The following is a 57,671-nucleotide window of genomic DNA, read 5'->3' on the forward strand; positions in this document are numbered from 1 at the left end:
GGATGCATCCATGACAAGAGTTGTCGATGGAGATTTGGTAAAACTTATGATTTGGTATGATAATGAGTGGGGTTTTACCAGTCAAATGATCAGGCAGCTAAAAGAAATTTAGACAAAAAATTATTAATTAAAAAGCCGTATGAATTAGTTTCATACGGCTTTTTATATACTAGCTTATAAAATCAAATAATACGTTTTATTACTCTCAGTTTATGGGTGTGTGTGCGTTTTTCAGTATTGAAGATTCCGGTATGATCCAGACGATCTACCCGCACATGACCGTGTGCATGGATTATATAATTATCTTGCATAATAATGCCCACATGTGTTATGGCACCCTCATCATTATCAAAAAAAGCTAAATCTCCGGGTTCACTTTCCTCAATAAAGCTTAAAGCTTCACCTTGAGTGGCTTGTTGAGAGGCATCTCTAAGTAGTTTATAGCCATTTAATTTATAAACCATTTGCGTGAAACCACTACAATCAATTCCAAATATAGTTTTACCACCCCACAAATACGGTGCGTTAAGAAATAAATAGGCAGTTTCTACCAGTTTACTTTTTGCACCTGTTTTTTCAATACGAATACCATCATAGCTGTGTCTGAAAACGTCTAAAGCTACTAAAGATGAACCAAATGGAATTGGTAAGAGTTGTTTGTTTTCAGTACTTACAAATTCAACCATATCGCCAACCAAACTTACTGGTTTGTCCGCTATATCTTTATAGGTAGCTTCATCAATTTCCAGATATTGCTTATTATCTATCCAACCTTCATACTTATCGAAAGCTAGTCTAATGCGACTCCATTTTTTTCGTTGTTCCAAAACTTTGAAATGCTCGCCATAAAAAACCTGAGAAACCATTTCACTTGGATCTCTAGGCTCAAAACGCAGAGGAACAATGCTAAGATTGCAAATACCGTATTGCATGTAAATGTTATAAGTTAATTAATCTTATGATTTTGCTACATGCGCTCAATAACCATTGCAGAAGCACCACCACCACCGTTGCAAATTGCAGCGGCACCAATTTTACCATTGTTTTGATCTAAAACATTCATTAAGGTGATTAAAATTCTAACACCCGAACATCCCAGAGGGTGTCCTAAAGAAACAGCTCCACCATTTACATTAGTATTTTCACAGTTTAATCCAAGAATTTTCATATTGGCAAGACCTACAACAGAAAATGCTTCATTAAACTCGAAGTAATCCACTTCATCTAATGAAATCCCTGCTTTAGATATAGCTTTAGGTAAAGCTTTTGAAGGTGCAGTAGTAAACCAAACCGGCTCATGCGCTGCATCAGCATATGATTTAATTTTCACTAGTGGTGTTAACCCTAGCTCATTTGCTTTGTCGGCACTCATTACTATTACTGCACCGGCACCATCATTTATTGTCGAAGCATTGGCAGCAGTTACCGTACCATCTTTAGAAAAAGCCGGACGTAAAGATGGGATCTTATCCATTTTCACATTCTTAAATTCTTCATCTTGCGACACCATTACAGGCTCTCCTCTTCGTTGCGGAACTGCTACAGGAACTACTTCATTATCAAATTTACCTTCGTCCCAAGCCTTTGCAGAACGCTTATAAGATTCAATAGCAAAAGCATCCTGATCCTCTCTGGAAAATTCATATTCCTTAGCGCATAAATCTGCACAAACTCCCATTGCATTATGATCATATGCATCAACTAAACCATCTTTTTGCATGCCATCTTCCAGTGTTTGAGGGCCGAATTTATGTCCATTTCTCAAGCGTACATAATGAGGAATCAAGCTCATGTTCTCCATACCACCCGCTACAACAATATCTGCATCACCCAGCGCAATAGATTGTGCAGCTTGCATCACCGCTTTCATACCACTTGCACAAACTTTGTTAATGGTAGTACAAGGAACTTCAAATCCAATACCGGCAGCAATGGCGGCTTGTCTTGCAGGAGCTTGACCATTACCAGCTTGTACAACATTACCCATGATAACTTCCTGTACCATTTCAGGTTTAAGATTAATTTTGTCCAAAGCACCTTTGATTGCAGTAGCACCTAATTGAACAGCAGGTACTGTCGACAGGCTTCCCATAAAACTTCCAATCGGCGTACGTGCAGCCGATACTATTACAACTTCTTTACTCATTATATAGATTTTAAAATGTGTGTATTGTTATTTTGCGAATTTAAGGATTTTTGTAGGATTTGCATAAGGAAGTTACCAACAGTCTCATGCTATCAGTACTCTCATAATTTTTAGTACTTTTGATTAAATAAATGAATCCGCTCTAGTGAAAAATTTTTTGAATCAGCTTTATAAAAATCAGTCATACATTTATAAAGCGCTATTATTTATCTGTGCTTCTTTTTTAATCGTATACATATTTCCTAAAGGAGGCGTGTTTAAGTACGAATTCACCAAAGGAAAGCCCTGGCAATACGATAACTTATATGCGCCTTTTGATTTTGCTATAGCAAAAACGCCTGAAGAAGTAGCCGCTGATAAGGCAAAAATCGCAGAGAATAGCATTCCGTACTTTGAGTATGATACCGTAATTGCTAATAGAGCTAAACAGGCATTTTCAGAGACTTTTGCTTCCAACCTTAAGGTATTGGATTTAAGTAGTTCTGGGGATCAGGCTAGACTTTTTGGACGTGTCTTACTAAATGATATCTATCGTTACGGTGTTTTAGAAGAGCGTTATGCATACGATGAAAAAAGACAGATATATTTAAATAAAGGTAATCAGGCGGAGGCGGTTTCTTACGGACAATTACTTACATCGGACCAACTTACGAGTTTGATAAACTCTAGAATAGACAATAGTGAATACGCAAAATTCAAAAATGGATTTATAGCGTTGTTCTATGATTTAGTTAGCCCAAATGTTCGACTGAACAGAGAATTAACAGAAAGTAGCTTACAAAATGAGATAGATAAAGTACTTACTACCCGGGGTAGTGTATCCAAAAATAGTAGGATAATTGCCAAAGGCGAAGTGGTCGAGGGTATCAAACTACAAATGTTGATATCGCTCAAATCCGAATATGAATCTCAAGTCTGGAGTGATAAAAATTTTTACTGGATTGTTGTCGGCTATAGTGTCTTAGTTTCTCTTGCGTTGTTGATGCTTCTATTATTTTTGAGAAAGTACAGGAAAGATATTTTTGATAATAATGCGCAAGTAACATTTATTATATTTAATGTGCTTGTAATGGTTATTGTAACAACTCTGGTTGTAAAATATAAAGCTAATTACATTTATATTGTACCGCTAAGTATATTGCCATTAGTTTTAAAAGCATTTTTTGATTCTAGAGTAGGTCTGTTTACGCATGTTATTACTGTTTTGATCCTGGGTTTTGTGGTTCCTAATAGTTATGAGTATACTTTTTTGCAGATTATTGCAGGTATCGTGACTATTCTGACGATCTCCGAATCTTTTAGACGGGCTAATTTATTTTTGTCAGTTGGACAAATTACGACGAACTATATCTTAGCGTATATTGCGTTTCATCTGATTCATGAAGGTAACGTAAACACAATTGATTGGACTACAGTTCTGTTCTTTGTTCTTGGTGGATTGGCCACACTTATGGTACATCCTCTTATTTATGCTTATGAGAAAATATTCGGATTAGTTTCTGATGTTTCATTATTAGAACTCAGTGATACCAATTCTAAATTACTAAAAGAGCTTTCTGATAAGGCACCGGGCACTTTTCATCATTCCTTAAATGTAGCTAATATAGCGGAAGCTGCTGCTAATGAAATTGGTGCGAACTCTATGTTGGTTAGGGTAGGAGCTTTATATCATGATATTGGGAAAATGGCAAATCCAACATTTTTCACAGAGAATCAATCGGCTTCCGGAAATGCGCATGATGTATTATCTGCAAAAGAAAGTGCCAAAATTATTATAGACCATGTAATTAGAGGGGTAGAAATTGCAAAGCGAAATAAATTACCCGATCGAATTATTGATTTTATTCGAACGCATCACGGTACGAGTACGGTTTATTATTTCTATAGTAAAGAAAAAGAAGTAAACGACAATGTTTTGATTCAGGATTTTCAATATCCGGGACCTAAGCCTTTTTCTAAAGAAACTGCCATCTTAATGATGAGTGATAGTGTCGAAGCAGCTTCAAAGAGTTTAAAAAATCCTACCAGTAGTTTAATCGATACTTTTGTCGAAAAAATTATCAATAAGCAAATGGCCGAGGGTCAATTTTTAAATTCTAATATAACCTTTAAAGAAATACAACAGGTTAAAAAGGTTTTTAAACGAAAATTAACAAATATCTATCATTTGAGAATTGAGTATCCCGAATAAAAAGAAACGTACGTCAAAAGTAAAAGGTACCACTAAAGCTTATAAATACTTTTTATCCATCCAAAAAGTTCCGAAGGGAATTAGCGAACAAATAAGAACAATTCCTAAAGTTTTACCATTCCAGTTTTTATCTGATTTTACTAAAACTGCCAGAGCTACATAGGCTACAAAGAGGATACCATGTGCCATACCCACAGTTTTGTTAGCTTCTGGCATGTCCATTAAATATTTAAGTGGCATGGTAACAAAAAGAATCAGTAGAAATGAAATTCCCTCAAGGTAACTAACAATTTTGAACGTGCTGATCATGTATTTGTAATTTTTTTAAAGGAGACTAAAAATTGCAATTGCGTAGAGATAAAATCGTACAAAACGAAGTAAACCAAAGAGTAAATACCCGATAAAGGAATACTTAATCATTCCAGCAGCGATACTTGTCATTGAAAAAGGGATAGGAAGTAAAGCACCAACAATAATTAAAAAGCCACCCCATTTACGAGTGTTTTTAATGTGTTTAGCCATCTTTATTTCTAAATAATCATGCATAGCCGGAATTTTGGTAATTGATTTACCAATGAAATAAGAAATGATACCACCGATATAAGAGAGCAGTGCCAATATAGATAGATATAGTATAGGGGTTGTTGCTTTGTCACTCCAGGCAATAAAAATTTCTGGAGGTACAAGTCCTAAAAAGGACTCTGAAGCAAAAAATACAGCGAAAACCACATAATCTGAATAATTCTCAGTTACATATAATAATACATCGTTTACATTTATTACAAAGTAATTTACGAACAAAAGAGCAGCTATAAAAAGAAGGATAGGGGGTAAGGCCTTCTTTATACTCAATCCTAAAAACTTATAAAACCCTGTATAAGTATAGTATTGGTGAAGCAGCTGTAGTTTGCTCTTTTTTTCAGATCTGGTATTACTCTTCATATTCTTTTTCTGATCGTTTTTCAATGGTGCAAAAATAAGTTTTATACATGTTTTATGAGGTATAAATACAGCTATTTTTTAAGCAAAATCTAATAAATTAATCTAAAAAAAAGTTAATCTTTTCTTTTTGTATGAATAACGGTAAAAACTAAAATTAATTTGATTTTTTTACACAAAAAACCCTAACTAAAAGATAGCTAGGGTACATGTGTTTAAGATATTGAAGTCTTAAGCGTTCAGTGCGTCTCTATACTCTTTAAGATCAGCCACATTCATTTTATTTGTTAAGTCTTTAAATAAGGAGACCATATACGAAAGACTCTCAACAGGATCCAACGCATCTTGTGAGCCTGTAGTATTATCTGTTTGCTCCTTATCCTCTCCATCTCCTTCTTCTTGGATAGGTTCATCTTCAGGAATTGGAATAAGGAAGCTATCATTCTCTTCTATATGCTCATACGCATAACGCAAGACCTTTACTGCTAAAGGGATTTGTTCCTCAATTGCATAGGTACGCAATTCCTTTAAATCCTCAATTAATGTATTAGTAATGATACCTGAACGATTTAAATCTGCTAAGATTTTATCGATTAATTGCAATGCCTTTTTATTTTCCAAAGAAGTTAATTTATAATGATGGTTAAAAATTCTGCTGCAAATTTACTTCTAATTACCTTTTTTATAAAATGTTTTTAGGATTTATTTCGAAATAAGAATTTTGAAATAAATCTAATTTCTCTCAATTACCAAAATCCTGGTATTCACTTACGGCTTATCTATCGCGGGAAGTACCGATATTCCTGCAAAAGTTTGAGGTTTAACCGTAGCGATTTATCTACTGAACTTAGTATCTTTGAGAAGTATTCCAATTACAATTTTTCCCTTACTTTTTTTGTTTTCCCCTTAAACTTACCTCCCTTGAATACAGGAGGTAAGTTCTTCATTTTTTATACTTTAATAGCTGTTTTTTGAAGCATCCTACTCCTATAAGTCTATACGAGCAGTGATGATTTAGATTCATCATTGTTTTTTGGCGAAACAAATAAACTTTAACAATTGCCTGAACTACCTGTATTATAAATAGTTAAGAGATGTTTGCGTCTTTTTTGAATGGCAAATAATAATAAAAGGAATAGTTATTGATTATTTTGAATTGTAAAAAAAAATTGTACATTGTAATATTATCTAATGTTTACTAAATTTGCCCTTTAGCAAGCAAAATTAGATCCCAAATTTAAAATAAAATGAATTTAAACTGTAAAAACGGAATTTTACTACTACTTATCTTCACCTTTCAGTTTTCCTTTGCGCAATCTGAATATGAACTTAGAGAATCAGATATGATTAATGTTCAAAAGGATATTGTAGGAAAACTAACAGGACACTTACCTATAAAGGGTAAGAAGAAAATAGAAAGCAGATCCAAAACAAGTGAACGCAAAATTGTTGTGGATTATCTAGAGGATTTATTAAAAGAAATTGATTTAAAGCCCAAAAAGAATACCTATAATGTGCAGGATAAAAAAGGGAAGCAATACTCTGGTACAAACGTTTATGCTGTAATACCTTCAACAACACCTTCAGAGGAATATGTTGTTTTAGCTGCGCATTATGATACTGCAGAAGACTCCCCGGGTGCTATCCATAATGCTACTGGTTTAGCATTAACTCATTATGTGGCATCCCAGTTGGTAAAGTTACCAACACGCAGTAAGAATTTTATAATAGCCTACTTTGATCAACAAGAAACCAATATGATTGGATGCCGTATGTTTGTCAAAAAGATGAAGGATGATAAGGTCAATATCCATTCTATGCATCGTGTAGATTATATGGGTTGGGATTTAGATGAAGACAGAGCAATTGAATTGCTATCTTCAAATATTAGTCTTGAATCTTTATACCGAATGGAATCACCGGTACCTGTTTTTAAAAGACTGGTATCCACCCCAGAAAGTCGTATTTTTTCGACATTGGGCTTCGAAACAATAACCATAACATCAGAGCTTAAGAATGCTGATAACTCTCCATATGTTCATCAAGCGTCAGATACTTATACTACTGTGAATTTTAAATATTTAGCATCAACTACTGATATTGTTTTAAATGTTTTAAAAGTCCTTTCCAGATAATTAATACAAATTAAAGCTTATCAACACTTATTTTTAAAGCCTTTCTTATTTGCTGAGAAAGGCTTTTAAGTTTTTATAGTTTTTGATCAAAATACTGTTTTTCTTTTTTTGCATTATCTCTTTAATTTGATCGGGTAGTGGCAGCGTGATACTGAGTTCCTTTTCTACCGTTGATCTGAATTTGATAGGATGTGCTGTTTCTAGAAACACTCCAATTTCATTAGGTTGCAGGCCGTGTTTTTTCAATCCCAAATACCCAACAGCTCCATGAGGATCTGCAATGTAGTTGGCAGTTTTGTACAATTCCTGAATTGCAGAATTTGTCTCCTTATCGTTAAAGCTATACGAACTGAATTCAGATTTTAAGGCTGTATCATCATTTTTGAACAAGTGTTGAATCCTGATAAAGTTGCTGGGATTACCTACATCCATGGCGTTAGATAGTGTTTCTACAGATGGTCTAGGGCTATAAAATCCTGTATTCAAATATCTTGGAATAATATCGTTGCTATTTGTTGAGGCTACAAAATGACGAATGGGCAAACCTAATTTTTTTGCTACAATTCCTGCACAAATGTTTCCAAAGTTGCCACTTGGAACTGAAAATACCAGTTCCTTGTTGAAGGACTTTAACTGTTTGTAAGCTATGAAATAATAAAAGGTTTGTGGTAACCAACGGGCTATGTTGATAGAATTAGCAGAGGTTAGATTACGTTTAGATTTTAGTTCTTCATCCAAAAATGCGGTTTTGACCATTTCTTGACAATCATCAAAAGTACCTTGTACTTCTAACGCAGTGATATTATGCCCTAGAGTAGTTAGTTGCTTCTCTTGTACATCACTCACTTTGTTTTGTGGGTATAAAATAATTACCTCTACGTTATCTGTCTTGAAAAAACCATTAGCTACTGCACCACCCGTATCCCCTGAAGTTGCTACGAGCACCGTCGTTTTACGTCCGTTATTTTTATTAAAATACTCCAAACATTTAGCCATAAATCTGGCGCCAACGTCCTTGAATGCCATGGTAGGACCATGAAAGAGTTCGAGAGAGCTAATAGATTCATCAATAGGTACTACCGGGAAATCAAAGTCTAACACTTCGTCCAAAATTTGTAGTAAGTGATTTTTAGGAATACTAGTACCTATGAATTGCTCAATGACCATATACGCAATTTGGGTGGCGCTCATTTGATCTATTTCATTATAGAATGATGCTGGTAATTTTTCTATTTTTTCAGGAAAATAAAGTCCTCGGTCCGGAGCTATTCCTGAAACTACTGCTTCCTCAAATGAAACGCGGTGATTCTTATTATTCAAACTATAATAGTACATGTATTGTAATTTTTTAGTTGTGAGAATTATTTGTTTCTTAATCGATTCTTCGTATACCTGTACTATTGATATTTGAAATATAGATATCAAAATCAATTTCGGCATTTTTATACACTTCATGCATGGCCTTAGCAACCTCATTAGCAGTTTCTATACCTTGGCTTAATGCGAAAATAGATGGACCAGAACCCGAAATCCCACATCCTAAAGCTCCTTGTGCTAAAGCTGCTTTTTTAACCTGCTCAAATTTCGGTATTAGAATTGATCGAAGTGGTTCTATGATTACGTCTTCTAGACTTCTACCAATTAATTGGTAATCATTTAAACAGAGTCCTGCTACCAAACCTCCTACATTTCCCCATTGCGTAATTGCGTCTGTAAGGGTCACGTTTTGTTTTAAAACAGCGCGTGCATCTGATGTTTTTACTTCGATTTGCGGATGTACCACAATAGCCATTAAATCTTCAGGATATGGTAGCTTGACGATGTCAAGTGGAGTATAGCTTCGTATCAATGTAAATCCTCCCAAAAGTGCAGGGGCTACATTATCAGCATGAGCATTACCACTAGCTAGTTTTTCTCCCTGCATAGCAAACCTAATTAAATCATGCGGAGCAAATGGCTTGTTCAGAAGTTCATTAACTGCCCAAACAGCTCCGGCGCTACTCGCTGCACTACTACCAATACCACTACCTGCTTTAATGTTTTTGAGAATTGTTATTGTCACTTGTATATCCTGATCTAATTCGTCTAGAAGTGCTTGTACTGCCACTCCGGCAACATTGAGGTGTGCTTCTTTGGGTAAATCAGCACCTTCTATTTTTGTGATAAAAACACCAGTACCCGGTTCTATGGTAATGGTCATCTCATCACCGATAGTGTCTAAACAACATCCAATAACATCAAATCCACAAGATAAATTAGCAATGGTTCCAGGACTAAAAATTTTGATTTTTTTCATAATCGTCCAAATTAAATTCTACCAATTCTAATGATATCGGCAAAGATTCCTGATGCTGTCACTGCAGCGCCTGCGCCGGCACCTTTGACAAGTAATGGATTCTCGGGATAGCGATCAGTATAGAACAAAACGATGTTGTCGCTACCTTCAAGATTGTAAAAATCATGGTTTACAGGAATTTCCTGTAATCCAACTTTTGCTTGTCCGTTATCCAATTGCGCAACATATTTTAACTTGCAATTAGCAGCCTTTGCATGGTCAAGCTTATTTTTGAAATGGTGTTCTTCTAGTTTTAGACATGAGTAAAATGCATCAACGGTTTCACTGTCTAAACAGTTTTGAGGTAAAAAAGAATCATTGATGATATCTTCTAACTCCAGCTCTAAACCACTTTCTCTGGCCAGAATCAATATTTTTCTCGCTACATCAATACCACTAAGATCGATTTTTGGATCCGGTTCAGTAAAACCTTCTGCCTGAGCACGTTTTACAATTGCGTGAAAGGGTGTTTCTCCATTGTAATTATTGAAGACAAAGTTGAGGCTCCCAGAAAGTACTGCTTGTATTTTGTGAACCCTATCTCCCGAAGCAATCAAATTATTTAGCGTATCAATAATTGGTAAACCTGCTCCCACATTCGTCTCATATAAAAACGAAGCGTTATATTTTTTGGCGATACCTTTGAGGTCTTTATACTGTTTTAAAGAAGCAGAACAGGCTATTTTATTACAGGTAACCACCGATATACTTTGATTAAGATACTGGGGATACATGGATGCAATGTCCGGATCCGCTGTATTATCAATAAATATGGAGTTACGAAGATTAAGATGTTTGGCAGTTTCAAAGAATTTATTCGGATTTGCCGGAACCCCTGCAGCTAAATGTTCTTTCCAAGTTTCTATTGAAATTCCATGCTCATCAAAACACATTGTCCTGGAGTTTGAAATTCCTACAATCTTTAATTTTAAATGGAGTTCTTTCTTGAGGTATTCTTTTTGTTTTTCTAACTGACCTAATAATTTAGCACCTACATTACCAACACCTGTAACGAAAAGGTTGAGCTGTTTGGTTTTTACCTCAAAGAAACGCTCGTGTAAGGTGTTCAAAGCTTTTTTGACATCATTTCTTTCAATGACCACCGATATGTTTTTTTCTGAAGCTCCTTGTGCGATGGCGCGTATGTTTACATTATTCTTGCCCAACGTACTAAACATCTTACCACTTAGCCCTTGATGTTTGTACATATTATCTCCGACCAATGCTACAATGGCCAGATCCTTTTCTACCAGAGTGGGTTTGAGAATTTTCTTTTCAATTTCGAATTCAAAAACTTCATCCAATGCTTTTTTTGCTTTTCCCGCATCATCTTCATGGATTGCTAAACAAATCGAATGCTCTGAGGAGGCTTGGGTGATCAAAACCACATTGACATTTTCTTGGTATAATTTTTCGAACAAGCGCTTAGAAAACCCCGGAATACCGACCATACCACTACCTTCTACCGAGACTATAGTAATGTGATCTATATGCGTTATTCCCGTGACAGGATAGGTGTGCCCGTTTACGTTTTCAGTAATTAGAGTACCTTTTGCTTCCGGGTGGAAGGTGTTTTTTATTCTGATTGGAATTTTCTTTTCTAGTACCGGCTGGATCGTAGGAGGGTAGATCACCTTGGCACCAAAATGCGAAAGCTCCATAGCTTCTTGATACGTAATATGTGGAATGGCTTTTGCTTGTTTCACAATACGTGGATTGGCTGAGAACATACCACTAACATCAGTCCATATCAGAAGCTCATCAGCGTTGAGGGAAGCTGCAAGTATAGCAGCCGTATAATCAGAACCTCCACGACCTAGGGTGGTGGGGTGACCTGTTATCGTATTGGCAATAAATCCTGGAAAAAGAGCGATGTTTTCTATTCGTTCTTGCTCATAAGCCAGTAATTTCTTGTAGGTAACCGGATAAATTACGGACACGGATTTTTCTGCATCACAAATGATAAAATCTCGTGAATTTTTGAGACTAACGCTTGCTCCGGCATTTTTGAGAACTTCATAAAGTATATGAGATGATAAAATTTCTCCATAACCCGTAACTAGTGATAAGGTTCTTGGTGAAAGCTCGTTCAAGAGAAATACACCTTCACACAAGGATTCGATTGCATTAAAATGAATCTTTAACTGACTTATAATTCCGCTCTGATTTGTCACCGGAATCAGTTTTTTTATGATGTCAAAATGCAGCGTTTCAAGTTGGTTTATAATTTTTTTATAGGCTGAGTCATTAGCCTCTGCCAGATAGCCTGCACGTAGGAGAAGATCTGTTACGCCACCTAATGCAGAAATCACTACATAGATGTCTTGTTGATCGGCATATTCTTTAATTATATTAATAGTCTGAGTGATTGCCTCTGCGTTTTTTACAGAAGACCCTCCAAATTTGAGTACTTTCATACATCAATTTTTTTGTGAAATAAATTTATTTGATTTAGTTTTTAGAAAAAACTATAAAAGGTGCGGATACTATATAGAAACATAACCCCAAAGGGTAATTGTAGTAAAAATAAACATACCGTCCATATTGCTAATCACCGGAGAAGGTGACAACAAACTTTTGGAAAAGAAAACCGATAGGTTAACGGTACTGAACATAGGATTATTATATCTTTATATTTCAAATGTATTCATTATAAATCAAAAAACTCAAAATCTAATAAAACTTATAGAATATTTGTCAATTAGATATATTTCATAAGCTTTTATTGTTAAATTCATATAAATTAGATGAAAATTCTTTCAGCAGAACAATTGCAAAAGGCAGATCAGGCTACTTTACGATCTCAAAATATAAGCTCTTTAGAACTAATGGAACGTGCGGCAACGCAAATTTTTAATAGCATTCATGCAAAATTAAAGGGGGCGGATGTTTTATTTCATATTTTTTGTGGTATAGGTAATAATGGTGGCGATGGTTTGGTACTTTCCAGATTATTACCGGAACACGGTTATAAAGTGAAGACTTATATAGTTAACTTTACTGATAAAAGGTCAGATGATTTTTTAAAGAATTATGATCGATTAATTGCTTTAAACACCACATGGCCAACCCAACTGAAATCCGAGACTGATTTTCCGCAATTATCTGAAAAAGATATAGTAGTTGATGCAATTTTCGGAATAGGGCTTAATCGTCCGTTGGTGGGGTGGGTAGTAAAGTTAATCCAGCACATTAACGCAAGCAATGCTTTTGTGTTGTCCATAGATATTCCTTCAGGTTTGTATGCGGATAGAGCACCGGATACTTCTGACGGTGTAATAAAGGCTTCTACAACATTTACCTTTCAAACACCAAAACTTGCCTTTTTTCTTCCGGAAACCGCTGTGTACAGTCGTGATTTTGAGGTATTGGATATCGGACAGGACCAACTTTTTATGAATGAGAGCAAAGGCGTAGCTGAGCTTATCAGCAAAAATATGATACGATCAATGTATCAACCACGTGAGAAATTTGCTCATAAAGGCACCTATGGACATTGTCTTTTGATTGGCGGCAGCTACGGTAAAATCGGAAGTATGATAATAGCCACAGAGGCTGCAATGAGAGTAGGTGCCGGATTGGCAACATCCTATATTCCAGAATGTGGTTATACAGCATTGCAAACCGCAGTACCTACGGCTATGGTAGTGACAGACGATAATGATAATTATATTAAAGCGATAGATTATGATGTAGAACCAAATGCGATTGGCATTGGAATGGGAATGGGGACAAATAAGAACACTATATTGGCATTCGAAAATTTCTTAAAAAAGATAGAAATTCCAGTTGTTTTGGATGCAGATGCATTGAATAGCATAGCTCAACATGGCGACTTAGCCAAACATATCCCTTCGGGTTCCATCCTAACCCCACATCCAAAGGAACTAGAACGACTCGTTGGTTCTTGGAAAGACGACTTTGAAAAAATCAAAAAAGCCAAGGAGTACTCCAAACGATATCAATGTATCTTAGTTATAAAAGGAGCCTATACGTTAATTGTGAACGACGATACGTTGTATATCAATACAACTGGAAATCCCGGAATGGCGACTGGTGGTACGGGAGATGCGCTTACCGGAATGATTACAGGTTTAATAGCACAGGGCTATAATTCGCTACAGGCCACCTTAGTGGGAGTTTATTTGCATGGACTTTCCGGGGATTTGGCTATTCAAACTACAGGGTATCAAGGTCTATTAGCAACAGATGTAGTGCAGTATATAGGTAAATCATTTTTAAATTTATTTGAAACTAAAACACCTGCACATACTGAGAATTCTTAAAAATTAAATTTGTTCATTTGTACAATGAAATTCGTTTTTCATAGTTATATTAGATTGAACAAAATAATTAAAGAAAGCAATATGATGATAAAGAGAAAAATGCTGGCCTGTATCCTTACAGGTGGGTTATTACTTACAGGATGTTCAAAAGATGATGGTCCTGCGACAGAAGTGTTAAGTATTCAAACTATTGGATTGGAACGCTTAACAGGTGGTACTTCCTATCAAGGATGGCTAGTAGTTAATGGTGAAGCAAAACCAACAGAACGTTTTACGGATCCAACCAATACGGTCAACTTATCTGTACTAGCTTCAGACCTGGAAGATGCAACGGAATTTCTATTGTCTATAGAACCGGTTAATGATACCGACCCTGAGCCTTCTGGCGCAATTATATTAAAAGGTAAATTTAATGGCACATCGGCACCGCTGGATTTTGAGTCTGTGGTTGCTGACTTATCTGCTACCTCAGGGCAGTTTGTATTACATACGCCAACGGATGAAGCTTCTGATAATGATGAATTTGGAGTTTGGTTTCGTAATGGAGGGAGTGCAAGTTTGACTTTGCCGGCATTGGGTAAAGGATGGAAATATGAAGGATGGGTAGATTTTGATGGTAAAAAGGTATCCACAGGAACATTTACCAAAGTTAATGCTATCGATGATGCAAATTTTTTCAAAGGATCGGGTGGTACCATTCCTCCGTATCCGGGAGAAGATTTTTTAATCATTCCAAGTCAAATTCCGTTAACTGGAGTTACTTTTCCTGCTGATGTAAGGGGTAAAGAAGTATTTATTACGATTGAACCTTTCGAGGATCGTGATCCGGCACCATTTTTTATAAAACCATTAAGTGCCAATGCAGGCGTCACTACCGGGCTGAATAATCCTGTAGATATGACTTCGGACAATGCAATGCCTTCAGGTAGAGCAACACGTCCGAATTTTTAAAAATAAAATTCTAATAAGTAAAACCTCAATCGTTAGCTCGATTGAGGTTTTCTATTTGTGAGGATTATCTTCTCGGATGATATGTATTCATAATATCGCTTAACATACTGCGATCCATATGCATATAAATTTCTGTAGTGGTGATGCTCTCGTGTCCTAACATTAGTTGTATAGCACGTAGATCGGCTCCATTTTCCAAGAGGTGGGTTGCAAAAGAATGTCTAAAGGTGTGCGGACTCACATTTTTTTGTAGACCACTTAATTTTACCAATTGTTTGATTATGGTAAAGATCATCGCTCTAGTCAGTTGTTTTCCTCTACGGTTAAGAAATAAGGTGTCTTCAAATCCAGCTTGTATCGGCATGTGATTGCGTACCTGCGTACGATATATTTCAATATACTTTTCTGTAGTATGACTGATAGGAACAAAGCGTTGCTTGTCACCTTTACCGGTTACGCTGATAAAACCTTCTTTAAAAAATAAATTAGAAAGACGTAGCTCTATGAGTTCACTAACACGTAACCCACAACCGTATAAAGTTTCTATAATAGCTCGATTGCGCTCTCCCAACTCCGTAGAAAGATCGATAGCTGCAATTAAGGTATCTATTTCATCAACAGAAAGTGTATCGGGTAATTTTCTTCCAATTTTGGGCGCTTCAAGTAATTCTGTTGGATTGGTAGTTCGGTACTTTTCAAAAACCAAATAGTTAAAAAAGCTCTTGAGTCCCGAAATTACTCTTGATTGCGATCTTGGATTCAGTTCTTGCGCAATTTCATAAATAAATTGCTGTATGATTTCTTTCGAAATGGAAACAGGTGAAGCGCTAATTTTATTAGCATCCAAAAATTTTATCAGCTTCTTTAGATCAAGCACATAACTGGACACAGAATTTTGCGAGAGTCCCCGCTCAATTTTGAGATAATGTGTATAATCGGCAATTGCATGATCCCAGTTCATAAATGGTTCATTTAGTACAAATTTAAGTAGAGAATATTAGGAAAAAGAGATTATGCATAGTATTTTAATATTTTAAGATAGTATTAACTTTTTACGTATTTTTATGTAGTTTATCGATTTAAATCATACATTTGACGAAACTTTTAAACTTTAAAATTTTTATTATGTTAAAAAAATCTCTCATGGTTGCATTTGCAACAGTAATGTTATCCAATTTAAGTGCTCAAGAAGAAGCTGTAAGATTTGGAGCTAAAGCAGGTCTTAATATTGCATCTATCACTGGTGATTTCACTGATGAGCTTAGTTCTAAGATAGGATTTACTTTAGGTGGGGTTGTAGAAATTCCTGTAAGTGATAAATTCGCTTTTCAACCAGAAGTTTTATTTTCTACACAAGGAGCTAAGTATGAGGATAGTGATGTAGGATTTAGTGATGAGTCAACTGTCAAACTTTCGTATATAAATATTCCAATGATGGCAAAATTTTATGTAGCTGAAGGATTAAGTTTACAAGCTGGTCCTCAACTTGGAATTTTAGTTTCAGCGAAAGATGAGGGAGAGTATACAGAACAGAATGTTACTGTAGAATATGATACAGATATTAAAGATGATTTATCGACTGTTGATTTTGGTTTAAACTTTGGTTTAGGGTATCAATTAGAAGGAGGTCTTTTCTTTGATGGTCGTTATAACTTAGGTTTATCAAACATTAACGATTACGAAGGTTCTGATAATGTTAATCAAAAAAATTCTGTAATTCAATTTGCTGTTGGATATAAGTTCTAACAACTTTGAAGTAATATAGATTTATAAAGCACCCGTACGGGTGCTTTATTATTTTTAAGTTATACTTAAAAATTTAAATACCTTTGTGAGAGCTACAAAACAAATTGAACCATGAAAATATTGATCCTCAACGGTCCTAATCTTAACATGCTTGGCAAACGAGAACCATCTATATATGGTCATCAAACATTCGAAGCTTTTTTTATCAAATTACAGTTTGATTTTAAAGATGTCGAACTAGCCTATCAACAATCTAATATTGAAGGAGAGCTTATTTCTCATATTCAAAAAGCAGATGAAGTATTTGACGGGATCGTATTGAATGCCGGAGCCTATACACATACGTCTATCGGTATAGGAGATGCTATAAAATCGGTTTCTGTTCCAGTGGTAGAAGTGCATATTTCTAATACTTTTAGTAGAGAAAAATTTAGACATACTTCGTTTATCTCTCCCAACGCTAAAGGAGTTATTGTAGGGTTTGGTCTCAAAAGTTATGTGTTAGGAATTCATAGCTTGATTGAGTAATGAAAAAAACATATTTCAATTGGAGTAGTGGGAAGGATTCAAGCTTAGCATTGTATTATATTCTACAACAACCGGATGTTGAAATAACTCGATTAATAACCACAGTTAACAAAGACTATGAACGTGTATCCATGCATGGATTAAGAGAGACCTTACTTGATCAACAGGCACAAAGTTTAGGGATACCTCTAGAAAAGATATACCTGCCAGCCACAGTATCTATGGAAGCGTATACTCAAATTTTTCAGTATAAAGTGGAGAATTTAAAAGAAGCAGGATTCACGCATTGTGTTTTTGGTGATATTTTTTTGGAAGATCTCAGAAAATACCGCGAAAAACAACTTTCTAAGCTTAATATCCAAGCTTTATTTCCCTTATGGAAAAAAAATACAACAGAACTCCTTGAGAATTTTGTGAATCTTGGGTTTAAAGCCATAACGGTTTGTGTAAATGCAAAACTTTTGGATGCCTCGTTTTGTGGGAGAATTATTGATCATAAATTTATCGATGATTTACCAATAGAAGTAGATCCGTGTGGTGAAAACGGTGAATTTCACACCTTCGTTTTTGACGGCCCTATTTTTAATACTCCTATAGAGTTTACTATAGGTGACTTAATCAAAAGAGACTATAAACCGACGACAAAAAAAGAGGATAATTGTTATAAAGATGAAGATGAGGTATCTTGGGATACTTCTTTTTGGTTTTGCGATTTACTACCTAAATAATACATTTTATAATTTATTGAAAAGCCCAAACTATAAATCTATGGAATTGTGTACCTTTAAGGTATGTTGTAAAATTAAAATCTATGATTCTTCCGCTCACATTATCTGAAAATGATCCAGACGAAGCTCAGCATGTTTTTATCGATTTTATAAAAAATGAACCGGTAACAGTTTTATTAGTCTTAGGAAGTAGTGATATAGCTATTAGAGCTGTTGAAAAATGTACGGTTTTAATTAATTCATCAGATATTTTTTATAAAGGAGTTCGGGTGGTGCATGCACCTAATATATCTTTAATAAAAGATATTCTTTTTAGTTTAAAAATAAATCCAAGACTTAAACCATTGCAATTAGAGGGCTTGGATGCTTTGGTCATGATCTCAATCACGAATGTTTTTGATAATGTTGCTGATTATGTTGCAGTGTCCAAATTGGATAATCGTTCGGTGTATTATATTGACCGACTCATATTTAGAGCAATGGCATACGATAAAGATTTAACAGCCTTATGACGCGTCGCTTCTTTTTTACATATAGCTCTTGTTTTTTGATCTTTGTTTCGACTACGCTTTATTCGCAACAAGTGGAGTCCGTTTTGCGAGTTGTTGAGGTAGATCGTGACGGTAAGTATCGGACAGCTCAAAATGAAATTCGGGAATCATATGTCAACAACAAAGTATCCGATATTAACAGTACACTTCATATTCAAATTACTGTAGAGGATTTACTGGACAAAGTAAAAGGATTAGATTTACAAGGATTAGGATTACCTTCTGATATAATAAGTAAAATAAACAAGCTCTCTGTAGCTTTGGAAGAGCGGAATAAAGTACTTTCTCAATTTAAAATTCTCCTAGAGGAATACGATTATAGAAAATTCAAAGCGAACAGCTTACTGAATAAAGAATGGGTGAGTACCATGCAGCAGTTAGTTGCTCCGGTGGAGGCTTTAACACAAATTGACCCTTATATTGAAGAAGGCCCCGGTGGCTTTAGGCCGGAGGACATTTATGCACGGACTTCTATTGTTTTAAACCGAATGCGTGCTGAAGTACAAATTACAGCTCAAGAAGAGGGAGTGTATTTGCAGTTAGGAGCTTGGTTATATAGTAAAAGAGAACCGTTACCATTACACCTGCCGGGATTTGATATCATCGAACCGCAAGAAAGCTATGAAGTGGAGCGATGGCAGATTCTACCAACCAAAGAACAAGTTGCTGCATTAAAACAGCTTAATGAAATTGCAGCTAAAAATCGCAACCAAGATTTATCTCTCATTAAAAAATACATTGAAACTGAAATTGATCGAATCAAGGAATTATTATTTTTAGATAGTAAAAGTTTATTTGAAAATTTAGAAGCTGCACTCGAAAATATAGACCATCCCAACTATAAGGCAATCCAATCCCAAATCAAAGAATTAGTCATTGATTTTAAGTTTTTTATTAAAACAATCGAGCAAAAATTGAAATTTTATCAAAATCTTTCATTGGATTCTAAAGAAGCGATAATTTCTGTTGTCAATCAAATCGAAGAAGATCTTATATATATTACAGAACAAGAGGGAAAGCAACTTGTTTTAAAATTTGTAAATACTTACGAGAATTTAAAAAAGCTTGGCCAGGATACTGAAGAGATCGCTAAACTTGGGGAGGAATTGACCAAAATCATAACAACGTATACCTCTTGGTTAGAAATTGTATCTCAGGATTCACTATTTAAAAATATCAAATCGTTGCTTCGTGGGGTTGAGGTTGATTTTGAGGCCTTACAGTTTTCAGATGAAGTTTTAAATCTGATGCTTTCAGAAGTACCAAAAGATACTGAATTAGATCTGTATACCGCCGGTATCCGGCAGCAAGGGGATCGAATTTTATTTAAATTATTATTGAGAGCTCCTACAAAAGAAATATATCAAGAGACTCGAGAAATTTATTTGTATAAGGTGTTGCCTCATATTGAAGGAACGGTAGGGGTTGTATTTGCTGACCCTCTCTCACGTACAGCTATTGAAACACAGTTTCAAATGGCGCCCTATTACAATATGCTGCTCAAGGGAGTTTTTGACCAGAAGTTAAGAAGACAATCTGTGGCTTATAATCGGATATTTGACTGGGGAATAGGTTTGCATATTTCTGCACCGGATTTTGACGGTGATGATGTACCAGAGTTAGGTACAGGAATTGTGGTTTCGGCACTTCATGATTACCTGCAAACTGGTTTAGCCATCAATGTATTTACGGGGGATCCTTATTGGTTTTTTGGATTGAGATTACCGGTGCCTTCTTTTAGTATTTCAGGCTTATCAAATTAGTATAAAAAAGTCCGGTAAGATTTTTTACCGGACTTTTTCAATATTTTAATAATCTACAATTAGTAGTATTATAGGTGAATTACTTCACCATATGCATCGGCAGTAGCTTCCATAACAGCTTCACTCATTGTAGGGTGAGGATGCACTGCTTTTAAAACTTCATGACCTGTTGTTTCCAATTTTCTACCTAACACTGCTTCGGCAATCATATCGGTAACACCTGCGCCAATCATATGACAACCTAACCATTCACCATATTTCGCGTCATAGATTACCTTTACGAAACCATCTTTTGTACCGGCCGCACTTGCTTTCCCAGATGCCGAAAAAGGAAATTTACCTACCTTGATTTCGTGACCAGCTTCTTTAGCTTGCTTTTCAGTTAATCCTACACTTGCTATTTCAGGAGTAGCATATGTACATCCTGGAATATTACCGTAATCTAATGCTTCCACATGCATTCCTGCAATTTTTTCCACACAAATAATACCTTCGGCGGAAGCAACGTGAGCTAAGGCTGGTCCCGGTACAACATCTCCAATAGCATAGATACCTGGGATATTGGTCTGATACCAATCATTAACAACAATCTTATCTCTATCGGTAGCGATGCCCAAATCTTCAAGGCCTATACCTTCTATATTCGTTTTGATACCAACAGCTGATAAAACAACATCTGCTTCAAGAATTTCCTCGCCTTTTTTCGTCTTAACCGTTGCCTTTACACCATCACCGGAAGTATCGACACTTTCAACTGAAGAATTTGTCATTACCTTAATTCCGGCTTTCTTAAAACTACGTTCAAACTGTTTTGAAACTTCTTCGTCCTCTAACGGAACTAGATTAGGTAAGAATTCAACGATCGTTACCTCAGTACCCATGGAGTTATAAAAATGAGCGAACTCAACACCAATTGCACCAGAACCTACTACGATCATTTTTTTAGGCTGTTTTTTTAGGCTCATCGCTTTGCGATATCCAATAATTTTTTCGCCATCCTGAGGTAAATTCGGTAGTTCACGAGATCTTGCACCAGTTGCTATAATGATGTGCTTAGCTTCATAATCGGTTGCCTTACCTTCACTATCTGTTACCGTAACTTGTGAGTTAGATTTTAGTTTACCAAAACCATCAATAACATCGATTTTATTTTTTTTCATCAAGAACTGAACACCTTTGCTCATTCCGTCAGCAACACCGCGACTTCTGTTTACCACAGCATCAAAATCTTTATCAAACTTTTCAACAGTTAATCCGTAATCTGATGCATGTTTTAAATAATCAAATACTTGTGCACTTTTCAGCAATGCTTTTGTTGGTATACATCCCCAATTCAAACAAACACCACCCAGGTTTTCTTTTTCGATTACAGCTGTTTTAAATCCTAATTGCGAAGCTCGAATAGCAGTCACATATCCTCCCGGACCGCTTCCTAGCACGATAATATCATATGCGCTCATAAATGTCAATTTTTTGAAGTGACGAATTTACGCATTATTGTTTGAACGTAAAAGCATATTATTCAAGCATTGCACGAATCTTGCTTTGCAGGAATGGAATAGTATCTTCTTCAAACCACGGATTTTTTTGCATCCAAAATCGATTTATAGGTGATGGGTGGGGGAGCGGAAGATAATTCGGTAAATAGCTACCGATATTTTTTACGCGTTCAGTTAGGGTCCTCGTGTCTCGCAGATAGTAATCCTGAGCGTATTTACCTATAAGAATCTTTAAAGGCGTTGTTCTCAATTTTGATAGTACTTGTTGATGCCATAAAGGAGCGCATTCGGGGCGTGGCGGTAAGTCCCCGACCGTTGCTTTGCCCGGATAACAAAACGCCATCGGAAAGATGGCGAAATTGTCTGTATTATAAAACTCTTCTTCAGAAACGTTCAACCACTGTTTTAATCGTTTCCCGCCAGCATCATCCCAAGCTAAACTCTTGAAATGTGCTATACGACCTGGCGCTTGACTGATAAGCAAAATTTTAGATGTGCTACTTACTTCGAGTATTGGATTGGCACCGTGAGGTAAATATTTTTCACACACCGTACAATCTTTTATGGTCGAAAGTAACGCTTCCATTTAATCCAAGGTAGTAGGTGTATTTTGAAGATTGAATTGTGTCAATACGCTATTAATATCACTGGTATCATTGTGTTTTGCAAATTCTCCGGGAACAATTACAATTCTAAAAATTTGATCATCGGTAACTATAGGATCCAAAGAACCAAAATTAATATCACTATCTAAAAAAATAGCAACATCATCGATTGTAAAATTAAAGTTGTATTCAACAAAACCTCCGGTATCAAAATAAAAAGTTCGTGGTAGGGGAGTCCATACTTCTAATCCGTTGTTTACTTCTTCTCTCAAGTACACTAAAGCCACATCAGATTCAAAAACATCAATGTTACTAGGGTAGTCAAAGATTAAAGTATAGTTATTTGCGCTGTTAAAAGTCCCAATCCCTTCAAAGACTTGTGCCAGAATGGATATACCTGGTTCTCCTTGCAAACCATCTAAACCGGGAGGTCCTTGATCACCTTCACATGATGTAAAAAGAATCGTTGTAAGACTCAATAAAAGAATGACTTTTTTCATAAATATAATTTAGGTTAATTTGAAACTTACTTTTCGTCAAAGTTAATGCTTACCGAATTCACACAATAGCGTTCTCCGGTTTTTGTAGGTCCGTCATTAAAAACATGACCTAAATGGCTTCCACAATTCGAACATACTATTTCAGTACGAATCATTCCATGCGACTTGTCCTGTATATATTCTACAGCGCCCTCTATAGGAGCATCAAAACTAGGCCAACCACAACCGGATTCAAATTTTGAAGCACTCTCAAACAACGGAGATTCGCACCCCATACATCTGTAGAGTCCGTCTTCAAAATGCATATTATACGTCCCGGTAAAAGGACGTTCGGTGCCTTTTTCACGCAAGACCCGATATTGTTCTTCTGTGAGCTCTCTTTTCCAATCAGCCTCTGATTTATTTATAGCATACGTACTCATAATTATTAATTTGTTGGTTCAAAAGTTAATGCATCTCCGTTGATACAATGACGTTTGCCTGTAGTGTCGCTAGGTCCGTCATTAAACATATGACCTAAATGTCCGCCACAGGTGCCACATACTAACTCTGTTCTCACATAGCCCAATTTTCGATCACTATCATATGCAATATTACCATCAATACCTCGGTCAAAACTCGGCCAACCAGTACCGCTGTCAAACTTATGTTTGGTTTCATAAAGCGGCGTATTACATGCTGCACAATGAAAAGTTCCGGCTTGTGTAACTTTGTTTAGCGGACTAGAAAAAGGTCGTTCTGTTCCTTCCTGACGGAGTACATAATATTGATCTTTTGTCAAAAGCTCTTTCCATTCTTTATCAGACTTCACGACTTTAAAAGTTTCTTTTTCTTTTGTATTAGTCTCAGTACTTTTTTGTGCTGTACCATTACAGCTGAAAAGCAACGTGATCAAACCTACTAACAACAAATTTTTCATATCAATTCTTTTCTTTTATAGTCTCTTTAATCTCACAAACATTACATATGATTATCAAGAATTATTCCATGATGAAGCTTGTAATATCTTTTATCACATTTTCATCACCAAGTATTTTGCGATGCCCCAAGTTTTCGGTTAATAGTAAGGTGCCTTTCTTTAGCTTATCTGCGATTTCATAGGCACAGCTATGATGTACATCAACATCATGCTTGTCATGAACGACCAAGGTAGGTATTGTGACACCCTCGGCAGAAACGGCGCCAGAATAGGCGTCCAAATCTTCTCCGAATTTTTTGTCAAAGTACTGTTTTAAAAGAACACTTACCTCTTTACTCAATTGCATGTTCTTAGCAAAATTCTGAGTAATAGCCGTAACACTATTAGCGGTACCAATAATTACCAGTTTGTTAATCGGCAAGCCATCACTCGTAGCTTTTAATAATGACATACCACCAAGTGAATGTCCAACAGCAGCTTCAAAAGGGCCGTGAGAATTGTATAAATGAAGTATGGTTTCAATAAAATGCGGCATCATGGTTCTCTTACCCGGAGAATGACCATGTGCAGGGGCATCAAAGCTAACAGTACTATAGCCATGCTCTAATAATTTTGCAGCAAGCATAGCTAATTGTGTGCCTGTACCGGACCAACCGTGAGCTAATAAAATTTTCTTATCCGAATTTCCGTACGTATAAATCATTACCTCTCTGCGAATAGCGGGGATTTTAATTAATTCACGTTTGCTGTTATCAAACATTCTTTTTTCGCGTTCTGGCATTTTGTACGAAAAAGGTGTTAGAAAAAGGCGAGCAGCAAAACGTGATGCTAAAAAAGGAGATAGACGATTTAAGGTACTACCTATTTTTAGAATGTGTTTAGGTACCAGTAATGCTTGTACCGGAACGTTTTTTTTATTTTGTTTTTCGGTCATTGAAAATGATTAGAGATGTTAAAATTACATTTTCAAATGGTTTTGTATGATGTGTTTAGTAGAATTAACATTTATCTATTTTATTTTTTTCAGAAAAAGAAAGGGAAATCTTTTCTATAACCTCTGAAAGTGCTTAGTTTTGTACCTTATTTTTAAAATTGAGCAAATGCGGGGAAAACCCATGGAAATAGAAAGAAAAGAGCAAAAGGTTTTATACGATTATCAAGATAGAGATATTGATAAAATATTTTCCAGACTTGATGAATTTCCAGAAAAATATAATTTGTTATATCAATTACCAACCGGTGGTGGAAAAACAGTTATTTTTTCTGAAATTGTAAGAAGATACATAAAAACTACGCAAAAAAAGGTAGTTATTTTAACCCATAGAATTGAACTATGTGCGCAGACCTCTAATATGTTATCAGAGTTTGGTGTACGTAACAAGATCATTAATAGTGACGTAAAAGAACTATATGATCAGGGGGACTATATGTGTTTTGTGGCCATGGTCGAGACCCTTAATAACCGTCTGAACGATGATAAATTAGAGATTGGTGATATAGGAATGGTCATCATTGATGAAGCACATTACAATTCTTTCAGAAAATTATTTAAATACTTTGAGAATTGCTTTATTCTCGGAGTAACCGCTACACCGTTGAGCTCAAATATGAAGCTCCCCATGAAGGATAATTATCAAGAATTGATAGTAGGAGATACAATCAGCGGGTTGATTGGTAAGGGTTTTTTGGCGGAACCTGTAACTTATACACATAATGTAGGATTAGGTTCCTTAAAAATTGGTATGAACGGTGACTATACAGTAAAATCTTCAGAAGATTTGTATAGTAATGCAATGATGCAAGATAAATTGTTGAGTGCATATGAAGAAAAAGCCAAAGGGAAAAAGACGCTGATCTTTAACAACGGTATTAATACCTCTATTCATGTGTATGATACCTTTGCGAGAAAAGGATATCCTATCAGGCATTTGGACAATACCAATAGCAAACAGGAAAGAACCGATATCTTGGAATGGTTTAAGAATACTGATGACGCAATTTTGACTTCTGTAAGTATTCTAACCACGGGGTTTGATGAACCTACTGTTGAGTGTGTAATTCTCAACAGAGCTACAAAATCACTTACGCTGTATTTCCAAATGATTGGGCGTGGATCTCGAATTTTACCAGAGAAGAAAGAATTCACCATTATTGATATGGGTAATAATACGACCCGTTTTGGATTATGGAATGCGGAAATTGATTGGCAAACTATATTTAGATCTCCGGATTTTTACTATGATAACTTGGTTAGTGATGAGGATATCGAGAGAAATTTTAAATATGTAATGCCAAGTGAAATTAGAGAAGAATTTGCTAATTCCACAGATATTGAATTTGATATTGAAGAAGAATATTCTAAAACTAAAAAGTATAATTTACGTAGTAAGAGTGTTCTTGAAAATTCAATTGAACAACATGCCAAAATGTGTGTAGAAAATAGTGAAGATGTTTTTGATGCTAGAATTTTAAGCAGATTGCTTAATGATGATATCGAGTATCGGGTGCGTCGCTATTCTTATTGTATTAGTAAAAGTACCAAAAACTATCGCGATTGGTTACAGGAAGACTATAAAAGAAAACTCCGGACCCGAATTAATCAATTGTTTGTTTAAAAAATTATACCTCTACAATGAGTTTACCGGTATTTTTACCGTAAAATAACATGTTTAGTGCTTTTGGAAGATTTTCGAATCCGTTGACAATAGTTTCTTTATAGTGAAGTAAACCTTGTTGAACCCACGGCGTCATTTCTTCCAAAAGTTCTGGCATTCGATTATTGTAATCTCGTGCTAGGACTCCTTGAATTTTTGCGCGTTTATATAACATTTTATGTAAAAAGCGTGGACCAAGGTTAGGGGTGTCCAGTCCGTCAGAATATTGAGATATTTGTCCGCAAATAATAATTCTTGCATACGTATTTATCGAATCTATTACGGCGTCAGTAATATAGCCTCCAACGTTATCATAATAAATATCTACACCCTGGGGAGCTAATCGCTTTAATTCCAAATGTATTTCCTTTTGAGTAGTAAATTTTTTGTAATTAATAACACCGTCCAGTTGAAGTGTTTCTTTTAAATATTTCGTTTTTTCATCAGATCCCGCAATACCAATTACGTGACATCCTTTTATCTTAGCTATCTGAGTTACTATTTGGCCGACTGCTCCCGATGCACCTGACACCACAACCGTTTCTCCTGGTTTTGGTTGCCCTACATCTTGTAATCCAAAATAAGCAACTCTTGCTGGCATGCCCAAAATACCTAAGGCCGTTGTCAAAGGTACTTCATCCCGATTTAACTTGCGTAAGCCGGAAACATCTGCGATCGCATACTCTTGCCATCCCGTATATGACAACACCCAATCGCCTACTTCAAATTCTCTACAAGATGGATGTATGTCCTGTATCTGACCAACTACAGCACCTCCTTGAACGGTATCCAAAGGATGGGGTCGTTCCCAAGTTTCTAAGGCCGACTGCTGAATTCTCATATAAGGATCTAAACTAAAATATTTAGATTTTAATACTACTTGATTTTCTTTCAGTTCTGTTGTTGATAGTGAGGTTGTCTGTAATGAATAATGGCGTTCATCAACTACATTTTCAGGACGTTTACTATAGATCCATTGTCTGTTTGTGTAGGTGTTCATATAGTATTTGGTAAATTAATTTCTCCAGTTAAAAAGGGTACAGCAAATCCGGTTATATAAACTCTGTCATTACTAAGCTGACAATATAGATCACCGGTACGCTGTGATAATTGCTTAGCTTTAAACTTGTTTTTTTTGAGTTGGGAAGCCCAAAACGGAACCAACGAACTATGGGCAGAGCCAGTCACGGGATCCTCTTGAATGGAGGTCGCATTTGCGTCAAATACACGAGAAACAAAGTCAACCGTTGTCCCTCGGGCAGTAATGACAATACACAAATACGGGAGATCTTTTAATAAGGCTAAAGCGGGATCTTCTTTTAAAATCTCTTCTTCAGAATTATATACAAGAATTAAATCTCTGCTCGCATGAGCGGATACAGGTTTAAATTTCAGGGCTTCATATATTTCGTCAGGTATTGCGATTAATTTTGGGGGTCGTGAGGGGAAATCCAATGTTATAGCATTATTCTGATTACGTATGGCCTTTAGATTACCACTTCGTGATAAAAAAGTAATTTCTTTTAAATTCTCCTCCATATAATTGAATATGACAAACGCTGATGCAAGCGTAGCATGGCCACATAAATCAATCTCAGCATGGGGCATAAACCATCTAATTCGATAATCATCTCCTTCTTTTACGATAAAAGCTGTTTCAGCCAGGTTATTCTCTGCAGCAATTTGCTGCATTGTGATCTCTTCAATCCAGTGAGGAAGAACACACACTGCAGCAGGATTACCTTTAAAAACCTCCAAAGTAAAGGCATCAATTTGATACATAGGAAATTTCATTAATACAATTTTAGGATTTGACCTGTAATGGGCTGTTCTACTGCCTTCCTATATAGTACTATTGCATCATTGATAGCTACAGGAAGATGGCCTGCAAATAATTTGTCCTTTGGATAAGCCCCGGCTATAGCTCCGGGAGCAACAACGTTTAACCGAATACCTCTGGGAAGTTCTTGTGAAGAAGTCAGCACCAAGCTATGAAGCGCTCCATTTACCATGGATAATGCTGTAGTTTCTGGTTCATAATGATCGGATAATATTCCCGTTGTCAAGGTAATAGAACCCTTGTCTTTTAGATAATCCTTGGCTACTTGCATACAAAGTACTTGACCCATTAATTTACTGCGAATTCCAACATAATAATCAGTCTCGGTCAATTGATCTAATGGTCTACTAATAGCTGTACCTGCAGCAATTACAACGGCGTCTAGCTTCGGAAGTTTTTCAAATAGTGCAATGATGGATTGCTTATCTTCTATATCTACCGAATATTTTTTACTAGTACGGTGGGCACCAAATACCTCATGATACTTGGAGAAATGATTGTAAATTGCTTTTCCGATAGTGCCTGAAGCACCAATGATTAGAATTTTCATACAGATGTAATGTATAATTAGAGAGTTGTGTTCAATGCTTGGACGTACTCATTAATTGTTTTTTCATTTCTTTTAAAGTAGGTCCATTTACCATGGCGGGTAGGTAATAGTAATCCGGCTTTTTGTAAGGTAGCAAGATAACTGGAGATCGTGGGCTGTGATAAGTTAGTTTTATCTTTAATAAACTGTCCGCAAACCCCATCATTGAAATGACCTAAATCAGGATGAGGAGGAAAATGTTTTTCAGGGCTTTTCAGCCAATTAATGATGTGTATCCGTGTAACATTTGATAAGGCTTTATTAATAATCAAAATTTCTTCTGTATTCATAATACAAATATATATATTTAATTTTATGAATATGTTAATTTGTTGTTAGGTATTTTATAGTTCTTATTTACAAAGTGTATGGGTGTTCTGTATCCATAATTATTGGTTTATCTGTATCTTAGAATCATCTAATAATTTAAATAAACGTATATGAAAAGTATTTTAAATTTGACAGGAGTTAAAATCTAAGTAAGAAAGAGCAACTCCAAGTTTTTGGTGCAGCACGTTCGCAATGCTGGCAAAATGGTAGTCACTGTTGTGTGGGTACCGCACATGGCGAGTTTTGCGATGCTGGTCGTTGTAATAGCAATGAATACTGCCTTTATTACTAAAAGACGGTAATCATAAAATTCTTAAAAACGAAACAGAGTTATTTCGTTTTTTTTTGTGATAAGCTATGAAGATTATTAAAAATAGTATAATCTTGCGCTTATGAATACAATACCTTCTTTGCCTATCAATCGAATTGCTGTCAAATTGAAGCCATCTGCTGAGAGGATGGTAAAAAAGCAGCATCCCTGGGTGTTTCAAAATAGCATTAGTAAACAAAGTATGGAAGGGAAAGCTGGGGATTTAGCAATAATCTATGACGCTAAGAAGAATAAATTTTTAGCATGTGGTTTGTTAGATCCGGATTCTCCTATACGCATAAAACTCCTTCAGTTTGCCACTCCAAAGACGATTGATGCTGAATGGTTTGCTGATACGATCAAATCTGCAATGCATAAAAGAAAATCGTTGCTTACCACTGATACTAATAGTTATAGAATATTGTTTGGTGAAAATGATCATATGCCCGGATTTATAGCCGATGTATATGCAGATGTATTGGTTATCAAATTATACTCTCACATCTGGTTTCCTTATCTTGATACGATCGTATGCAATTTAATTGAAATTACCAAGGCTAAAAGTGTTGTGCTGAGAATGAGTCGTTTGTTACAAAGCAAAGGAGAAACTTTTGATCTCCAAGATGGACAACTGCTTTATGGTACCTTAAAAAATGAAGTGATTCTTTTTAGAGAACATGGTGTTGTATTTTCAGCCAACGTAATTCATGGGCACAAAACCGGCTATTTTTTGGATCATCGACATAATCGTAAACGAGTAGGGGGGATGTCCAAAAATAAAACCGTGCTCGATATATTTTCTTATGCGGGAGGTTTCTCTGTACATGCTTTAGCCGGTGGTGCCAAAGCTGTTACAAGTTTGGATATTAGTCAGCAAGCCTTGGCTTCTGCTCAGGATAATGCTAAACTAAATACTCATTCAGGTACACATCATATAATGGTAGCAGATGCTTTCGAAGGGTTGGCCCAATTAATTTCGGAAAAGAAAAAGTTTGATATTGTAGTTATAGATCCCCCATCATTTGCAAAAAGAGAAAGTGAAATTTTGCGTGCTAAACAAAGTTATGCCCGTTTGGCAAAATTAGGAGTACAGATGGTTGCACCCTCGGGAATTTTAGTTTTAGCTTCTTGCTCATCAAGAGTAACAGCCGAAGAGTTCTTCGAAATTTCAGAAAGTGAACTTTATCGATCAGGACGTAATTTCAATAGTATTGATAAAACCTATCACGACAGCGATCACCCCATTGCTTTTCCCGAAGGAGCCTATTTAAAATGTGGTTATTACCAGATGGATACAGAGTAGGTTGGTTGATATTTCAAAAACAATTTTTTATTTTGGTAGCGATGAACTAAATTCAAAAAATTAAACAAAAAAAGCTAATCCATTAAAGAATTAGCTCTCATCGTATACTATACTTATGATCTATAGCTTAGTTAGAGGATATCATAGAGAAGAATTTATCTAGATTTGGAAGTAAAATAATTCGGGTTCTACGATTTTTAGCCATATTTTCTTTAGTGTCATTTGAAACAACTGGTTTATAGCTACTTCTACCGGATGCTATTAATTTGGCTGGATCAACATCGTACTTATTCTGCAACAAGCGAGTTATGGAAGTAGCACGTTTTACGCTAAGATCCCAATTATCCTCAACTGCAGGCGTACGTATCGTTCTTGGATCTGTATGACCTTCAATCATTACTTCAAGGCTTGGTTCAGAGTTAATAACAGCGGCCAATTTGGTTAACAATTCATCTGCTCGCTTACTTACTCGGTAACTACCAGTATTAAACAACATTTTGTCAGATACAGAAATCATAACTACTGTATTCTCAATATCTATAGAGATGTTTTCATCTTCTTTTACGCTTTGATCCAAAGAATTCTTCAGGTTGTGAGAAACCGCAAGGTTCATGGAATCTTTTAAAGTTTTTGCTTGATTTAATTTTTGAGAGTCCACATTTTCTAATGTTTTTCTCATATTTTCTTTGGTGTTGTTTGAGATAACAGCTAAATCGTCCACCATGACCATTTGTTCATTATTACTTTCAGTTAGTGAGTTAATTTTAGCATTATAATCCTCTACCCGGGCTTCAATCTGAGCAAATTTAGTTTCTAGGGCTTCTTTCTCAACAGTCGTTTTTTGTAAAGAACTTCTGGTGTTTTGTAAGTCCTGTTCTACCGCAAGATATTTCTTTTTTGATACACATGATGTGGTTATTATTCCGGTTAAAATGATTAGTGTGAAAACTTTTTTCATAGTTGTTTTATTTAATTTATTTTATCATAATACAACAGTAAGATATTTCAAAAATTGCCCGTGATATACTAAATAGTTGCTATCATTTTCCCAAACTATTGTTAATAGAGATGATTGAGGAATTCGCAAAAAATTTGTGTTAATTACAAGTATTATTAACTATTATGGTTTAACCGTTTTAAAAATATGGTAAAATGATAATAGTAAACAGTTCTGCTATAAATTAATACTATGATAAAACACACATTTTATCGGTAAGATGCATTAGTTTTGCACAGTTATACTCAAATATTCTTATATGATAGCCCCAAGTTTATCTCCCAATGAATATGAGCGTCAAAAAGCAGTTGATAAGTATAAGATGCTAGATAGCATCCCAAATTCAAATTTTGATGCATACACTTCATTACTAAGTTACATTTGTAATACTCCTATTGCTTTAATAACCTTGTTAGATAATCAACGTAATTATTTAAAATCACATCACGGTGTTAGCTTTGATCAGGCACCTCGAGAAACCTCTTTTTGTGGTCATGCGATTATTAATGAGGCTCCGGTGATGATCGTTGAAGACGCACGATTGGATGCTAGATTTTTTGATAATCCACTTGTTACAGAGCAAAACATTGTTTTTTATGCCGGCGTTCCCTTGATTGATAAAGAAGGTTATAAGTTAGGTACGTTATGTGTCTTTGATTATGAGCCAAGAACATTGGACGATAGTCAGATACGAGCCATGCTTACTATGGCAAATCAGGTAATGGAATTATTTGAACAAAAATTAAAAAACACACAATTACAAAAATTCCAAGAACAATTGGAGTTACGTAATCAGAACTTAGAAAAATTTGCGCGTGTTGTTTCTCACGACCTCAAATCACCTTTAGCTAACATCACTTCACTGACAGAGCTCTTAGAAATCGACAATGGCGATATTTTAAGCGAAGATTCCTTGTTGTATATCAAATACTTAAAAGCTTCTTCATCGGCGTTGCGTGAATATATTGATGGGTTATTGGCATTTTATAAAAGCGATAATATTTTAAAGCATAAACGAGAAGCTGTTCCGGTAGCTATCTTTTTCGACAGAATTGCAGAGCTATCCGGATTATCTGATGAAGTAACCTTTTCTTTTCCTAATGAACAAACGGAAATTGTGATTAATAAACCTGCCATGCAGCAAGTTTTTTTAAATCTGGTTACAAATTCTTATAAGTATAATACTAAGGAGGAAGTTAGAATTACAATAGGTTTTGAAAAACGTAACGATGCTTATCGATTTATTCTTGAAGATAACGGTAACGGTATATCTAACGAAGATCAGGAGAAAATCTTTGAATTGTTTACTACCTTAAATACACAAGACCGTCACGGTAACTCGGGAAGTGGTATAGGATTGGCGACAGTAAAAAAAATCATCACGAATTTACAGGGAACAATAACTATTGAATCAAAACTGGATGCTGGTAGCCGATTTATTATAGAAATACCGGTAAGGTAATAGCACCAAGGTTAATACGTTGCTAATGATCTAACTCTTCGTGTTTTCTATGTTTTTGTTTATCAATTCTAACAAATGATTTTTATCGTAAGGTTTTAAAATGTAATCATTTAGTCCCGCCTGTATAATTTGCCTGTTGAGCTGGGTAACGTCTACTGCAGTAAGTGCTATGATTGGTGTGGCTTGATCAAATTCACGGATTCTTTTTGTAGTACCAATTCCGTTTAATTTGGGCATATTGATATCCATCAATATAATGTCATACGAATTATCACGAACAAGGTCAATAGCATCATACCCATTATCAATAGTGGTACAGTCAAAGTTTTCACTGGATAAAATTTTATCAGCAACAAGCAAATTAAGCTTATTATCATCAACTACCAGCGCTCTCAATTTATCTGATGTTACTGTTTTTTCTGCAATGGATTGTTCTGTATGTTGACTAGCTTTTTTGAAAGTTACAGCAAAGGCGTACTCGGATCCCGAAAAGCTACTGTCTTGTTTAATAATTTCACTATCCAAAGCAGTGGCTAAACTTTTGACGATAGTCGAATTAAGCCCGATCCCCAAATATGAACGTTTTTCGGTTTCAATATTGGTGAACTCTTCATAAATGGAATCTTCATCTTCTTTAGAAACCTCGCTACCATCAAAGCGAATATTAAAAGAAATTGTACAACTAGTTGCATCATCCTTTATCGTATCAACTGTGAATAACACTATCCCATTTTTGCTGAATCTTAAAGCGTTACTGATCAAGTTCATTAAAATTTGAGTTAATATCGCCGGATCACTTTCCAGTTGTTCGGGAATCGATTCATCAAATTTAAAATCTAAAGTATTATCACTGTTCTCAGTTGCATAACTGAAAGAATTAACAAGGTTGCTTACCGTATCCTTCAAATTAAAAGAGGTCTTGGCAGGAATTAATTCTTCATAGTTGATATAATTAACCTGTAAAATATTATTTATAAGCGATAGTAAATAATCTCCAGAAAATTTAAGCGATCTAAGATTTCTATTCGACTTCAGCTCAGGGTGTTCTTCTACAATAAGCCGTGTTAATCCCATCATCCCATATAACGGCGTTCTCAACTCGTGACTTAAGGTTGATATAAACTCTTGCTTTAGCTTTGCTTGTTGCTCAGCTCTTTGTTGCGAAATCTTAAGCTCCTTATTTTTGCGTCGTAAATCTAGAATTATTTTACCGGTGTAAAATAGCACTAGAACGAGTATAATTAGTAAAGCACCACAAATAATAGGATATGTCATAAAATTGGATTCAAGTTAGCAAAATAACATATATGAATTGACTCTCAAAAATTTATTTCTATATTTTTTGACTTCATCATTTAAATAAATGTTATGTTACCATTACTGTATGATGAAAAAATTACTTTAATAATTCAATATTGGTTATCTTTGATAGTATGAAGGAGCGTAGAAATTATCTAAAAGTTTGGTTCGTGGGATGTTTTATCTTGTGTTCTCTTTTAGGATATTCACAAATGGATCGAGGAACAATGGGTGGTGTTGTAAGTCCTTTAGGTACATCTACAAATGCTTCCAACGGATTAAACAGCGCATCTTCTTCATTATTGAATAGTAATAGCTCGAACTTGAACTCAGATAAATTTCAATCTTACAGCAGACAAAACGAACCGAAGAAATTGATGGGAGATGACCAATTTCATAAAAATACCCATACGTTTACTCCCAATTACTTAAAACGTGAAAAGGAAGAAAATGCTGAAGGGGTCACCGATCAATATTTTGGAGATTACAGTAACAGTGGTGAATTTATACAACTTGTCTATAGAGATTTTGGAAGTGTAGATGGTGATGTGATACGGGTGTATCTGGATGATGATGTGATTAGAGGGAATGTCTATCTTACGGGTCAATATACCGGCTTGATTATAGATCTAATTCCAGGATTTAATAAAATCGTAATAGAAGCTTTGAATCAAGGGACCTCTGGTCCTAATACAGCACAATTTCAAGTGTATGATGACAAAGGGAAATTAATTACGACAAATCAATGGAATTTACTCACAGGAGGAAAAGCTACGATGATTATTGTTAAAAATTAATCACCGCAACTTCTATACTTATAATGCAACTAAACATTAGTCCGATTATCCTATCCCAGGTAATTTTTTAATATTCTATTTTTAGAACGATTACGCAGGCGACGAATGGCCTTTTCACGAATTTGTCTGACACGTTCTCTGCTAATATCAAATGTTTGACCTATTTCTTCAAGTGTCATAGCGGCTTGATTGTTAAGGCCAAAATTCAACATTACTACATCCTTTTCACGGGGTGTCAATGTATCCAATGCACGTTCTATTTCAATTTTTAGAGATTCATGCATCAATTCATTATCAGGTTTCGGAGTATCACCGGATTGCAGCACATTGTACATGTTGAAGTCATCTTCGCCTTCCTGAAAAGGAGCATCCATTGATAAACTTCGACTAGAATTTTTTAAAGATAATTTTACCTTACTAATTGATATCTGTAATTCGCTCGCTATTTCCTCGGCGGTAGGTTTACGTTGATATTTTTGTTGTAAATGCCCCATTACCTTATTTATCTTGGTAATCTCACCTATTTTGTTCAATGGAAGTCGTACAATTCTAGCTTGTTCAGCAATTGCCTGTAGGATTGCCTGGCGAATCCACCAAACTGCGTACGATATAAATTTAAATCCCCGCGTCTCATCAAAGCGCTTTGCTGCTTTAACCAAGCCTACGTTGCCTTCATTAATTAAATCAGGTAAGCTCAACCCTTGATTTTGATATTGTTTTGCAACAGAAATCACAAAACGCAAATTTGCACGAGTAAGTTTGTTTAAAGCGGTTTCGTCTCCTTTTTGAATACGCTTCGCCAATTCTACCTCTTCATCGGCAGTAATCATATCGATTTTACTCACATCCTGTAAGTAACTGTTTAACGACTTAGATTCTCTATTCGTAACTTGCTTTGTAATTTTTAGTTGTCTCATGTATATCCTTATTATTTACTTGTCAAACACATATGATAATCATTAGAATACTAAGAACCAAAACAATAACATAGTTTTATGAATTTAACCCGGTGTTAATGCGTTATTTCTTAAAGGATTAACATAAAAAAGGATAGCCGTAGGCTAGCTAATGAAAATGCGTACAATTGAGTCGTAGACAAAAAAATAGTCTTATTTATATTTTATGTCACCTCACAAAGATTTTACCCTATATTTGGCACTTATTTTTTTAAAAATAATGGACTAAATTGAATGTATAAAATAGAACGACATCAAAACTTTGTAAAAAAATATGTGCTCGAATTTTGTACACTTTATTTTTTTACATCTATTGTAGTGGTCGAAGTACATGAAGGGGTTCATTTTAACTATGATAAGGCAACCTACATAGGAGAATTAACCGCTATACATTTTGAAAAAAGACCTTTTGGTTATATTTCACATCGCATTCACAGTTATGCATTGGAACCTATGGATTATAAGAGGATTTATGAAATTTTTCCTAACCTGGCGATTCTAGCAGTTGTTTTATTTAATTCTCATCAGGAAACAAGTCTAAGAGTAGAAGAGATTTTCTTTCAGAATAATATTATGAGTTTTGATCAGTTGGATATCGCTATCGACTGGGTTGAAGAATATATGAAATCCCTGCCAAAGCTAAACAATGACAAGGATTTAGCTTAATCTAAGGTCTATTTAATCTTTGGATACCAGTCCAGTTGGATGACTTCTATAGCTGGGTTATTTGAATTTACTATGGACTTAAATTCTGCCACATCGCTTAGACCATCTGTTCCACGATAGTGATAAGGATATACTTTTTTAGGCTTAAAATCCAGCACAGCATCGGCAGCACTTTTTACAGTCATAGTATACGGTAGGTTCATACACACAAAAGCATGATCAATATTATCTAAATTACGCATTTCCGGTATATCTTCGGTGTCTCCCGAAAAATAAACACGTTCGTCGTCCAAAGTTAAAACATATCCATTACCTCTTCCCTTTTCGTGAAACTTTAAAGCTTCTTCTCTCAAGTTGTACATAGGTATCGCCTCAATTTTAATGTTCATAAGATTCTTGACCTCTCCGTTAGCTAGTAAGATCAATTTATCGGTATAATCAGCCGGTAATTTTTCGGCTACCGCTTGAGGAACTACTAATTTTGTCTTACTTAAGTCCAAACTATTTAATGTCTCGATATCCATATGATCTCCGTGTATATCGGTAATCAATACTAAATCGGGAGAAGGGAATTTTTCAAATGCTTTATTACCACCTGTCGGATCAAGGTAAATTGTTTTGCCCTCAAATTGCAATACTGCTGTAGCATGTGAAATAGGAGTAAGCTCAAAAGAAGCCATTTTGTGGTCGGACTTGCTAATATTTTCAGAAGCCATTTCAGATTGTGAAACATTTTCAGGTGCTTCGGCTGATGATTTTTTTGGATTTTCTTTACAGGCTACAGTGGCAGCTGCTAAAAAAACCAAAAAATATTTATAGTTAATTTTCATAATGAAATATATTTTGGTTTAAGATAAGATATATGAGGAAGTGATAAAAAACATTAAAGGAATATTAACTATCCCAAAGTAGTTTTATGGCCATCGCAATAACCATCACTACCAGAAAAAACTTAACCATTCCATCACCTTTTTTAACTGACCATCTGCTTGCAAACCATCCTCCGGTAGCATTACCCGCAGCAAGCACAATACCATATAGAAAATTGATTTGATCATTAAGAATAAAAACTAATAATGCTGCTACAGTGTAAATAGCAACTACGAGGCTCTTAATAGCATTAGACTTAACCAGACTCATGTGATTGATAGAAGAAAGCGCCAATAAAATAAATATACCAATTCCTGCCTGAATAAACCCACCGTAGATTCCGATAAAAAAGAATGCAATAACTGACCACCAAAAATAGTTCCCTGTAATTCTCTCAAAAGTTTCCAATCCGTTTCTTTTAGGTTGAAAAACCATAAAGAGAACCACTAAAATCATAACGACAGCCAAAATTTGATTAAAAGTTTCTCCTTTGATATCAACCGCTATTTTTGCTCCTATCAGCGATCCTATCAATGCAGAAAGTCCCAGATAGACTCCAAATTTTGAGGTATGTACTCCTTTACTACGAAAACCTGCAACTGTTGTAATCCCTTGAATCAAAATACCAATACGATTGGTACCGTTTGCGATCGCTGGTGGCAAACCCATAAAGATTAACATAGGCAATGTAAGTAACGAGCCACCTCCAGCCAGTGTATTAATAATTCCTGTGATAAATCCCACAAGTACTAACAGCGCCAACATGTAATATTCATTCATATAAAAGGTTTATTTTTTCAAAAGTATTGAAAACTTTCAGGTAAAAATTAATTTGTTTAAAAAACACTTGGGTTATCAACACAATCTGTTGTAGTTTTAAGGTCACTTAAAATTTATAGTTCATCAAAACATTATCTCACTTTTTGCCTATTTTGAACACCCTTAAGACGTATCGCTTTGAGATTTTTAAAGCAGATCTAATTGCGGGGACAACCGTGGGTGTGGTTTTGATTCCGCAAGCTATTGCCTATGCATTATTGATGGGTGTACCTCCCATATATGGACTGTATGCATGTTTAATTCCGTTAATCATTTACGCACTTTTAGGTACTTCAACACAATTGAGTATTGGTCCGGTGGCAGTAACTGCCATTTTGATTATGAGTGGTATAAGTCAGTTGGCCATCCCATTCTCTGATACTTTTGTGCATCTGGTAATTTATACCGGATTGTTAATCGGCATAGTACAGGTGTTAATGAGCATATTTAAAATGGGATTTTTAACCAACTTGATATCACAACCCGTAATTTCAGGGTTTATCTCAGCCGCCGCGATCATTATTATCATGTCACAAATCAAAGAAGCTTTAGGTATTAATATGCCCAGATATGATCAGAGCTATGAGGTTCTGATACACTTAACACAAAATTTTTCAGAAATTAATATTTATACTTCTCTATTATTTATAACAGCAATAATTTTAATGTTGTTACTTAAACGATGGAAAAAGACGTTTCCCGGGGCATTGATAGTACTTGTTTTAGGAGCGTTAGCAACCTATCAATTTGGATTGAACGATCGGGGAGTGGCTATTATTGGCGAAGTACCAAAAGGTTTACCTTCATTTGTAGTTCCATTTGCCGATTATCAAACACTACTAAATTTATTACCCACTGTTTTTACCGTAACACTAATAGGATTTATTGGAAGTATAGGAATTGCTAAGTCTTTTGAGATGAAAAATCGGGATCATACCGTACGGGCAAATCAGGAATTACTGGCGCTGGGAATTTCAAAAATTCTGGGCGCATTTTTTCTTGCTGTTCCGTCATCAGGTAGTTATAGCCGATCGGCTATAAACGATCAGCAAGGAGCCAAAACTACCATAGCTTCTCTTGTAACAGCTGTCTTAATTATTGTGTCGTTATTGTTCTTTACTAAGTTCTTTTATTATATTCCCAAAAGCGTTTTGGCGGCAATTATTGTATTATCCGTACTGGGTTTACTTGATTTTAAAGGGGCCAAAATGTTATTGAAATTGAGGAGACGCGAATTCTTGATTATGGTAATAACGTTTCTATGTACGCTATTTTTGAGTATTGAAATAGGCATATTGATTGGGGTATTATTATCGTTTATTTTTATGTTGTATTATAGTTCCAGACCGCATGTGGCTGAATTAGTCAATATTCCCGGAACCGAATATTATCGAAATTACGAACGTTTTCCTGAAGCTTCCAAAGCAGCAAAATATTTAATTTTGAGATTTGACAATCAACTCTTTTTTGGTAACACAAACTATTTTAGAGAAACTATTATGGCGGCTTTACAAAAGCGTGAAACGCAACCTGAATTTTTTATTCTGGACATGACCAATATGCACGATATCGATAGCACAGGTTTACACACCTTATATAATGTAAATGCGTATTTGTCAATTAATAATGTACAGTTATTAATTTCTGGAGCAATAGGTCCTGTACGTGACTTTTTAAAACGCTCCGGATTTACTGAACAACTGGGAGTCGACCATTATTTTATGACCATTACCGAAGCGGTATATTTTACAGCGCATCCGGATCAACATCCATCAGAAAGACAGATAGCGTTACAGCACAATACGCAACGTTCTATTATGGATTAACTATTTGGTGCCTTCATAGACGTGAAATTTAACTCCCATACCATAATTTGTAAATCCACGCTGAATTAATGAATTTCCTTTAGTATAATTACTGTCAAAACGTTGCCAGGTACGATTTTTATAGAAAATCCTTCTCGTAAATGTGATAAAGTTGTCTATCTTGTCTGTAAAGGGTAAAAGCGGTCTGAAGGTGGTAGAAATCTTTACAAAACCTTTGGGTGTTTCCACCTCATGGTATTTACGAGTATCTTGTAAATTACCTTCACTATCCGTGTAACCAAGCACTTGAATTGAGATGTAAATACCATCAGAAGGTACGTATATTTTATATTCTGAAATATCAAGTTCAAAATTTGCTTTATCTTTTTCTGTCACCCGAAAAATTATGTCCTCATATGGCAGACGTTTTGAAGGTTTACCATCCACATTGCTATAGAATTGCATTTTAAACAATGTTGAAAAGGCTTGTGGTTTGCCAGAAGCGCTACGCGATGCTTCCATTTTAACAGGTAAGTAAACCGAAGCAATTTTTACCGGTGTGGTTGATGGTTTAGGAAAAAACACACCTATTTCAGACTCTACTGTAGGGAGCCAACATTTAAAGTAATCGGCGTGTACTTTTGATGCAATCTTTTTGACCTTGTATTTTCTTCTTTTTTCTCCGGTTAGATATACTTCCTGCAACTGTGCTATATCCTGTTCCATAATCAAGGCCGAAGGCATAGTACGTGTATCGACCACCTTGTCTTTGTATCCAACTGCTGTAATATATAGTGTGTCAATATCAGCATATCGCTTAGGGGAAAAATAAAATACTCCATTGGCATCGGCGAACATGCCATTGCCGTTGCCAAATGATATGGTGGCATATGAAACGGGCTCTTTTAATAAGGGATCGTGTAGCTCATAGCGTTGACCATAACCAAAGGCGGAGATACATAGTAGTAGGTAAAGTAAGATTTTCATCGCAGATATAGGGGCATTTATCGTGCCGTGAATATATTAAAACGAAATTATATAGAAGAATAGTATGTTGGGTAAATCGTAAAAATTAGTATTTCTATAGCGTATTCGTAACATTTACTAGGGATTATTGTTAATATACTATTTATAGAGGTTATTTTTTTTTCAATACTCAGAGAATGATTAGCATGAAGTAGTGGGGGGAAAAGGTATCTTTGAACCAATGAGGCAAGCAATATACTTTATGGTAATTAGTGCATTATCGTTTACGATGATGAATCTTTTTGTCAAATATCTGGTACATTTTAGTGCAGCACAATTAATTATGTTTCGGTCGGTAGGCTCCTTGGTATTCACAATGAGCTTCTTACACTATAAAAAAAATTCCTATGCTGGGGAGTAAACGCACATTATTAATAGCAAGAGGGTTGGCTGGTGTAACTTCTATGGGGCTGTTTTTTCTTGCAGTGCCTTATCTTCCAATTGGAACCGCAGTTTCTTTGCGGTACACATCGCCCATATTTGCAGCTTTATTAGCAGTTGTTTTTTTAAGAGAACGCATCGCCTCTGTACAATGGTCGTTTTTTTTACTTGCTTTTTCCGGAGTTTTAGTAATTAAAGGATTTGATCCGGATATTAATTTAGTGGGTCTGGTATTGGTACTGTGTTCGGCTTTGGCGAGTGGATTTGTTTACATACTTATAAATAAAATAGGACACAGTGATCATCCTGTTGTTATTGTAAATTATTTTATGTGGATTTCCTTTATTGTAGGTGGAACCTTCAGTATTTTCTATTGGACGACTCCGAGAGGAATTGAGTGGTTACTGTTATTAAGTCTTGGTATTTTTGGCTATTTTGGACAATTATTTATGACCAAAGCCTTTCAATCCCAAGTAACTAATAAAGTGGTTTCTTTAAAATATATTGAAGTTATTAGTACTATGCTCGCAGGAATTGTTTGGTTCGGGGATCGTTATCCGGTATTGAGCATTATGGGAACCGCTATGGTAATACTGGGATTACTATTGAATATTCTATATAAAACTAAAAAAAATATTAAAGATTGAGATATATTAAAAGATACTTTAATATTACCATCTCCGACTTACGCTGTTACGCATTCTTATAATCTCACCTGGATTTGGGTCAATGCCTCTCAAATGAGCAACAATGGTACGTACGCTGACTATACGCTGAACTATTAAGTAACAGTAGGGGATAAGGTTATTTAAAAATAAAGCCGCGAAGCGATACATGGGGCGGTAGCAGTAGTGCAGAATTTTGAACAGTATGCAAAACTAGCTAGTGTATCGCAAACGAAAGCTGAGACAATGTAAGGGTATTTCGCTTACAATGGAACTAAGGGCAAAAAAAGGGGTTAGGAAAAATCAGTGTCTAGATAGAACTGTAATTTCTTTTTATCGCTAAAGCTGTTAATAGTTAAAATATTTCCATCTAGCTTGTTGTAAATGACTTCAGCAAATAAACCTTTGATGTAAAAGATACTATATTGAAAGTCTCTGTTATAATCATTAACGGTAAACAAATGCTGACCATCATTCCAGATGTTAAAATACTTTTCGGCTAAGTTTTGAGAATTGAAATTTTCAATGAGAGTAGTTTTCCGCATAAGCACAAGTTTTATTGATTTGGAGTAACTAAATTACGGTTTTTCCGTAATACTTCCAAATTTATTTTTCACTAACTCACTAGTTTATAGTTGTAAACCGGTGAGTAGTTTAAAGAACCAATGGTTATGTGAGGGCGCAGATTCCCTGATTTTATAAGGGTTTGGGTGTTGTTGAGTGAAAATTTCTGGTCTTTGATTATATAAAAAAGAGTTTATAAAAATTGAGAGCCATATTAATTATTAAAGACACTATATTTTTTATTAAAGTAATTTTATAATCTCTCTTAACTCATTTTATTTCCAAAAAAACACCCCAAAACCATTACTTTTGCCTATCTAAAATCATAGCTTTTGGCAACCGAATCTCAAAATATCTTCCTTACCAAAAAAGAGAAACTCAAATGTAGCGTTTGTGGTAAACGCATACCAAAAGGTAAATCCTTTGTAGCAGAAAGTGAGAATCACAAAGGCAGCTGTTTTACATGTTCGCCCTTTGTGGGTTATGTATTCTTACCTTCGGGAGATGCGGCACTTACAAGGCGTTCAAAAAAACATTCGGATCGTTGTGCTGTGGTATTAGAATGGAATGTACGGCGTAAACGTTTTCAACGTACCGGACAACTGGTACAAGAAATGGCTATTAAAATAGCAGAAAAAGAATGTGCTCAAGATGCTGCTATTCGCGCAGAGAAAAATAAAAAGGCTGCGATTGTTCGTGAACAACAAGATCGCATCTACGTAGCAGCTTTTGCCAAAGCAATTCGTGCTCGATACCCCGTATGTCCATCGCAACGTGAAGTTGCTATCGCACAACATGCTTGTGAGAAGTATAGTGGTAGAGTAGGGCGGACCGCTGATGCAAAGCAGTTCGATGCTAAAATGATAGACCTTGCTGTAGAAGCACATATTCGTCATACTGAAACCAATTATGAAGCCCAATTTGGAAGAGGCAAGGGAAAAAAACAAATTCGATCAGAAGTTAAAACTGATATTCAGCAGGTGCTACGCCAGTGGAGAGGGTCTCTATAATCCTAATACGGTTTTGGACTATTTAGAGACAGCACTCGGTTTTAATTTTATAATTCGTAATTTATGTAATAGCAGCATAATGTAATATGTAGGATCGATTTCGTGCCAACGCACTCCGCCGAAATTAGCACGATTTGCATATTTATGATGATTGTTATGATAGCTTTCACCCATCATTAAGAAATCAACAGGAAACAAATTCTTAGACGTATTATTCATCTTAAAATTAGTATAACCTACTATATGACCGAACCAATTGATAATCACCCCATGAATTGGAGCCATAAAAAAGGCAACCGGTAAAAATAACCATTGCCACCAGGCTGTAGCAAAAAAGTAGAAAAACGCAGTATAAAATAATCCCCAGGCAATTCTTGAACCGTTCGAACTTGCAAATTTGTCAAAACGTTTCCATTGCGGTGCATTTTTGGTAAATTTTGCATCCAAAGCGATACGCTTGTTATTAATATCCTGATAAATGGATTTTGTTCGCCACATCATACTAAATAAATTACTATCATACTTAGGTGAATGTGGATCTTTCTCTGTGTCTACGTACGCATGATGCATACGGTGCATAACACCATATCCGTAAGCACTCAAATAGTTAGAACCCTGAAATACCCAGGTGAGCACAAAACACATTTTTTCTGTCAGTTTAGACATTGTAAACGTTTGATGCGCGGCATATCTATGAAGAAAAAAAGTTTGAAAAAATAATCCCATATACCATAGGATCAATATAAAGATGAGTATAACCATTGTAGTCTTTGCGTGCTAAATTTTTGAATTTAAAAAGCTTTTCCAATCCGGTACTTCAAAATGCATACCAAATCGACACTTAGCGATTGCAAAAATAAGACTATCTACCCATAAAGTCACGTTAAACAAAGCATAAAGTTGCCCCTGACAGCTGGCATAATAGAATCAATTGTTCCGATCCGGTAAGTGTATATCAGGTTGTGTTGAACAAAAAGTTTACTTTTGTAGCTTATCATTACAGCTTGTTACCATTATGGCAAAATCAGGAAGACCCAAAAACACAAAAAATAAAGCAAAGCATGCGAAGCTTGTGGATCGTAAAAAGAATAAATTACGTCAAAAGCAGGACGAACGAACTGAGCGATTAAAAGCATTAAAGGAAAAGATCAAAGAGCATACACAAGACAGCGCTACTAATGACTAAATGTCCTTGCGATACCACCAAGACTTATCCAGATTGTTGTGAGTTAATTCACAGAAATATTGACAATGCCAAAACCGCTGAGGACTTAATGCGGTCCAGGTATACAGCTTTTGTACTTGCCAATGGAGCGTATCTTATGAAGAGTCATCATAGTACCACGCGACCGGTTCATGATACAGAGGAAATCGTTGCCTGGGCAAAGTCTGTACAATGGATACGATTGGAAGTCCTAGGTACTACAAAAGGGGGGCATAACGATAAGGAAGGCACCGTACATTTTAAAGCATATTTTTTTGAGGGTGGTATAGTTCAAGTGATAGAAGAACATTCATTGTTCGAACGAGAAGAGGAGCATTGGGTCTATGTGGGAGCAATGTAAGTGTTAAAACCATAACGTTTGCTTAGTAGTATTGTTAATTAGAGGTTAAACCAGAGTATCATAATTAACACTGCCTGAAACATACAGTATCTTAGTTGGAATAATCAAAACCAGCCACGCATGTCCGAAACTTTTGTCAAACGTTTATTGGTAATCGTACTTTCCATTATCGGAGTTTATTGTGTTATTATAGCACTCATACAAACACAACAGTATATCGCACCCTTGGTATTAGGTGGATTATTTGCAATGTCTTTATTACCATTATACAATGCCTTACGTAAGCGTAGATTAGGTTCAGGACTAGCAGCATTTGTCTCACTGGGCGTTTTAGTTGTTGCCTTGGGTGTGTTGATATTTATATTTTCAACCCGTGTCAAAGGTGTGGTAAGCGAATGGAATAATTTACGCACAGAGATGTTACCCACGGTCAATAACGCACAGCAATATCTAGACTCAAATTTGGGAATCCAATTTAAAGAACTGGACCGGTTGATAAATTTTATGAAGCCAAATGATCAAAACGATTCTCAAAGTTTTACCATTTCAACGCGTATGGTTTCAGACACGGTAAATCCATTATTTGGGGTAGTGGGTTCTTTTTTTCTGATCTTGATATATATCTATTTCTTTCTCTTTTTCAAAGAGCACATTCACAAAGCTATTCTTAATTTTTTCTCTGCATCTCACCAAAAGGCTGCTAAAAACGCATTGCATAATGCAGCGATTGTATGTCGTCAATATTTTATAGGTAAAATGGTGCTTATTATTATTCTTGCGATCATTTATTACACGGGTTTACAAATTATAGGTGTAAAATATGCATTGTTTTTGGCGTGTTTTGCAGCGTTACTCTCTGTTATTCCCTATGTTGGAAATATTATTGGAGCAGGACTGGCGATTTTATTAGGAATGGTAACCGAGGGCCTTACTCCAGTATCCGTAATAATAGGGGTTGGCATTACTTTTACCATCGCCCAGTTTATTGAGAGTTATATTCTTGAGCCTTTTGTTATAGGGAATAAAGTTGGACTTAATGCACTGTTTACCATTTTGGCTGTAGTTTTTGGCGGAGCACTCTGGGGAATTGTGGGGATGGTGGTAGCAATTCCGTTAGTCGGAATATTGAAGGTGCTGTTCGATGCCATTCCTTGGTTAGCGCCGATTGGAACATTAATAGGTAACATTGAAGAACCCAAGTCTAAAGGTAAAATATCAGCCATCATACAAAAAATAAAATTCTGGTAACAGTCAAAACCTCCTTTACTTTTCAAATATTTTGTGATTACTTTGTCCCGGGAAAACAACTAAGCTATTGGAAGAACAGGAGAAGAAAAAAATAAAAAAATTTACGAAACATAACTTTTTTGATCGTACCTATTGTGTGTTTCAAGGGGCACCATTATGGAAAATTTCACGTAGAAAGCCTCACTACCGCAGTGAATCGGGCAGTTCGTATTATTATACTACCAAGGGTGTATACCGCCTCTCTAATCATTGGGGACGCGCTGCAAGCTGTCAATGGAGATTATTGTCTGATTTACCTGCCGAAATTGATGATTTACGATTGGGATATGCTGATTGGGAGGATTTTAGAATAAATATGGATGAAGCAGCTGATGCGTACTATATTTCGGTTGATTTTGAAACGAAATCGGTTCAATACAATCATAAACATGATCCGGACTATGATCAGGTAGCGGTGGTACGAACCGCCGATGATACCCGTAAACGTATCAAACAGATTAAAAATATTCTGGAAGATTATAAGTGGGCCAAATATTTTGAATATGAGGATCTGGAAGAATTTAGAAAAGAGGTGGTAATGCAACTTATCAATACCGATATTGATCTTAATGAGTTAAAAAGGTCATTGATGTAAGGGACGTTAGGTTCCATCGGTCTAAAAATACATTTGTATTTGGATAATTTTAGTATCTTTTCAGTCCAAATCAACAACGAATCTAAAAACCTACATATGGAAATTTTCTCGTCCTATAATTTAATCATAGGCTTTTCAGTCATTATTATTCTATCTTTTATATTTAATGGCTTAGCTAAAAAGACGAATGTACCTGCGGTTTTAATGTTAATTGTGTTAGGTGTCATAATACAACATGGTTTGGCATCTTTTGAAGGTGAACCTTTTGATTTTTTTCCGATGCTTGAAATTCTTGGAATCATCGGTTTGATTATGATTGTACTGGAAGCTGCCTTAGAACTCAAGCTCAAACGAGAGAAATTACGTCCTATTTTGGTAGCCTTTACAATTGCGTTAATTGGCTTAGTCGTTTCCACGTATCTAGCTGCGTTAATATTATATGGTTTGGTCGATGGGATGACGATGCAATCTGCCTGGTTATATGCTACCCCATTATCTATTTTATCCAGTGCTATTATCATTCCGTCGGTTGTCAGCCTTTCAGAAGTGAAAAAGGAATTTCACATTTATGAAAGCACCTTTTCTGATATTTTGGGAATCATGTTATTTTATTTTCTAAGCGGAAGTTTAAATCCCGCCGAAGATACGGGAGTAACAGGTTTTGCGCTGAACTTAATTCTTACGATAGTGATTTCTCTCATTGCGAGCTATGGTATCATCCTTATTTTTCAGAAAATAAAAAGTCAGGTAAAATTATTTCTGCTTATCGGGGTTTTACTCCTTTTATATGCCGTTGGAAAGAAAATGCACTTATCGTCTCTAATTATTATTTTAATTTTTGGATTAGTAATTGCGAACATGAAATTGTTTTTTCAAGGGAGGTTAAAAGAATTTATAAATTTTGAGAAAGCAAAATCCATTTATCATGAATTACATGTGATTACAGCTGAAACAGCCTTTGTAGTTCGAACATTTTTCTTTGTGATATTTGGAATAACCATAACACTATCTTCCTTATTGAGTTTGCGGGTTACCTTAATAAGCATCCTGATTATTGTTACAATTTATGCGATCCGATATGGCTTGTTACGATTGTTCATGGGTAAAGATATAAGTCCGCAAGTGTTTATTGCACCCAGAGGGTTAATTACAGTATTACTTTTTTACGCGATTCCGGCAGAAGCTATTATTCCGGGATTCGAACCCGGTATATTACTATTCGTAATTATTGGGACCAGTTTAATCATGACCGGCGGTATGATATGGGATAAAAAGCGAGAACGCTTACGTCTGGAAGCTGAAGACGAACTGATTATTGAAGATGTTGAAATACCCGCTGTGGTACCGCAGCCTGTATCAAGAATGTCATCGACCGGTTCTACACCTTCATCCGGTAATTTGGATTCGTAATTTCGGGCTATAGGCATTTTACGTTAAAGCCATCGTAAATTTTTGAACAGCTATATTCTAATTCGTAATTTTAACACGTAAAAACTTATAAAGTTTTATAAAACATGTTAGAACCATTTTTGTCGTACTTATACCATGGTCTCATAGCATGTATATATGTTAAGTAAAATAAAACCACCCATGAAAATTAAAAACACTCTATTTATAATAGGAGCAACGGCATTAATAATGTCTTGTGCTACAAATCCTTTTACCGGAAAACAAACATTGGCGATTGTACCGAATTCACAAATTTTTCCAATGGCTTTTCAGCAATATGACCAATTTTTGGGTGAAAATAAGGTAATAACCGGTACCTCTGAAGCTCAGATGATTACCCGTGTCGGACAAAAAATAGCTAAAGCCTCAGAACGCTGGTTAAACGCCAATGGCTATACCGGATATTTGGATGGGTATCAGTGGGAATATAATTTAGTTAAAGACGACGCCGTAAATGCCTGGTGTATGCCGGGAGGTAAAATTGTTTTCTACACTGGAATTTTACCTATTGCAAAAACTGAAGCAGGAATTGCTGCTGTAATGGGACATGAGGTAGCTCACGCTTTGGCAAATCACGGACAACAACGTATGAGTGCAGGACAATTACAACAAGTTGCCGGAGCTGCAACATCAGTTGCCATTCAAAATAGAAGCGAAAGCACCCAGCAAATTATCGGTACAGCCTTTGGTTTAGGGACGCAATTCGGAGTTATGTTGCCCTTTAGCCGTAGTCATGAGACAGAAGCTGATAAAATTGGTTTACAATTAATGGCGATTGCCGGGTATAACCCTGATGAAGCCGCAGATTTGTGGAGACGAATGAAAGCAAATAGTGGAGGACAATCCCCACCAGAGTTTATGAGCACGCATCCATCCAGTGATACGCGTATCGCAAATCTTACTGCGTGGGCTCCGGGTGCAAAGGCAGAAGCACGTAAGTTTGGTGTTACCAACTTTAAATAATTGTTAGTAGCGCTACGTTAATAATATTATTTCTATTTTAGAAGCTGTTTTGAAACTATCAAAACAGCTTTTTTAATTTATATATGATGAATTCTAGAGTATTGCCCAAAGGGCATAAAACCTTATTAAACGCGTGGGCTTTTTACGACTGGGCTAATTCTGTGTACAGTTTAACAATTGTTTCTGCTGTATTTCCGATCTTTTATGGATCTCTTTTTACTAAGAATGAATTGATAACCGTATTCGGATACGCAATTCGCAGTACGCCTTTGATAACCTATGCCACCGCCATTGGATTTTTAATTGTGGCTATTACCTCTCCAATTTTGTCGGGAATTGCAGATTATATTGGGAATAAGAAGGTTTTTATGAAATTCTTTAATTATTTGGGCGCTTTTTCTTGTATCGCACTTTTTTGGTTTAGTAAAGAACATATTTATTTTAGTCTCACGTTTTATATATTAGCCTTAGTAGGATATTGGGGGAGTATAGTTTTTTATAATTCCTATTTACCTGATATCGCACATCTGGAGCAACAGGATAAAATAAGTGCCAAAGGATATTCATTAGGATATATTGGGAGTGTTATCTTATTATTGATAAACTTAGCAATGGTTATGACTGCTGTGACGGATACTGCTCGAATTGATGCCATGAAACTATCATTTATTATGGTAGGCGTGTGGTGGATTGCTTTTAGTCAATTCTCCTACTATTATTTGCCCAAGGGCAATAAGGGACATTCATTAGATCGTAGTGTCCTGTTCAAAGGATTTAAGGAATTAAATGCGGTAAGAAAAGGGTTAACGGCAAATATTCCGTTGAAACGTTATCTGATAGCCTTTTTTGTATATAGTATGGCCGTTCAAACGGTTATGTTGGTTGCGACCTATTTTGGAGAACAAGAGATTGACTGGGGTGGCGATGGTAACAAAACCATGGGGTTGATTGTAAGTATTTTATTGATTCAGATTGTAGCTGTGGGCGGAGCTATTTTAACCTCCAGATGTTCCAAAAGATTTGGTAATATTACTACCTTGATAGGTATTAATGTTATTTGGTTAGGGGTTTGTGTATATGCGTATTTTGTAGAAACCTCAATGCAATTTTACGTCACGGCAGGTGTGGTCGGACTAATTATGGGAGGAATTCAGGCGCTTTCACGATCTACGTATTCAAAATATTTGCCCGAAACCGAGGATACCACCTCTTATTTCAGTTTTTATGATGTGGCAGAAAAAATTGGTATCATCATCGGAATGGGAATCTATGCAACTGTAGATTTGATCACCGGTAGCATGCGCAGTGCGGTTATTTTCTTAGGTATCTTCTTTATTTTAGGAATTATAGGGTTGTTAAGAGTTCCCAGGCTTGAACTAGTTGCGGAAAAAAATTGAAATTAAGTTTTGTTAACAAATCAGCGTTAATGTTTTATAATATTTGTTTCATCATTTTAGGATGACAGTATATTCGTGATATAAAATCAAACTATAGTATTATGTTACGCTGGACCATTATATTTATAATTATTGCCATTATTGCAGGAATTTTAGGTTTTGGAGGTATCGCTTCCGGAGCTGAAAGCATTGCAAGAATACTTTTCTATATCTTTCTAATTCTATTTGTACTCTCGCTTGTCAGCCGATTATTTAGAAGATAATACAAATACTATTTTTAAAATGGATACGTTTTAGTATCCGTAACTATTTACAAATTTAACTAACCAAATTTTATGAAAAAGATTTTATTATTAACCTTAGTCGCGCTTGCAGTGATCTCTTGTAGTCCTACGCAACGTACTATTAATTCTGCAAAGAAAACGTTGAAAGGTTCCTGGTCACTGGATAATATTTCCTACAGCCGATCAGGTATTTTTGAAGTTACCTTGTATGATGACGCTTCAGCTGAGTGCCTTACCGGTTCTACCTGGAGATTTATACCAAACAATAATACGGGTACTTATGATGTAAATCGTGACGCATGTATGCAAATGGGAGCTCGTAATTTTAGATGGACCATTCCTACTCCTGATGCTAATGGGGTGTATAGCTTTATGTTCAAACCTATTAATGAAAAAAAGAAGAGCATCAATAATAATAAAGGATACCGTATGACGCTGGAAAGTTTGGATGAAACTACGATGACCTGGACACAAACAGTAAGTTTAGAAGGAAAGCCTTTTGTTATAACCATGAATTTTAATAAAATACAATAACCATAAATTGAATATTTCGATGAGAACATATATAAGAAAAATAGTGACGGTACTAACAGCGGTCGCATTACTATCAAGTTGTGATAGTATTAAAAACGCCAATAATACTCAAAAAGGTGCTGTAATAGGTACTGCCGGTGGAGCTGTGATTGGTGGTGTTATCGGTAACAACGTTGGTAACAAAGAAAATTCTGTATTAGGTGCCATAATTGGTGGTGTTGTAGGTGGAGTTGCCGGAGGCGTTATCGGGAAGCAAATGGATAAACAAGCCCAAAAAATTGAAGAAGAGATTCCGGGAGCCGAAGTTACACGTGTTGGTGAAGGTATCGACGTAGTATTCGATGAAAATAGTGGCGTTTATTTTGATACAAACAAGCATAATATTAATGCTAAGTCAAGAGCTACCTTGAATAAACTAGTAGGGATTTTTAAGGAATATCCCAACACAAATTTATTGGTTGAAGGACATACAGATAGTACCGGTGATGATGCATACAATATGACATTATCCAAAAAAAGAGCAAATGCTGTAACAAGCTATTTAATCTTACAAGGAGTTGATAGTGGTCGTTTCAAAACATTATGGCATGGTGAAACAATGCCAAAATACGATAATTCTACAGCAGAAGGACGTTCAAAAAACCGTCGTGTGGAGCTCGGTATTGTAGCAAACGAAACTATGATTCGCGAAGCTGAAGAGCAAGTAAAACAATAGTAAGGAAATTTAGGAATATTTTAATCCCGATTGTAATGATCGGGATTTTTTTATGCTTAAAATTCAGTATCTTCATACCAATGAATCGTAAAGATCAAGTCATAGTAATTGGTGGGGGATTAGCAGGATTAACTAGTGCAATACACTTAGCAGGGCAGGGTATATATGTACAACTCTTCGAGAAAAACACATATCCCACTCATAAGGTATGCGGCGAATATATTTCAAATGAAATATTACCCTACTGGAATACTTTAGGTATCGATGTCAATATACTACACCCCACACAACTGGATGAAGTTCAAATTTCTACTAAAAAAGGAAATATATTACATAGTACACTTCCTTTAGGTGGATTTGGTGTGAGTCGATACAGCTTAGATCATCACCTATATGAGCTAGCCAAAGCTTCTGGAGTAGTAATTATACAAGATCAGGTGTTAGATGTTCGTTTTGATACAAATAAGTTTCTTGTAACGACTAAAAGTAACGGACTTTTTAATGCAGCGTATGTGATTGGCGCTCACGGAAAACGTTCAGGTTTGGATAAAACACTGGGGCGCCCTTTCATTCAAAGAAAATCACCTTGGCTGGCAGTCAAAGCGCACTATTCTGGTATATTCCCTGATAACCTCGTAGCGCTGCATAATTTTGAGGGTGGCTATTGTGGGATCTCCAAAATCGAAGATGATAAGATAAATGTATGTTATTTGGTAAATTTTGAAAGTTTTAAAAAATATCAAAATCTAAATGATTTTCAAGATCAAGTCTTGTGTGCGAATCCACATATACGCGAATTTTTTGAGCAGGCTCATTGTTTATTTGATCAACCGCTATCAATAAGTCAGATTAGTTTTGATCGCAAAAGTCTACTTCATAACCACATATTTTTAGTGGGTGATGCGGCGGGAATGATTCACCCCTTGTGCGGTAATGGTATGGCAATGGCGATTCAAAGTGCTCAGCTACTATGTCAGATTTTAGTAAATAGTTTTAAAGGGGAGACACAAACGAGTGAAGCGATAGAAAGTGCTTATAAAAAGGCATGGAAGCACCAATTTTCGAAACGATTAGCAGCTGGCAGAATCTTACAATCCATAGTTCTGAATCCGTATTTACAAGAGTTCGGATATGCAATAGGCGCATCGTTTCCGGCAACCATACCCGGTATTATTAAACAAACACACGGAAAGGCAATACTATGTTAATCAATACCCAACATAGAAGTACTGAAGAAGAAATCATGGATTCCTTTGATCTGCAGGGAACAGCGCTCAAGAAAACGTTGCAAGATCTTGCATCCATCAATAGTTGGCTGGGAGGAACATCTATAACGGTAGACGGAGTATTATCAGTAATTAAGTCAAACCCTAAACAAGCAACGTATACGATAGTTGATATGGGCTGTGGCGACGGACATATGTTGCGTGTGTTGGCAACTTTAGGAAAAGAACGTGGGTATAGTTTTAAGCTTATCGGTATTGATGGCAATGCTCACACGATTCGTATCGCAAAAGAGCTATCCTCTGACTATCCTGAAATTGAATGGTATGCACAAGATTTTTTGACCACACCGGATGCAAAAGAGAATGCGTATGATATTATATTGTGTACGCTGACACTGCATCATTTTAAAAAACCTGAACTTCTTCATGTGACCAATCAATTCATAGCTATAGCAAAAATAGGAGTAGTCATAAATGATTTACATCGCAGTGGCACGGCCTATTATTTATTCAAATTTCTGTGCGTTTTCTTTATTAGAAACCCTATAGCGCAAAAGGATGGAGCTATTTCGATATTGAGAGGTTTCAAAAGAAGCGATTTGGAGCAATATGCCAAACAAATTAATGGTGCGCATCATCGAATACGATGGCGATGGGCATTTAGATTTCAATGGATTTTGATGAAAAAATAAAATTAAGTTTAAAAGTATTAATACCAATATAATTTGAGTGTAAAAATTACCGGAGTAGCTAAAGTGCTGCCTCCATACGAACGAACAACAGATGAGATCCTGCCTTTTGTGTCACAATGGCTCGAGGGACAGGAATCTAGATTTAAACGCAAAGTGCTAAAAATATTTGAAAATGCGGCGGTTGATAAACGTTATGGGATTATGAGCATAGATGAAGTATTTACGGCTACTTCATTTGAAGAAAAGAATACAATGTATGTTCGTGAAGTTAAAAAAATAGGAGCTCAGGTGCTTCAAAAAGCATTGCATGAGCAACAGTGGGCTCCAGAGTCATTAGATTATATTATCACCGTAAGTTGTACGGGTATCATGATACCATCCTTGGATGCATACCTTATTAATGAACTGAGACTACGTCAGGATATTGTGCGGTTACCGGTTACAGAAATGGGATGTGCTGCAGGAGTTTCAGGGATTATATATGCCAACAATTTCTTAAAGGCCAATCCTGGGAAACGTGCTGCTGTAATCGCGATTGAAGCGCCTACGGTAACTTTTCAGCATGAAGATTATAGCATGACGAATATTGTAAGTGCTGCTATCTTTGGTGATGGCGCTGCTTGTACCTTATTGTCATCAGAAGAAGATGCTACCGGTCCCAAAGTTTTGGGAGGCTCTATGTACCATTTTTATGATGATACACAAATGATGGGGTTCGAACTTACGAATACCGGATTACAAATGGTTTTGGATAAAATGGTTCCGGAAAAAATTGCAACACATTTTCCTGATATCATTTATCCTTTTTTAAAATTGTATGACAAAGAAATTGAAGACATCGACCATTTAATTTTTCATCCGGGAGGTAAGAAAATTGTACAAACCGTAGAAGCACTTTTTGGAGATTTAGGAAAGAATATCGATGATACCAAAGAAGTTTTGCGTCAATATGGAAACATGAGCAGTGCCACCGTATTATATGTGTTAGAACGCTTTATGAAAACACAAAAAGAACCGGGAGCATTGGGACTTATGTTAAGTTTCGGACCCGGATTCTCTGCACAAAGGGTTTTATTGGAATGGTAATCATTAGTAAGAAATTAAGAACAGCATACGATGTATAAAGATTTTGAAGGTAACAATGATTGGGCACTGATTCTAGGCGGAAGCTCCGGAATTGGGTTGGCAACAGCTCAGAAATTAGCGCTACATGGCATGCATATTTTATGTATCTACCGCAATCCTAAAAGTGAATTTGAGGCAATAGAACAGGAATTTGCAGGTATTCGTGAAAAAGGAGTACAGTGTGTGGGCGTTAATACAGATATTTTGGATCCAAAAAAAAGAGAACAAACTGTTCAACACATCAAAGAGGTTATTGGCGAAGGAAAAATTAAAACCTTGCTGCATAGCGTAGCTAAGGGAAATCTAAAACCTATGGTTGATGCTCCGCACGAATTAAAGAATGATGATTTCAAATTGACCATTAATGCGATGGGTATCAGCTTGTATGATTGGGTGAAAGCTGTTTTTGAAGCTGGTATCTTTGCAAAAGATGCCAGAGTATTGTCTTTTACAAGCGAGGGAAATACCAAGGCTTGGAAACACTATGCAGCTGTATCCGCTGCAAAAGTAACACTCGAAGCCATTACCCGAAGCATTGCATTCGAGTTTGCACCCTATGGTATAAAAGCAAACTGCTTACAACCCGGAGCGGTGGATACCGCCTCCCTTCGTATGATTCCGGGATCAGACCGTTTAATAGAACACAGCTTGCTGCGTAATCCGTACAACCGACTTACTACTGCAGCAGATGTGGCTAATGTGGTCTATCTTTTTTGTAAGGATGAAGCAGCCTGGATCAATGGCTGTATCATTCCGGTTAACGGGGGAGAACATCTTCAATAAATATCGAATTCATTATGTTAGATTCAGCTGCCTTACTTCAACAACTCCCGTATTCAAAACCTTTCCTATTTGTAGATGAGATTACAGCGTTAACCGATACGAGGATCGAAGGTACCTACACTTTCCGAAAAGATGAATATTTTTATAATGGACATTTTAAGAATCATCCGGTCACACCAGGGGTTATTTTAACCGAATGTATGGCACAAATAGGACTGGTGGCTTATGGTATCACGTTGTTACCTGAAGGAACCGATGTAGCTTCGTTAAAGATCGCATTTACGTCTAGTCAGATGAATTTTTATCATCCTGTTTATCCGGGTGAAACCGTGAAGGTGAAGGCTACAAAACAATATTTTCGTTTCGGTAAGCTACAATGTGATGTAGCGATGTATACCGAAGATGAAACATTGGTAGCAAAAGGAGTACTGTCAGGAATGTTTAAAATAGAATGCAAATGAAAAAACGTGTTGTTGTTACCGGATTAGGAGTGGTTGCACCCAACGGAATAAACGTCAATGAATTTAGCGAAGCGATACAGCAGGGTGTAAGTGGTATTCAAAAAATAAATGCACTTTCAGAATTAAATTTTTCTTGCCAAATAGCTGGTTTGCCGATATATAAAAAAGAATACTTGAATAATTACTTTACCTCAATCGAACAGCGGGGCTTACAAGCCAGCGGACTAGAATATGGTGTCATCGCGGGTATGGATGCTTGGCGGGATGCCGGTTTAGAGGTAGCACAGGATGGTGATCCCTTGTGGCATGCCGGAGTGATTTTTGGCACCGGTATTTTGGGGACCGAAAAGTTTAGAGAAGCCATCTATAAAGTAGATGACGGGAAGGTACGGCGCTTAGGAAGTACGACGGTAACGCAAACAATGGCCAG

61 protein-coding genes (2 of these 61 only partly in view) are annotated in these 57,671 nt (G+C 36.0%); 34 read left to right on the forward strand and 27 right to left on the reverse strand.

The window, feature by feature from the left end:
* On the forward strand, nucleotides 1–112 hold the 3' portion of the coding sequence (locus tag BD809_RS06620; protein ID WP_148782183.1) for a type I glyceraldehyde-3-phosphate dehydrogenase. Its footprint begins 878 nt before the window's first position; 112 of the gene's 990 nt are visible here — the last part of the coding sequence; the start codon falls outside the window, past its left edge; the stop codon is at nucleotides 110–112.
* 70 nt (nucleotides 113–182) lie between these two features.
* On the opposite strand, the gene BD809_RS06625 is transcribed toward BD809_RS06620, so the two are convergent.
* Nucleotides 183–932: a C40 family peptidase gene (locus BD809_RS06625; protein ID WP_148782184.1), complete on the reverse strand. Its 750-nt coding sequence runs from the start codon at nucleotides 930–932 to the stop codon at nucleotides 183–185.
* A 35-nt stretch (nucleotides 933–967) separates the two neighbouring features.
* Complete coding sequence (locus BD809_RS06630; RefSeq protein WP_148782185.1) at nucleotides 968–2,146, reverse strand: acetyl-CoA C-acyltransferase; 1,179 nt, start codon at nucleotides 2,144–2,146, stop codon at nucleotides 968–970.
* Nucleotides 2,147–2,291: 145 nt separating this feature from the next.
* On the opposite strand from BD809_RS06630, the gene BD809_RS06635 reads away from it, so the two are divergent.
* The gene (locus BD809_RS06635) at nucleotides 2,292–4,337 is read left to right on the forward strand and encodes an HD family phosphohydrolase (RefSeq protein ID WP_211356698.1); all 2,046 of its coding nucleotides are present in this window, start codon (nucleotides 2,292–2,294) and stop codon (nucleotides 4,335–4,337) included.
* Between the two features lie 39 nt (nucleotides 4,338–4,376).
* Here the strand turns inward: BD809_RS06635 and BD809_RS06640 are convergent, their stop codons facing one another.
* The 3 genes from BD809_RS06640 to BD809_RS06650 form a co-directional block, all read right to left on the reverse strand.
* A complete protein-coding gene (locus BD809_RS06640) occupies nucleotides 4,377–4,646 on the reverse strand; it encodes a DUF3817 domain-containing protein (RefSeq protein WP_148782186.1) in 270 nt (89 codons plus the stop codon).
* Between the two features lie 15 nt (nucleotides 4,647–4,661).
* A complete protein-coding gene (locus BD809_RS06645; RefSeq protein ID WP_148782306.1) occupies nucleotides 4,662–5,279 on the reverse strand; it encodes a YqaA family protein in 618 nt (205 codons plus the stop codon).
* 228 nt (nucleotides 5,280–5,507) lie between these two features.
* Nucleotides 5,508–5,897, reverse strand: coding sequence for a hypothetical protein (locus BD809_RS06650; protein ID WP_148782187.1), 390 nt, complete (start codon nucleotides 5,895–5,897; stop codon nucleotides 5,508–5,510).
* A gap of 626 nt (nucleotides 5,898–6,523) precedes the next feature.
* Between BD809_RS06650 and BD809_RS06655 the strand changes: the two genes are divergently transcribed.
* A complete protein-coding gene (locus tag BD809_RS06655) occupies nucleotides 6,524–7,411 on the forward strand; it encodes a M28 family metallopeptidase (RefSeq protein WP_148782188.1) in 888 nt (295 codons plus the stop codon).
* 45 nt (nucleotides 7,412–7,456) lie between these two features.
* Here BD809_RS06655 and thrC read toward each other — a convergent pair whose 3' ends face one another.
* From thrC to thrA, 3 genes are read right to left on the reverse strand one after another with little or no spacing between them, the layout of a single operon-like run.
* The gene (thrC, locus tag BD809_RS06660; RefSeq protein WP_148782189.1) at nucleotides 7,457–8,746 is read right to left on the reverse strand and encodes a threonine synthase; all 1,290 of its coding nucleotides are present in this window, start codon (nucleotides 8,744–8,746) and stop codon (nucleotides 7,457–7,459) included.
* A gap of 37 nt (nucleotides 8,747–8,783) precedes the next feature.
* A complete protein-coding gene (locus BD809_RS06665; protein ID WP_148782190.1) occupies nucleotides 8,784–9,707 on the reverse strand; it encodes a homoserine kinase in 924 nt (307 codons plus the stop codon).
* An 11-nt stretch (nucleotides 9,708–9,718) separates the two neighbouring features.
* The gene (thrA, locus tag BD809_RS06670; protein WP_148782191.1) at nucleotides 9,719–12,163 is read right to left on the reverse strand and encodes a bifunctional aspartate kinase/homoserine dehydrogenase I; all 2,445 of its coding nucleotides are present in this window, start codon (nucleotides 12,161–12,163) and stop codon (nucleotides 9,719–9,721) included.
* A gap of 330 nt (nucleotides 12,164–12,493) precedes the next feature.
* On the opposite strand from thrA, the gene BD809_RS06675 reads away from it, so the two are divergent.
* Together BD809_RS06675 and BD809_RS06680 are read left to right on the forward strand one after the other, a co-directional pair.
* Entirely contained in the window at nucleotides 12,494–14,032 is a 1,539-nt protein-coding gene (locus BD809_RS06675; RefSeq protein ID WP_148782192.1) for an NAD(P)H-hydrate dehydratase, read from the forward strand.
* Between the two features lie 81 nt (nucleotides 14,033–14,113).
* Entirely contained in the window at nucleotides 14,114–14,983 is an 870-nt protein-coding gene (locus BD809_RS06680; protein WP_148782193.1) for an anti-sigma factor, read from the forward strand.
* A 64-nt stretch (nucleotides 14,984–15,047) separates the two neighbouring features.
* Here the strand turns inward: BD809_RS06680 and xerD are convergent, their stop codons facing one another.
* Complete coding sequence (gene xerD, locus BD809_RS06685; RefSeq protein WP_148782194.1) at nucleotides 15,048–15,944, reverse strand: site-specific tyrosine recombinase XerD; 897 nt, start codon at nucleotides 15,942–15,944, stop codon at nucleotides 15,048–15,050.
* A gap of 164 nt (nucleotides 15,945–16,108) precedes the next feature.
* Here xerD and BD809_RS06690 point away from each other — a divergent pair, with 164 nt between their 5' ends.
* The 5 genes from BD809_RS06690 (at nucleotide 16,109) to BD809_RS06710 (ending at nucleotide 20,299) form a co-directional block, all read left to right on the forward strand.
* Nucleotides 16,109–16,729, forward strand: coding sequence for a porin family protein (locus tag BD809_RS06690; protein WP_148782195.1), 621 nt, complete (start codon nucleotides 16,109–16,111; stop codon nucleotides 16,727–16,729).
* A gap of 111 nt (nucleotides 16,730–16,840) precedes the next feature.
* Nucleotides 16,841–17,257 carry a type II 3-dehydroquinate dehydratase gene (gene aroQ, locus BD809_RS06695; protein WP_148782196.1) on the forward strand — a complete coding sequence of 139 codons (417 nt, stop codon included), beginning with the start codon at nucleotides 16,841–16,843 and terminating at the stop codon, nucleotides 17,255–17,257.
* Entirely contained in the window at nucleotides 17,257–17,985 is a 729-nt protein-coding gene (locus tag BD809_RS06700) for a Dph6-related ATP pyrophosphatase (protein ID WP_148782197.1), read from the forward strand. The genes aroQ and BD809_RS06700 overlap by 1 nt, the downstream gene beginning before the upstream one ends.
* 83 nt (nucleotides 17,986–18,068) lie before the next feature.
* Nucleotides 18,069–18,497: a hypothetical protein gene (locus tag BD809_RS06705; protein ID WP_148782198.1), complete on the forward strand. Its 429-nt coding sequence runs from the start codon at nucleotides 18,069–18,071 to the stop codon at nucleotides 18,495–18,497.
* A gap of 35 nt (nucleotides 18,498–18,532) precedes the next feature.
* A complete protein-coding gene (locus BD809_RS06710) occupies nucleotides 18,533–20,299 on the forward strand; it encodes a hypothetical protein (RefSeq protein ID WP_148782199.1) in 1,767 nt (588 codons plus the stop codon).
* 68 nt (nucleotides 20,300–20,367) lie between these two features.
* On the opposite strand, the gene lpdA is transcribed toward BD809_RS06710, so the two are convergent.
* The 6 genes from lpdA to BD809_RS06740 form a co-directional block, all read right to left on the reverse strand.
* Nucleotides 20,368–21,759, reverse strand: coding sequence for a dihydrolipoyl dehydrogenase (gene lpdA, locus BD809_RS06715; protein WP_148782200.1), 1,392 nt, complete (start codon nucleotides 21,757–21,759; stop codon nucleotides 20,368–20,370).
* Between the two features lie 58 nt (nucleotides 21,760–21,817).
* The gene (locus BD809_RS06720; RefSeq protein WP_148782201.1) at nucleotides 21,818–22,384 is read right to left on the reverse strand and encodes a uracil-DNA glycosylase family protein; all 567 of its coding nucleotides are present in this window, start codon (nucleotides 22,382–22,384) and stop codon (nucleotides 21,818–21,820) included.
* Complete coding sequence (locus BD809_RS06725; protein WP_148782202.1) at nucleotides 22,385–22,903, reverse strand: hypothetical protein; 519 nt, start codon at nucleotides 22,901–22,903, stop codon at nucleotides 22,385–22,387.
* 26 nt (nucleotides 22,904–22,929) lie between these two features.
* Nucleotides 22,930–23,325: a peptide-methionine (R)-S-oxide reductase MsrB gene (gene msrB, locus BD809_RS06730; RefSeq protein WP_148782203.1), complete on the reverse strand. Its 396-nt coding sequence runs from the start codon at nucleotides 23,323–23,325 to the stop codon at nucleotides 22,930–22,932.
* Nucleotides 23,326–23,330: 5 nt separating this feature from the next.
* Nucleotides 23,331–23,822: a peptide-methionine (R)-S-oxide reductase MsrB gene (msrB, locus tag BD809_RS06735; RefSeq protein ID WP_148782204.1), complete on the reverse strand. Its 492-nt coding sequence runs from the start codon at nucleotides 23,820–23,822 to the stop codon at nucleotides 23,331–23,333.
* Nucleotides 23,823–23,883: 61 nt separating this feature from the next.
* On the reverse strand, nucleotides 23,884–24,756 hold the full coding sequence (locus BD809_RS06740; RefSeq protein ID WP_148782205.1) for an alpha/beta hydrolase: 873 nt from the start codon (nucleotides 24,754–24,756) through the stop codon (nucleotides 23,884–23,886).
* A 166-nt stretch (nucleotides 24,757–24,922) separates the two neighbouring features.
* Between BD809_RS06740 and BD809_RS06745 the strand changes: the two genes are divergently transcribed.
* Nucleotides 24,923–26,437 (forward strand): DEAD/DEAH box helicase, encoded by a 1,515-nt coding sequence (locus tag BD809_RS06745; RefSeq protein WP_246131447.1) that lies wholly within the window; start codon nucleotides 24,923–24,925, stop codon nucleotides 26,435–26,437.
* A 4-nt stretch (nucleotides 26,438–26,441) separates the two neighbouring features.
* On the opposite strand, the gene BD809_RS06750 is transcribed toward BD809_RS06745, so the two are convergent.
* The 4 genes from BD809_RS06750 to BD809_RS06765 are packed head-to-tail and all read right to left on the reverse strand — an operon-like array spanning nucleotide 26,442 to nucleotide 29,195.
* Nucleotides 26,442–27,476 carry an NADP-dependent oxidoreductase gene (locus BD809_RS06750; protein ID WP_148782206.1) on the reverse strand — a complete coding sequence of 345 codons (1,035 nt, stop codon included), beginning with the start codon at nucleotides 27,474–27,476 and terminating at the stop codon, nucleotides 26,442–26,444.
* Nucleotides 27,473–28,270, reverse strand: coding sequence for a PhzF family phenazine biosynthesis protein (locus BD809_RS06755; RefSeq protein WP_148782207.1), 798 nt, complete (start codon nucleotides 28,268–28,270; stop codon nucleotides 27,473–27,475). The genes BD809_RS06750 and BD809_RS06755 overlap by 4 nt, the downstream gene beginning before the upstream one ends.
* Nucleotides 28,270–28,866 carry a short chain dehydrogenase gene (locus BD809_RS06760; RefSeq protein ID WP_148782208.1) on the reverse strand — a complete coding sequence of 199 codons (597 nt, stop codon included), beginning with the start codon at nucleotides 28,864–28,866 and terminating at the stop codon, nucleotides 28,270–28,272. The genes BD809_RS06755 and BD809_RS06760 overlap by 1 nt, the downstream gene beginning before the upstream one ends.
* Nucleotides 28,867–28,883: 17 nt before the next feature.
* Nucleotides 28,884–29,195, reverse strand: coding sequence for an ArsR/SmtB family transcription factor (locus tag BD809_RS06765; protein ID WP_148782209.1), 312 nt, complete (start codon nucleotides 29,193–29,195; stop codon nucleotides 28,884–28,886).
* 432 nt (nucleotides 29,196–29,627) lie between these two features.
* Here BD809_RS06765 and BD809_RS06770 point away from each other — a divergent pair, with 432 nt between their 5' ends.
* A complete protein-coding gene (locus tag BD809_RS06770; protein WP_148782210.1) occupies nucleotides 29,628–30,848 on the forward strand; it encodes a class I SAM-dependent rRNA methyltransferase in 1,221 nt (406 codons plus the stop codon).
* A 127-nt stretch (nucleotides 30,849–30,975) separates the two neighbouring features.
* Here the strand turns inward: BD809_RS06770 and BD809_RS06775 are convergent, their stop codons facing one another.
* Nucleotides 30,976–31,806 (reverse strand): OmpA/MotB family protein, encoded by an 831-nt coding sequence (locus BD809_RS06775; protein ID WP_148782211.1) that lies wholly within the window; start codon nucleotides 31,804–31,806, stop codon nucleotides 30,976–30,978.
* Nucleotides 31,807–32,104: 298 nt separating this feature from the next.
* On the opposite strand from BD809_RS06775, the gene BD809_RS06780 reads away from it, so the two are divergent.
* Complete coding sequence (locus BD809_RS06780) at nucleotides 32,105–33,307, forward strand: sensor histidine kinase (RefSeq protein WP_148782212.1); 1,203 nt, start codon at nucleotides 32,105–32,107, stop codon at nucleotides 33,305–33,307.
* 30 nt (nucleotides 33,308–33,337) lie between these two features.
* Here BD809_RS06780 and BD809_RS06785 read toward each other — a convergent pair whose 3' ends face one another.
* Complete coding sequence (locus BD809_RS06785; RefSeq protein ID WP_148782213.1) at nucleotides 33,338–34,582, reverse strand: response regulator; 1,245 nt, start codon at nucleotides 34,580–34,582, stop codon at nucleotides 33,338–33,340.
* Between the two features lie 236 nt (nucleotides 34,583–34,818).
* On the opposite strand from BD809_RS06785, the gene BD809_RS06790 reads away from it, so the two are divergent.
* Nucleotides 34,819–35,403, forward strand: a complete 585-nt coding sequence (locus tag BD809_RS06790; protein ID WP_170251774.1) for a hypothetical protein — start codon at nucleotides 34,819–34,821, stop codon at nucleotides 35,401–35,403.
* A 50-nt stretch (nucleotides 35,404–35,453) separates the two neighbouring features.
* On the opposite strand, the gene BD809_RS06795 is transcribed toward BD809_RS06790, so the two are convergent.
* Complete coding sequence (locus BD809_RS06795) at nucleotides 35,454–36,320, reverse strand: sigma-70 family RNA polymerase sigma factor (RefSeq protein WP_148782215.1); 867 nt, start codon at nucleotides 36,318–36,320, stop codon at nucleotides 35,454–35,456.
* A gap of 273 nt (nucleotides 36,321–36,593) precedes the next feature.
* Between BD809_RS06795 and BD809_RS06800 the strand changes: the two genes are divergently transcribed.
* Nucleotides 36,594–37,025: a hypothetical protein gene (locus BD809_RS06800; protein WP_148782216.1), complete on the forward strand. Its 432-nt coding sequence runs from the start codon at nucleotides 36,594–36,596 to the stop codon at nucleotides 37,023–37,025.
* Nucleotides 37,026–37,033: 8 nt separating this feature from the next.
* Here BD809_RS06800 and BD809_RS06805 read toward each other — a convergent pair whose 3' ends face one another.
* Nucleotides 37,034–37,855, reverse strand: a complete 822-nt coding sequence (locus tag BD809_RS06805) for an MBL fold metallo-hydrolase (protein ID WP_148782217.1) — start codon at nucleotides 37,853–37,855, stop codon at nucleotides 37,034–37,036.
* A gap of 64 nt (nucleotides 37,856–37,919) precedes the next feature.
* On the reverse strand, nucleotides 37,920–38,675 hold the full coding sequence (locus BD809_RS06810) for a sulfite exporter TauE/SafE family protein (RefSeq protein WP_148782218.1): 756 nt from the start codon (nucleotides 38,673–38,675) through the stop codon (nucleotides 37,920–37,922).
* A gap of 143 nt (nucleotides 38,676–38,818) precedes the next feature.
* Between BD809_RS06810 and BD809_RS06815 the strand changes: the two genes are divergently transcribed.
* A complete protein-coding gene (locus BD809_RS06815) occupies nucleotides 38,819–40,540 on the forward strand; it encodes a SulP family inorganic anion transporter (protein WP_170251776.1) in 1,722 nt (573 codons plus the stop codon).
* Here BD809_RS06815 and BD809_RS06820 read toward each other — a convergent pair whose 3' ends face one another.
* A complete protein-coding gene (locus tag BD809_RS06820) occupies nucleotides 40,541–41,506 on the reverse strand; it encodes a carboxypeptidase-like regulatory domain-containing protein (protein ID WP_148782220.1) in 966 nt (321 codons plus the stop codon).
* A 386-nt stretch (nucleotides 41,507–41,892) separates the two neighbouring features.
* On the opposite strand from BD809_RS06820, the gene BD809_RS06825 reads away from it, so the two are divergent.
* Nucleotides 41,893–42,573: a DMT family transporter gene (locus tag BD809_RS06825; RefSeq protein WP_317130858.1), complete on the forward strand. Its 681-nt coding sequence runs from the start codon at nucleotides 41,893–41,895 to the stop codon at nucleotides 42,571–42,573.
* A 311-nt stretch (nucleotides 42,574–42,884) separates the two neighbouring features.
* Here BD809_RS06825 and BD809_RS06830 read toward each other — a convergent pair whose 3' ends face one another.
* Nucleotides 42,885–43,136, reverse strand: a complete 252-nt coding sequence (locus BD809_RS06830; RefSeq protein WP_148782221.1) for a hypothetical protein — start codon at nucleotides 43,134–43,136, stop codon at nucleotides 42,885–42,887.
* A 351-nt stretch (nucleotides 43,137–43,487) separates the two neighbouring features.
* Here BD809_RS06830 and BD809_RS06835 point away from each other — a divergent pair, with 351 nt between their 5' ends.
* Nucleotides 43,488–44,165, forward strand: coding sequence for a DUF2293 domain-containing protein (locus BD809_RS06835; protein ID WP_148782222.1), 678 nt, complete (start codon nucleotides 43,488–43,490; stop codon nucleotides 44,163–44,165).
* An 18-nt stretch (nucleotides 44,166–44,183) separates the two neighbouring features.
* On the opposite strand, the gene BD809_RS06840 is transcribed toward BD809_RS06835, so the two are convergent.
* On the reverse strand, nucleotides 44,184–44,927 hold the full coding sequence (locus tag BD809_RS06840) for an acyl-CoA desaturase (protein ID WP_148782223.1): 744 nt from the start codon (nucleotides 44,925–44,927) through the stop codon (nucleotides 44,184–44,186).
* Nucleotides 44,928–45,180: 253 nt separating this feature from the next.
* Here BD809_RS06840 and BD809_RS15555 point away from each other — a divergent pair, with 253 nt between their 5' ends.
* The 16 genes from BD809_RS15555 to BD809_RS06915 all read left to right on the forward strand — a co-directional run.
* Nucleotides 45,181–45,351 carry a hypothetical protein gene (locus tag BD809_RS15555; protein ID WP_170251777.1) on the forward strand — a complete coding sequence of 57 codons (171 nt, stop codon included), beginning with the start codon at nucleotides 45,181–45,183 and terminating at the stop codon, nucleotides 45,349–45,351.
* Nucleotides 45,344–45,730 carry a YchJ family protein gene (locus BD809_RS06845; protein WP_148782224.1) on the forward strand — a complete coding sequence of 129 codons (387 nt, stop codon included), beginning with the start codon at nucleotides 45,344–45,346 and terminating at the stop codon, nucleotides 45,728–45,730. The genes BD809_RS15555 and BD809_RS06845 overlap by 8 nt, the downstream gene beginning before the upstream one ends.
* A gap of 120 nt (nucleotides 45,731–45,850) precedes the next feature.
* The gene (locus BD809_RS06850; protein ID WP_148782225.1) at nucleotides 45,851–46,978 is read left to right on the forward strand and encodes an AI-2E family transporter; all 1,128 of its coding nucleotides are present in this window, start codon (nucleotides 45,851–45,853) and stop codon (nucleotides 46,976–46,978) included.
* 67 nt (nucleotides 46,979–47,045) lie between these two features.
* Nucleotides 47,046–47,612, forward strand: a complete 567-nt coding sequence (locus BD809_RS06855) for a hypothetical protein (RefSeq protein ID WP_148782226.1) — start codon at nucleotides 47,046–47,048, stop codon at nucleotides 47,610–47,612.
* Nucleotides 47,613–47,708: 96 nt separating this feature from the next.
* Nucleotides 47,709–49,022, forward strand: coding sequence for a cation:proton antiporter domain-containing protein (locus BD809_RS06860; protein ID WP_148782227.1), 1,314 nt, complete (start codon nucleotides 47,709–47,711; stop codon nucleotides 49,020–49,022).
* Nucleotides 49,023–49,202: 180 nt separating this feature from the next.
* A complete protein-coding gene (locus BD809_RS06865; RefSeq protein ID WP_148782228.1) occupies nucleotides 49,203–50,024 on the forward strand; it encodes a M48 family metallopeptidase in 822 nt (273 codons plus the stop codon).
* Nucleotides 50,025–50,110: 86 nt separating this feature from the next.
* Nucleotides 50,111–51,421, forward strand: a complete 1,311-nt coding sequence (locus tag BD809_RS06870) for an MFS transporter (RefSeq protein ID WP_394348846.1) — start codon at nucleotides 50,111–50,113, stop codon at nucleotides 51,419–51,421.
* Nucleotides 51,422–51,522: 101 nt separating this feature from the next.
* Nucleotides 51,523–51,684: a DUF1328 domain-containing protein gene (locus BD809_RS06875; RefSeq protein WP_148782230.1), complete on the forward strand. Its 162-nt coding sequence runs from the start codon at nucleotides 51,523–51,525 to the stop codon at nucleotides 51,682–51,684.
* Nucleotides 51,685–51,756: 72 nt separating this feature from the next.
* Entirely contained in the window at nucleotides 51,757–52,239 is a 483-nt protein-coding gene (locus BD809_RS06880; RefSeq protein WP_148782231.1) for a lipocalin family protein, read from the forward strand.
* 19 nt (nucleotides 52,240–52,258) lie between these two features.
* Nucleotides 52,259–52,954, forward strand: a complete 696-nt coding sequence (locus BD809_RS06885; protein ID WP_148782232.1) for an OmpA family protein — start codon at nucleotides 52,259–52,261, stop codon at nucleotides 52,952–52,954.
* Nucleotides 52,955–53,034: 80 nt separating this feature from the next.
* Nucleotides 53,035–54,162: an NAD(P)/FAD-dependent oxidoreductase gene (locus BD809_RS06890; RefSeq protein WP_148782233.1), complete on the forward strand. Its 1,128-nt coding sequence runs from the start codon at nucleotides 53,035–53,037 to the stop codon at nucleotides 54,160–54,162.
* A complete protein-coding gene (locus BD809_RS06895; RefSeq protein WP_148782234.1) occupies nucleotides 54,156–54,872 on the forward strand; it encodes a methyltransferase domain-containing protein in 717 nt (238 codons plus the stop codon). The genes BD809_RS06890 and BD809_RS06895 overlap by 7 nt, the downstream gene beginning before the upstream one ends.
* Before the next feature lie 33 nt (nucleotides 54,873–54,905).
* On the forward strand, nucleotides 54,906–55,958 hold the full coding sequence (locus BD809_RS06900) for a type III polyketide synthase (RefSeq protein WP_148782235.1): 1,053 nt from the start codon (nucleotides 54,906–54,908) through the stop codon (nucleotides 55,956–55,958).
* A gap of 30 nt (nucleotides 55,959–55,988) precedes the next feature.
* The gene (locus tag BD809_RS06905; RefSeq protein ID WP_148782236.1) at nucleotides 55,989–56,780 is read left to right on the forward strand and encodes an SDR family oxidoreductase; all 792 of its coding nucleotides are present in this window, start codon (nucleotides 55,989–55,991) and stop codon (nucleotides 56,778–56,780) included.
* Nucleotides 56,781–56,794: 14 nt separating this feature from the next.
* Entirely contained in the window at nucleotides 56,795–57,241 is a 447-nt protein-coding gene (locus BD809_RS06910; protein ID WP_148782237.1) for a 3-hydroxyacyl-ACP dehydratase FabZ family protein, read from the forward strand.
* Nucleotides 57,238–57,671 carry the 5' portion of a beta-ketoacyl-[acyl-carrier-protein] synthase family protein gene (locus BD809_RS06915; RefSeq protein WP_148782238.1) on the forward strand. Its footprint extends 841 nt past the window's final position, so 434 of the gene's 1,275 nt are visible here — the first part of the coding sequence; the start codon lies at nucleotides 57,238–57,240; the stop codon falls past the right edge of the window. Before BD809_RS06910 ends, BD809_RS06915 begins: the two co-directional genes overlap by 4 nt.

The organism is Aquimarina intermedia (assembly GCF_008124785.1).
GTDB classification, from domain to species: domain Bacteria; phylum Bacteroidota; class Bacteroidia; order Flavobacteriales; family Flavobacteriaceae; genus Aquimarina; species Aquimarina intermedia.

Excerpts from the sequence above, each read along its gene's own strand:
- BD809_RS06785 (WP_148782213.1), bottom strand. The coding sequence starts at position 34,582 with ATGACATATCCTATTATTTGTGGTGCTTTACTAATTATACTCGTTCTA.
- lpdA (WP_148782200.1), bottom strand. The coding sequence starts at position 21,759 with ATGAGCGCATATGATATTATCGTGCTAGGAAGCGGTCCGGGAGGATAT.
- thrC (WP_148782189.1), bottom strand. The coding sequence starts at position 8,746 with ATGTACTATTATAGTTTGAATAATAAGAATCACCGCGTTTCATTTGAG.
- BD809_RS06870 (WP_394348846.1), top strand. The coding sequence starts at position 50,111 with ATGAATTCTAGAGTATTGCCCAAAGGGCATAAAACCTTATTAAACGCG.
- BD809_RS06905 (WP_148782236.1), top strand. The coding sequence starts at position 55,989 with ATGTATAAAGATTTTGAAGGTAACAATGATTGGGCACTGATTCTAGGC.
- BD809_RS06770 (WP_148782210.1), top strand. The coding sequence starts at position 29,628 with ATGAATACAATACCTTCTTTGCCTATCAATCGAATTGCTGTCAAATTG.
- BD809_RS06865 (WP_148782228.1), top strand. The coding sequence starts at position 49,203 with ATGAAAATTAAAAACACTCTATTTATAATAGGAGCAACGGCATTAATA.
- BD809_RS06645 (WP_148782306.1), bottom strand. The coding sequence starts at position 5,279 with ATGAAGAGTAATACCAGATCTGAAAAAAAGAGCAAACTACAGCTGCTT.
- BD809_RS06780 (WP_148782212.1), top strand. The coding sequence starts at position 32,105 with ATGATAGCCCCAAGTTTATCTCCCAATGAATATGAGCGTCAAAAAGCA.
- BD809_RS06860 (WP_148782227.1), top strand. The coding sequence starts at position 47,709 with ATGGAAATTTTCTCGTCCTATAATTTAATCATAGGCTTTTCAGTCATT.
- thrA (WP_148782191.1), bottom strand. The coding sequence starts at position 12,163 with ATGAAAGTACTCAAATTTGGAGGGTCTTCTGTAAAAAACGCAGAGGCA.
- BD809_RS06625 (WP_148782184.1), bottom strand. The coding sequence starts at position 932 with ATGCAATACGGTATTTGCAATCTTAGCATTGTTCCTCTGCGTTTTGAG.
- BD809_RS06850 (WP_148782225.1), top strand. The coding sequence starts at position 45,851 with ATGTCCGAAACTTTTGTCAAACGTTTATTGGTAATCGTACTTTCCATT.
- BD809_RS06740 (WP_148782205.1), bottom strand. The coding sequence starts at position 24,756 with ATGACCGAAAAACAAAATAAAAAAAACGTTCCGGTACAAGCATTACTG.
- xerD (WP_148782194.1), bottom strand. The coding sequence starts at position 15,944 with ATGAACTGGGATCATGCAATTGCCGATTATACACATTATCTCAAAATT.
- aroQ (WP_148782196.1), top strand. The coding sequence starts at position 16,841 with ATGAAAATATTGATCCTCAACGGTCCTAATCTTAACATGCTTGGCAAA.
- BD809_RS06820 (WP_148782220.1), bottom strand. The coding sequence starts at position 41,506 with ATGAAAATCTTACTTTACCTACTACTATGTATCTCCGCCTTTGGTTAT.
- BD809_RS06885 (WP_148782232.1), top strand. The coding sequence starts at position 52,259 with ATGAGAACATATATAAGAAAAATAGTGACGGTACTAACAGCGGTCGCA.
- BD809_RS06800 (WP_148782216.1), top strand. The coding sequence starts at position 36,594 with ATGTATAAAATAGAACGACATCAAAACTTTGTAAAAAAATATGTGCTC.
- BD809_RS06655 (WP_148782188.1), top strand. The coding sequence starts at position 6,524 with ATGAATTTAAACTGTAAAAACGGAATTTTACTACTACTTATCTTCACC.
- BD809_RS06890 (WP_148782233.1), top strand. The coding sequence starts at position 53,035 with ATGAATCGTAAAGATCAAGTCATAGTAATTGGTGGGGGATTAGCAGGA.
- BD809_RS06640 (WP_148782186.1), bottom strand. The coding sequence starts at position 4,646 with ATGATCAGCACGTTCAAAATTGTTAGTTACCTTGAGGGAATTTCATTT.
- BD809_RS06760 (WP_148782208.1), bottom strand. The coding sequence starts at position 28,866 with ATGAAAATTCTAATCATTGGTGCTTCAGGCACTATCGGAAAAGCAATT.
- BD809_RS06830 (WP_148782221.1), bottom strand. The coding sequence starts at position 43,136 with ATGCGGAAAACTACTCTCATTGAAAATTTCAATTCTCAAAACTTAGCC.
- BD809_RS06845 (WP_148782224.1), top strand. The coding sequence starts at position 45,344 with ATGACTAAATGTCCTTGCGATACCACCAAGACTTATCCAGATTGTTGT.
- BD809_RS15555 (WP_170251777.1), top strand. The coding sequence starts at position 45,181 with ATGGCAAAATCAGGAAGACCCAAAAACACAAAAAATAAAGCAAAGCAT.
- BD809_RS06895 (WP_148782234.1), top strand. The coding sequence starts at position 54,156 with ATGTTAATCAATACCCAACATAGAAGTACTGAAGAAGAAATCATGGAT.
- BD809_RS06755 (WP_148782207.1), bottom strand. The coding sequence starts at position 28,270 with ATGAAATTTCCTATGTATCAAATTGATGCCTTTACTTTGGAGGTTTTT.
- BD809_RS06750 (WP_148782206.1), bottom strand. The coding sequence starts at position 27,476 with ATGAACACCTACACAAACAGACAATGGATCTATAGTAAACGTCCTGAA.
- BD809_RS06745 (WP_246131447.1), top strand. The coding sequence starts at position 24,923 with ATGCGGGGAAAACCCATGGAAATAGAAAGAAAAGAGCAAAAGGTTTTA.
- BD809_RS06725 (WP_148782202.1), bottom strand. The coding sequence starts at position 22,903 with ATGAAAAAAGTCATTCTTTTATTGAGTCTTACAACGATTCTTTTTACA.
- BD809_RS06690 (WP_148782195.1), top strand. The coding sequence starts at position 16,109 with ATGTTAAAAAAATCTCTCATGGTTGCATTTGCAACAGTAATGTTATCC.
- BD809_RS06810 (WP_148782218.1), bottom strand. The coding sequence starts at position 38,675 with ATGAATGAATATTACATGTTGGCGCTGTTAGTACTTGTGGGATTTATC.
- BD809_RS06880 (WP_148782231.1), top strand. The coding sequence starts at position 51,757 with ATGAAAAAGATTTTATTATTAACCTTAGTCGCGCTTGCAGTGATCTCT.
- BD809_RS06790 (WP_170251774.1), top strand. The coding sequence starts at position 34,819 with ATGGATCGAGGAACAATGGGTGGTGTTGTAAGTCCTTTAGGTACATCT.
- BD809_RS06875 (WP_148782230.1), top strand. The coding sequence starts at position 51,523 with ATGTTACGCTGGACCATTATATTTATAATTATTGCCATTATTGCAGGA.
- BD809_RS06630 (WP_148782185.1), bottom strand. The coding sequence starts at position 2,146 with ATGAGTAAAGAAGTTGTAATAGTATCGGCTGCACGTACGCCGATTGGA.
- BD809_RS06795 (WP_148782215.1), bottom strand. The coding sequence starts at position 36,320 with ATGAGACAACTAAAAATTACAAAGCAAGTTACGAATAGAGAATCTAAG.
- BD809_RS06720 (WP_148782201.1), bottom strand. The coding sequence starts at position 22,384 with ATGGAAGCGTTACTTTCGACCATAAAAGATTGTACGGTGTGTGAAAAA.
- BD809_RS06765 (WP_148782209.1), bottom strand. The coding sequence starts at position 29,195 with ATGAATACAGAAGAAATTTTGATTATTAATAAAGCCTTATCAAATGTT.
- BD809_RS06705 (WP_148782198.1), top strand. The coding sequence starts at position 18,069 with ATGATTCTTCCGCTCACATTATCTGAAAATGATCCAGACGAAGCTCAG.
- BD809_RS06680 (WP_148782193.1), top strand. The coding sequence starts at position 14,114 with ATGATGATAAAGAGAAAAATGCTGGCCTGTATCCTTACAGGTGGGTTA.
- msrB (WP_148782203.1), bottom strand. The coding sequence starts at position 23,325 with ATGAGTACGTATGCTATAAATAAATCAGAGGCTGATTGGAAAAGAGAG.
- BD809_RS06675 (WP_148782192.1), top strand. The coding sequence starts at position 12,494 with ATGAAAATTCTTTCAGCAGAACAATTGCAAAAGGCAGATCAGGCTACT.
- BD809_RS06825 (WP_317130858.1), top strand. The coding sequence starts at position 41,893 with ATGCTGGGGAGTAAACGCACATTATTAATAGCAAGAGGGTTGGCTGGT.
- msrB (WP_148782204.1), bottom strand. The coding sequence starts at position 23,822 with ATGAAAAATTTGTTGTTAGTAGGTTTGATCACGTTGCTTTTCAGCTGT.
- BD809_RS06665 (WP_148782190.1), bottom strand. The coding sequence starts at position 9,707 with ATGAAAAAAATCAAAATTTTTAGTCCTGGAACCATTGCTAATTTATCT.
- BD809_RS06700 (WP_148782197.1), top strand. The coding sequence starts at position 17,257 with ATGAAAAAAACATATTTCAATTGGAGTAGTGGGAAGGATTCAAGCTTA.
- BD809_RS06910 (WP_148782237.1), top strand. The coding sequence starts at position 56,795 with ATGTTAGATTCAGCTGCCTTACTTCAACAACTCCCGTATTCAAAACCT.
- BD809_RS06805 (WP_148782217.1), bottom strand. The coding sequence starts at position 37,855 with ATGAAAATTAACTATAAATATTTTTTGGTTTTTTTAGCAGCTGCCACT.
- BD809_RS06840 (WP_148782223.1), bottom strand. The coding sequence starts at position 44,927 with ATGGTTATACTCATCTTTATATTGATCCTATGGTATATGGGATTATTT.
- BD809_RS06775 (WP_148782211.1), bottom strand. The coding sequence starts at position 31,806 with ATGAAAAAAGTTTTCACACTAATCATTTTAACCGGAATAATAACCACA.